The sequence below is a fragment of the Candidatus Sororendozoicomonas aggregata genome, assembly GCF_031528575.1.
GTDB classification, from domain to species: Bacteria; Pseudomonadota; Gammaproteobacteria; order Pseudomonadales; family Endozoicomonadaceae; genus Endonucleibacter; species Endonucleibacter aggregata.
On sequence record NZ_JAVLSP010000023.1, the window covers coordinates 1 to 42,783 of the forward strand.

Below are 42,783 nucleotides of genomic sequence, written 5' to 3' on the forward strand. Positions count from 1 at the left end.
CGTCAAATAGCCCCACTATTATCCTCAGAAGCAGAAATTTTTATCCTCAATTTCTCGTAATCCTCGCTACGGGCGCTATTCTCGGTCAGGCTCCTAGTGTCAGTATACTCTCCTTGAGAGAGGATTGCTGATGTGCCATTGTGTGGTTTGTACCCGCAACACTGGATTTTACGGTAATTATCATGCTCTTGGTGATTTATGAAGCGCGTACAAATGTTTCGTAGTTTAAATCACCAAAACTCTCCTTAATGAGTTGCTCTCGTTCCTGAAGGTAACGCTCAACGACCATTTCCGGGCGCAACACCTTGAACTGCGCAACTTCTGATGGATAAAGCCGGTGAATCTTTCCCGCAATGTCACTGACGTTTAATTGATCCAGTGGCTTTGTTGGCATGACTCGTTGTGGATTTTCCAATGTCTTTACAAGAAATCCAACCGCCGCCAGTTTATCAAAACACGCCTCAACGACGTTGGTGGGAACACCTAAGTGCAAGGCAATACCTTTAGCATCCCAGCTTGACTCAGCCGCTGCGAACCGTTGCGCCACCATAAAGCTGATGGTCAGAATCAGTCGTTCTTTTTCGGCAGCACTCATCTTCCACTCATCTTTGCGAAATAGCTGGTTTTGCGGGTTCTGGTGATAATAAGCAATACTTGCACCAATCAATAACATCAGCCAGCCTAGATACAGCCAGATCATGAAGGCAATGGCTGACGCAAATGCTGAATAAATTGCTGTCTGGCTGGTTGATCCGGCTATAAATGAAGAGAAGAGCAACCCCATCACTTTCCAGGCAATGGCGGTAATCAATCCCCCGATAAATGCGGAGCCAATGTTGACCCGTGTGTTGGGCATATAAAAATAAATAAAAGTAAAGGCAGCGGCCATGACTAGCCAAGGCACAAGAAATCCTATGACTTCAATCAAGCTACCCATGAAAGGTAAGTGAGTGATATAGGTGACAGCGGCATGGCTTTTCACTGTCGCGGTAATGCCAATGGATAGGAAAATCAACAATGGGCCAATCAGGATAACACTCAGGTAATCGCTAAAGCGTTGCGAAAGTGTACGCCCTTGGCGAATATGCCAGGTAAAATTGAAGGATTCTTCTATTTTCTGCATCATGGCAATGACGCTGTATAATAAAAACGCCAAGCCTACAGCTCCGAGAACACCTACTTTAATGTTATCAACAAAACCAATGATATTAGACACTATATCAAAGCGCTGGTTACCCAGCGGTTTTAATAAATTAAGCAATAACGGCTCTATCTGGTTATGAACACCAAAGCCTTTCAGGACTGAAAAACTTAATGCAAGTAACGGCACCAGTGATACCAGCGTGGTATAAACGAGGCTCATGGCGCGAAGGCTCAGTTGCCCGTTTGCCATATCACGCATGACAGCATAACAGACCCTCATCATGTTGATGCCCAGTCGCCACAACCCGTGTTTGCCTCTCTCATCCAAATGCCATAACCAGTACTTAACCTGGTCTGCTGATACGAAATGGCTTATCCTGCTCATAAATAGGCTGCCGTTGATTGATAGAAATCATTGAAGATACATTATCAAAATCACTCAAGGCTTCACATGATTTTATTTGCTATCAGGTAGCTTGCTTAATTCATTATAGAAAAAGTCCCTTAAGTCCCGCGCCTTCTTTCTAACAGTAGGGAGAATTTAGTTATCCCAGCAAACGAAGGGCTTCCTGAAGCTGCTTATCTGCATCGCCATACTCATGGGTGAAAGGCGTTTCCGGTTTCTCTCGGTTGACATCTCCGCTATTGCGATCTTTCTTTTTATAAGATGAGTCTTTGGTTGTTGAACAGGGGTGGCTTCTTCTGGTGTTGTGATGAACATTTTTATGAGGCTGATGGTTTTTCCGGCGCTGAGGCTGCTCCCATGCCAGTTCACTGTTTTTCGCTTCGGCTTCATCTGGGCCAGAAATCATCAATAATCGTTCAAGACTGCCAATATCTGACAAAGATAATGATAAACCCCGTCGATTTCTATAGCCGTTGAGGAAACGTTTTGTGTCGTCAGCCAACCCCAAACGCTTAGTAGCAAACATGATTGAAATCAAGGCCGACTCAACATCTTCAACAGAAACCGTAGACCCGGCAAGATTAATTTCTATTATTTTATGATCAGGGCGATCAATATAAAACTGATAAGGGCCGATAGTATTAAGGTGGGACAATAGATCCCTGACAAATCGAAAGTCTAATTCTGCGTTTTTCACTTGTTACTCTTCATTTTACCAGACCCCTCTATGATATCCGTGTAGTGGCCTGCTTTTCAATCAGAACTTGGCACAATTCTATCAAATTCTGAGTCCCTTGTTCAAAAAGAGACTCAGGAGACTCTATCAGGAGTGAGTGGTTGCGCCTGCGAAGCTTTTTTCTCCGGTCTGCTTTAATATACGGCTGGTGACTATGCCTGTCGTCATAGAGCCACTGACATTCAGAGCCGTTCGCCCCATATCAATCAGTGGCTCAACGGCAATTAACAAGCCAACCACTGCCACTGGCAGGTTCATGGCTGACAGCACCATTAATGCGGCGAATGTTGCGCCGCCACCAACACCTGCGACGCCAAAAGAGCTAAAGGTGATCACCAATAGTAAGGTGACAATAAAACCAGGGCTCATAGGGTCAATGCCCACAATGGGTGCCACCATTACAGCCAGGATCGCGGGATAAACACCGGCACATCCGTTTTGCCCAATTGTCGCGCCAATAGATGCGGTAAAGTTAGCTATCCCTTCAGGCACTTTAAAGTGTGTTGTTTGTGCCTGAACATTCATTGGAATCGTGCCTGCGCTGCTGCGAGAACTGAAAGCGAAGGCAAGAACTGGTCCTACAGATGAAATATAAGTACCTGGCTTAATACCAGCGGAAACCAGCAATAATAGATGGACACAAAATACTAGAATTAGTGCCGTATAGTTAGCGACAATAAACTTCAGTAGTGTAATAATTTCCTGGGAATGACTGGTTGCTGCCATTTTTGTCATCAGAGCAAGAATGCCATAAGGTGTCAGCCGCAACACTATTCTTACCATGGCAATAACCATCGCCTGGACAACGTCAACACCCTTGACTAAAGGGTCACGCAATGCAGGATTATTACGGATGGCCCCCAATCCCCCCAGGCCAAGAAATCCAGAAAAAATAACCACAGCAATGGTCGATGTAGCACGTTGTCCGGTCATATCCAGAAACGGATTGGCAGGAATGAAGTCCATCAGCATTTGAGGAATTGAGTAGTCTGCCAATGTATTTATTCGCTCAACAACAAGGTCACTCATGGCCGTGTTAGCCTTCATGGCCAGTAAACCACGTGCATCAAGACCAAATACCAGCGCGACAATAATAGCTATCAATGCGGCAACAGCGGTTGTAGTGAGCAAAATCCCCAACGTCATGGTGGTAACTCTGCCCAGAGAAGTTTCTGCCTGCATTTTAAGGATCGCAGAAACAATCGATACCATAATCAATGGAATGATGGTCATTTTCAGCAGTGATACATAGCCATTTCCTATTACATTGAAATAAGACAGGCTTTTAGTAATGGATGCTGCTCCTAAACCATAGAACCATTGCATCAAAGTGCCAAAAGCAAGCCCCATGGCCATGGCAATAAAGACGCAGCGTGAAAATGAATAATTTTTGCGCTGTATCCAGTAAATCAACAGCAGCAGCACCAATAACACTAAAGCATTAACTAACACGGCACTCATCATGGGCTTATTCCTATCCATCAGGCCACAGGTAATCGCTTTTTCTCAAATCGCGCGACCTAAACTGACTTTTGCGCAACGGGTCTGCCTTAGCCCGGATATTTCATAAACATGCGCCTGGCCTTGCTTGCTCCTTGCGGCTCTAAGGGCGTTTTGCTCAGTCTACCGTACTCCCCGGTACGGCGCTCCTTCGCAAAATCCCTTAGAGCCGCAAGGTTCCGCGCAATTCTCAGGGCAGTTTATGAAATATCTGGGTTAGCCGCTTGTCCGAAAGCATTGACAATATGCCCACAAAAAATGTCAGTTTTGTTATCGTCCGTTGGGAATAGCGCTACAATAAAAAAGAGCAACAGAGAGAGCTGATAACAATCATGCAATGATCGTCGTTTACTTTCTGTTTACACGAATGACGTAATCTAGCATTTTTTATGCTTTAGCAGATATGTTTTTTTTATTATGATTTTATGCTTTTCCGCGAACATCCCATGAGTAACTCCCCATGACTTCACTTTTACTCAGCCTTACAAATCCAGGGAGGTGGGTGCTTGTGTGCTTTTTATTGGTTCTTATGACAATGCCCGCGTTGAGTGATGAAAAGTTTAGTCAATGTGTAATGCAGCTCAAAGAGAAAGCTGGCGCAGCGGGCCTGTCTAAAAAAACCGTTGATATACTCGATACTGCCATATTTCAGCCAGAGGTTATCAAACTCGATCGATACCAGCCTGAATTTCGAAAGACCTTTGCGAATTATATCAATAGCGCGGTCTCTGACGCGCGTATCAATCAAGGTAAAATCCTGCTAAAAACGTATGCGCCCTTTCTGCTGAAGCTCCAGAAAAACTACGGTATTCCCCCTCATATACTCGTGGCTTTCTGGGGGCTTGAGTCAAACTATGGTCAGTTCCTGAACCACTTCAATATTATTGACTCACTCACCACCTTGGCCTGTGATGATCGACGGCCCGCTTTTTTTACCACAGAGTTGCTGGCCACACTGACACTCATGGATATCTATGGTTTTAAACGTGAGAAACTTGTGGGGTCATGGGCTGGCGCGGTCGGTCACACCCAGTTTTTGCCTTCGAACTATCTGGCTTATGCCAAAGCGGATAAAGGGCATTCCATCCCCGATCTCTGGGAGAACCCAAAAGACGCGTTACTATCAGCTGCCCACTTTCTTTACAAGCTGGGTTGGCGTCCGGGCTGGAAGTGGGGGCGAGAGGTTATTATTCCGAAAGGCTTCAATTATTGTGAAAGTGGGTTGTTGGTAAAACACTCCCTCAGTGAATGGCGAAAACGTGGTATTAAAACAGTATTTAATGGCACCATTCCAGATAACACGGAGACTGCCTTTCTCATTTTACCCGGAGGACATAATAACCCGGCCTTTCTGGTCTATGATAACTTCAACGTGATCCTGAAATGGAATCGTTCTACATTTTATGCTGTTTCTGTTGGTTATCTGGCTGATCGCCTCAATAACAGCGCGCCATTACATACCGCTTTAAAGGAAGAGCCTTCCTTATCAAAGGCAACCATTCAGACAATACAAGAGAAACTGTCTGCTATGGGATTCATGGACGGTAAAGTTGATGGTATACCGGGGCCCGCAACACATAAAGCAATCACAGCTTATCAACAATTCAAGCATATGGTTGCCGATGGGCATCCTAACGCGGATTTATTGCAGTCACTTGGGGTGATCACAAAATAAAAGACAACCGCCGATTCCAGGAGCCTGACCGAGAACAGCGCCCGTAGCGAGGATTGCGAGAAATTGAGGATAAAATTTCTGTTTATGAGGAGAATAGCGGGGCTATTTGATGAAGAAGTAGGAATTTTTAGACCAATTTATTGCAACCGCAGTAGTACAGTCTATTCTCGGACAGGCTCCTGGCATGATAGTGTATAAATCGGACAATAAAGACGGCTGAATACAGTTTACGACAGGATGATAATGGGTTGGGTATGGTGACTATTACAATAAATAACAAGTGAAACGTAGCTATTTTTATCATTAAAGTCAGAGAAAATTACTGTGTTTCCAGTTTCTTTCTGGGAAGAGGTTAAGGAAAATGTCCCTAATAATGTAAATTTTATTAAAATTTAGTCTGGTGTCGGCAATCATGTAATTCATTGACTAATCTAGTATTGTGATCAGTTACTTTCCGCTTAGGTGTATTCGTGTTTTTTATTGTGTTTATTGTAAGTATGGCGAGTTAACTGCCGTCGTTTATAAGCGGTCCGCTGAGCCAATAGAAGAATTGTTAGTACCTTTCTCAGAGGAGTTCTCTGTAGTGGGATGTGTGAAAGACAACAAAATGCTTTGCCAATCTTCAGGAAATATTTACGTAGCTTTCTATGGTAGCCTTAACCTGTTTCAAATTAACTCTGTGCCCGACAAACAGGCCAGTTTGGCATCCTCCCCCAGCTAGGTCGCTGGAGGGTTCCCATTACTGGGGCGTTACTTTCTTGCGAGAGTTTACGCGGGTTTCTGCTTTCACGTTACAGCCACGAGGGACTTACATTAACTCCACAGACGTTACTTCCCCTCTGCCCGAGGGTAGGTCTTCAACGACAGAAAGGATAGTAGCAGAATGTTAGACGAAATTCACCTCCCGCCTAGCTCAGCGGGAGTACTCTTTCGGAAACCGATAGTGGTTACGAATAATGGCTTAACGGGTGTCGTAGATATGAAGAGAGTTTATTTGAACAGCCTTCAACTTTATTTGGTAGTTGATAATGAAGAAAAAAACCAAGATTCAACGTAATAAGCAAAGCGGTAGCGTGGGTACAGGCAATATAAATCAACAATTGATCCTCCTGTATTCCTACTTTACCTGTCCTGCTAGCACGCTTGTCAATAGGCTGCCCTGAGCGCTCAGGTTTTCGTGTTAGCAAGGTATTTCACAACATACATATGCCCATTGGCATTGGGTATGGTCACATAGAGGATAAAGCAATGGCAGATTTAGGTGGTGGTAAAACTATTTTTATGAGGCTCTTGGGTGTTGATTTTATCCCTAAGGAACTGCAAACGGACTTATCTAAGGGTAAATACTTTTATGGTGGTCATGAATTAGTGGGGAGGGGTTCATGGACTGCTATCAGCTCTTTTGGTTATTCCGGCGCAAGACCTTTCTCTATGCCCCTTGGAGAAGACCAAGGTCATATGAATATCGGTGCTCAGGTGTTCAGTGCCCTCGGTGTCACCAAAGAACTGGGTCCATCCTCGGAAAAGATATTATCGCGTTTATTGGTCCCTCCACTCAAAGGCGGAGGCAAAAATAAAGATATCGGGAAGAAATATGGTGGCGGTGATACCTATACATTTGTCGTTACCAACGGGACCGGTGACATGGGGTTGTTGAATGTGATTATGCAGTTAAATCTGGAGGCTTGTCATGTGATTTCATATAACCTTGGCGGATCAAGCGGGGCAAACCCTTCTGAGAGCATTCAAATTGCTTACGGCGCTTGGGAAACACAATCCTGGCATTTTGATGATGAAAAATCAGACTTTAAAGAAGGTGGCGTGGTGGCCTACGATCTGATGAATCAAGTGGCAACGTCCTTCTGGAGGAGGAAGTCATAATCTCCGCGTCATTGGCGCGGACGCGTTACTTTGTCATTGCGGTGGCCTGGATACGGTCACAGGGTTCCACGCAAGTATTTCGTGGTGACCTCGCGCCTTTTTTTATGCTGTTGCCTGGAGAGCCTGAGGGCCAATTCTGCCCTGAGGTTCCTTGCGGCGGCTTGTCTGTGTATCTTTATGCTGTTTTAGACGTTAAGCAGTCTTAAACGTCATGCTCCTACCGCGGCTAGGATAAAAGGGGCTAAAAAGTCGCTTTTGTTCGTCAAATAGTCCCGCTATTTTCCTCACAAAAGCGACTTTTTATGCGCCATTTCTCGCGGTCCTCGCTACGGGCAGACGTTTAAGACTGCTTCTAAGGCATATACAGCTCTGGCTCAACCGCTGTAAACAGACGACATTTACGCTGTTCAGTCGTTTTGTGTTACCGTCAATGCAGGTCTTCTCATTTCCCATTCACTTTCCTGTCTGAATCAGAACAATCATTCTTGTGCTTGAGTCTTGTGAAAAGCGTAAAATAGCCATTGTCTGTTGCGCAATCCAGTAAAAGCAACAGCTGACAGTTAGCTATTTTTATCATTAAAATCAGGAAAGTTACTGTATTTTCTGCCTCTTTTGGCGTTGATGTGAAAGAAAACGCAAAGAATTTTGTAAATTTTTTTAAAACTCCATTGTATATCGGTAATGATGGGATTCATTGACTAATATTATGATTATTCATTGTCTATGAGTGTGCGCTAGTATCGATTCTCCATGGTGAATTAACTAACGTGGTCGGTAAACTGCTCGCTGGGCTAATGGGGGGGATGCCTCTTGATCTCGCGGTATTTCTATTTCCCGTCCTACTAACGAGCTTATCAATAGGCTGCCCTGAGCGCTTGGCTTTTCGTGTTACAAGGTATTTCGCAACAGTACGCCCATTGGGTATGGTCACATAGAGGATAAAGCAATGGCAGATTTAGGTGGTGGTAAAACTATTTTTATGAGGCTCTGGGGTGTTGATTTTATCCCTAAGGAACTGCAAACGGACTTATCTAAGGGTAAATACTTTTATGGTGGCCAAGAGTTAGTGGGGGCGGGTACATGGACTGCTATCAGCTCTTTTGGTTTTTCCGGCGCAAGGCCTTTCTCTATGCCCCTTGGAGAAGACCAAGGTCATATGAAGGTCGGTAATCAGGTGTTCAGTGCCCTCGGTGTCACCAAAGCACTGGGTCCATCCTCGGAAAAGATATTATCGCGTTTATTTGTCCCTCCACTCAAAGGCGGAGGCGAAAGTAAATATATCAAGAAGAAACATGGTGGCGGTGATACCTATACATTTGTCGTTACCAACGGGACCGGTGACATGGGGTTGTTGAATGTGATTATGCAGTTAAATCTGGTGTCTAGTCATGTGATTTCATATAACCTTGGCGGATCAACTGGGACAGACCCTTTTGAGAGCATTCAAATTGCTTACGGCGGTGTGGAAATACAATCCTGGCATTTTGATGATGAAAAATCAGACTATAAAGAAGGTGGCGCGGTGGCCTACGATCTGATGAATCGAGTGGCAACGTCCTTCTGGAGGAGGAAGTCATAATCTCCGCGTCATTGGGGCGGAAATGCGTTACTTTGTCATTGCGGTGGCCTGGATACGGTCACAGGTTGTCACTCAAGTACGTTGAGGTGGCCTTCGCTTCTTTTTCTTACGCTGTTGCCTGGAGAGCCTGAGGGCCGATTCTACCCTGGGGTTCCTTGCGGTGGTCTGTTTGTACGTCTTTTGCCATTTTTTGCCATTTTTATTTGAAGTAGCGTTCGCTACACCTCCTGCCGTTGATAGCGACGGGTATTGTTGGAGCGGCACCGGACCTGTCACATCGTTTAAATTCAGAGGACTGGCTCAATCGCTGTAAGCAGACGACATTCATCTGTTTAATCGTTTTGTATTACTGTCATGCAGGTCTTCATTCCCCCTTTACTTTCTTGCCTGAATCAGAACAATCATTCTTGTGCTTGCTTGGGCCTCGGGAACAGCATAAAACGCCACTGTTTGTTGAATAATCCAGTAAAAGCCATAGATGAAAGGTCACTGTTTTTATCGTTAAAATCAGAAAAAATGACCGTGTTTACAGCTTTTTTTTGGTTTGATATGAAAGAAAACGCAAAGAGTTATGTAAATTTTTTTAAAACGCCATTTTGTACCGGTAATAATGCGATTCATTGACTACTATTATGGTCAGTCACTATCTATTTAACGTGCGTTTGTATCAATTCCTAATTCCTAATTCCTAATGGTGAGTTAACGGCGATGGACGATAAGCTGTCCGCTGAGCTAATGGAGCAACTGCTGACACCTCTTTCAGAGGAGTCCCCTGCCGGGGAATATCTGAAAGAGAACAAACCGGCCTACCGCTCTTTGCGCAATACTTACGCAATCGCTCATAACAGCCTCCAGAAGTTGCTGCTTAATCCTGTAGACGATGAACAGGAAAGCCTGGAACTGACCAATAAGAAAAACTGGCAAACCCTGGAAACAGAGCTGCTTGAGGTACTGAGCAATAATGCCCGGGATCTTGAGTGCCTGGCATGGCTGGTTATGACTCAGCTATTTACTGATGATCCGTATACCCAGTTCACTAAAGCATTGTCGTTAATGATTCGCAGCCTGGCAACGTTCGGTAACGCTATCCAACCTTTTTTACCCGATGATAAACTACAGGGCAGATCACTTGAAGAGGCTGCGTTAGAAAGAGCCAGGGCGCAGTGTCGGCCTTGCGTATTTTTATTTGGTGAGTCCAGCGACAGTTGTCCTATCGTACCGTTGCTGAAAATGCTACCCCTTATTGGTGAGTTCACCTATATTGATTATTGCCACTACCATCTCAACAAAAAGTCTGAAGACGACGATGACTATGGTAACAACGATAATGATCAAGGGCAGTCTTTTCTCAAGCAGGTCACTCACTATGCCAGTAAACATCAGGAAGAAGTCTTTGCGCGAATAGAGACTCTCAATACGTTGTTATCTGTTCTTGACGAATTGAACGTCGCGCTAAAAAACCATTTTCAACCCTTTGGTATAGAAGACGCGCATACCGGTTTTGTTAAAGAAGTGGTTACTGACAGTTTGCGGGCAATACAAGATTTAGTGAAAGACGCTCTTATCTTCCCCGAGGATAAGCCAGAGAATAGCGAAGGGGAAAGTGAAGGGTCGGAATCAACCGATAGCCACGGGGCAACACGGCAGGCTGGTGGCCTGAAACAGGTGAGTAGCCGTGATGAGGCATTCCAGCAACTTAAGCAGCTATCTGCTTTTTTTCGAGAGACTGAGCCGCAAAGTCCTGTCTCTTATTTACTGGAAAAAGCATTACGTTGGGGATACACCCCTTTACCCAAATTGCTCAGCGAGTGCATTGGCAATGATGAGACTACGCTTGAACAACTGTCTACCCTTTTTGGTATAAACACTGATGAACAAAAAAATCAGGAGGAGCGTTGAGAGTAAAGGCGCGCGGTGGATATAGACGATAACAGACAGCAGTTGACAGGTGTTGTATGTCTACTTCGCGCTTTCCATTAACAAGCGTTAGCGGGTAATAAGCTATACTAAACGCTGAAAACATCTCATGTTACAAGGCGTTTCAACACAGTGCCAATAACGGCAAAATAATTTAATTTGAGAGGATAAGGCAATGAGCTCTTCAACTATTTTCATCAGGGTCTACGGTGTTGACCCGGACATCAAGGATGGCTGTTTTGATGGTTCCCAATTTGTAGGTGGGAAAGAAATGAAAGGGCATGGTTCATGGATCGGGGTCAGCTCCTTTGGCTTTTCCGCCGCCAGAAACGTGACTATGATGCCGGGAGAAGCAAAAGGCCAAAGGGATACTGGCATGCAGGGATTCAGTGCCGTGGGTGTTACCAAAGAAACGTGTACCATGTCAGAAGTATACCAATCACTTTTACTCGCGCCTAACATCAAAAAAGCCCAAAACGCCAAAGAGGGGGACTATAATCTTGGCGGGGATCGGGTTGATCTTGTCGTTACTGAATCTACTGGTGAGAACTTGAGGGTGATTTACTCGGTAAAACTAGAGAGTACCCATGTCATTTCATATAACCTGGGTGGGTCAACCGGGTCAATTCCTTTTGAAAGCATTCAACTGGCCTACGCCAGAATTACTGTAATATACTACTATTGGAATGCTCAAACCGGTCAATATGTGGCAGGCGGCGAGGTTTCCTTTGACCTGCCTAAAAACCAAGCGATGTCTTACTGGAAAGATGTCAAAAAATAATACGCTCCGCTCTTTGATTTGGTGCTGATCACTCCGTTTGTCCATGAGGCAAAGAGGTCGCTATGGACTTGAATGAATGGCTCAACGTTTATGAGAGAAACATCAGAGAAACATCAAAGAAACGCTTTTTCCTTTTTATTCTATTGAGACGAGCAGGCTATGGGCAGTAGATCTCAGCATAACAGAATCACTAAAAACAGAGTCAGCATCACTTATGATGTTGAGACCAATGGTGCCATTGAAAAACGCGAGCTTCCCTTCGTCGCAGGTGTTATTGGTGATTTTTCGGGCAGTAAACCGGTTGAAAAGAGGATGCCTGTGGAGGAAAGAAAGTTTGTTGATGTTAACAAGGATAATTTTAGTCAGGTGATGCGGGTCATCGGTCCAGAGCTTTCCCTCAGGGTGCCCAACAAAATTGATGAGGAGTCTGAGACCGAGCTTTCCGTGGAACTCTCTTTCACGTCCATGAAAGACTTTGAGCCTGAAAATATTGCTCAACAGGTTTTGCCCCTTAGAAACCTGCTGGAGAACCGGAAAAAATTGCGTGAACTGTTGGCCCATGCTGACCGTTCTGATGAATTAGAGCAACTATTAAAAGATGTTCTCCAGAATACGGAATCGCTATCACATTTATCGAAAGAATTAGGCGTTGAGGTGAGCGACAATGACTGATACCGATGTACAAACTGAAGGCGGTAATCTCGCGTCCGCGCAAAGCAGCCCCCTTGAGCGAGTCATTGAAGCAACCAGCCAGGTGCCGCCTGATACAACAAAAGACCTACTCGCCACATTAACGAAAGAGGCATTATCCGGGTCTATCACCTGGAACAAGAACCTGAACCAAACTATTGGGCGCGCGATCGAGCAGATTGACGAACTGATATCCAGACAGCTGGCAGAAATACTCCATGATAGCCGTATGCAAAAGCTTGAAGGTAGCTGGCGTGGGCTTAATAAACTTATCCGTGAAAGTGAACTGGGAACGCGATTAAAAATCAGGGTAATGGACATCACAAAAACTGAATTACTGGATCAGTTTGAAAACGCGCCCGCTACAGACAGAAGTCCATTGTTCAATAAAGTCTATCAAGAGGAGTTTGGCACGGCAGGCGGTGAACCCTATGGTGTTTTATTAGGTGATTATGAGTTTGCTCACCTTGATGAGGACGTTGCCCTCCTTCGCTATTTGTCTGTGGTTGCTTCTGCTGCCCATGCGCCGTTTATTGGCTCTGCCAGTAGTGAGTTTTTTGGTCACTCCAACTATCAGGGGCTGGAAAATAACAAACCCATTGAAGCCGGATTTGGTGCCTCAACGTATGCCAGTTGGAACGGGCTTCGGGACAGTGACGATGCTCGTTATCTTTCTTTGGTTTTACCCCGTACCCTGGCCAGGGTACCTTACGGGACGGGCGGTCGGCGGGTAAAGTTGTTCAACTTTGAAGAGTTTCCACAAGACCCTGTTGACAAAGAAAGAAGGCCGGAATCAAATGCGCAGTTCACCTGGAGTAACGCGGTTTATGAAATGGGCCTGCTGATTACCACAGCCTTTTGGAGGAGTGGCTGGTGTACGGCTATCAGAGGTAAGGATAATGGCGGAAAAGTTGAAAATCTGCCAAGTTATACCTACCGGTCTGTTCCTGGTGATTTAACGCAAATATGTCCTGTAGAAACTAATCTGACTGACGAGCGGGAAAAGGAACTCTCCAACCTGGGTTTTCTGCCTATGGTTCACTACAAAAATTCTGATTTCGCTGTTTTTATGGGTGCCCAGACCATCCAACGTCCCAAAGAGTATATTGACCCTGATGCCACGGCCAATGCCGCTATTTCTGCCAGGCTACCGTACATGATGGCAAGCTCACGCATTGCCCATTACTTGAAGATTATGGGGCGGGACAGGATTGGTTCATCTGTACAACCACAGGAAGTTCAAGCAGAACTGACAACCTGGCTCAGTCTGTATACGAACGCCAATGCCATGGGAAATGAAGCCCGTGCTCAAACGCCGTTAGCGGAGTCACGGGTGACAGTTAGTGAACAAGCGGGCCGTCCCGGTTGTTACTCTGCTGTGGCCTACCTTCGCCCCTGGCTTCAAATGGAAGAGTTAACAACATCATTGCGGCTTGTGGCAAGGATACCGGGTGGTGGTTAGCGGTTATGGATAATGCACGACTGGAAGCGGCTGTACAAAAATGTATTACCGTTATTGATGAAATTGTTACATTACAGTTGAATATTATTATTCAGTATCCTGATTTTAAGGCACTGGAGTCGCTGTGGGCAGGTTGTGCTCACCTTGTGGAATCCTGTCCCGCAATGGCGCCTGTTGTTATTCGTTTTATGGATATGAGTTGGAAAGAAATAGAAGATGACCTGACGCTAAATGCCACTATAGAAGACTCTCATTTATACCGCTTAATTAATCGAAGCGAGCTCAGTACTTTGGGAGGTTCCCCCTTTGGTCTGATGATTGTTGAGCATACTATTTCCGTCGTTAATAAAACGGTTGACTTATCAGATGATATTTATACCATTGAGTTATTGTCTGAATTAGGGCAGTCTTCCCTTTGTCCAATGGTTATGCCTGCCAGTCATGATTTTTTGGCGACAGATAAAAAAAGCATCTGGGAAGATATTTCAGGCGTTCAACGTATTTTAGACAGTGATGACTATAAACCCTGGCGTAAGTTTCAGTCATCAGAACCTTCCCGTTTTTTTGGCTTGACAATACCACGGGTATTATTAAGACATCCGCGGAATAAAACACAAAATAATATTAACTTTAATGAAACCAGCTATTATTACCCTGACTCTCATTTTCTATGGGGCAGTAGCGCGTTAATATTTGCGGAATCCGTTATTAAAGAATTCAACAGAATTCACTGGTTTGGTTTTCTCCGGGCCGCGGATAAATTTGGTGGCGCTACGGTGAAATCCATTAAGGGCGTTCCCATTGCCACATCAATACGGATCACTGACGAGCTTGAAAAATTTTACACAGAGCAGGGGTTTATACCCCTGTCGACGTCCTACCTCACTAACGATCTTATGTTTAACAATAATCGCTCAGCCCATCTGTCGGGAAATGACCAAAATGATGACAAGGTGCTGCTCATGCTACAAACTATTTTGATGGGCTGTCGCTTTGCTCATTATCTGAAAGCACTTATCCGAGAGCATATTGGCAGTTATCGGTCGGCTCAAGACTGCCAGAAGGACTTAAACGCATGGCTACAGACGTACACCTCAGAACTGGGTTTCGCTGATGATAGTACATTGGCGAAATACCCATTGAAATACTCAAAAGTTGAAGTCACGGGGAACCATGATTTAGGTATTTATCAGTGTGAAGTAGAAATCCAGCCGCAATATCAATTTGACTCTCTGGAAGCGACGCTGTGTTTTAAAGCCAGTCATGGTGATTACCTGAGGTTCTGACCATGTTCTATGGCTTATTCAGTGCAATGCTTGGGGAAAACAGTCCAGACTCAGATGATGAGCTTTTCAATATCAGGCTATCAATTATTAACAATATCAAAATGATTATTGAGTCCCAGCAACCCATACTGGATATCCCTGAAGCCTATCCAAGGGCAAAAGAATCAATTATGCGCTACGGTATGCCTGCGAGCTTATTAAACAACAGACAGTATGATATTGAACAATTATGCAAAGAGTTAGAAGGACTCATTTCCAAGTTTGAGCCACGCATGAAACAAGTCAGTGTCATCATATTGGAGTTGTTAGAGAGTTGCAATAGCATCAGAATACATATTGAGGGGGTCATCCTTTCTAAGGCTGAAAAAGCACCATTAGCCATTAACTCAACCATTCACTTATCCGATATTCGCTTTACTGTAGACTGGTAAGGGTTATGATCGAATCTTTAATGCCGTGGTATGAACGAGAGCTACATACACTCTGGAAGGAGTGTCAGCTATTCTCAAAAAATCATCCTCAGCTGGCAAAATATTTGTCTTTTTCACATGGCCGCGTTGATGACCCTCATGCAGCACGCACCATGGAGGCTTTTGCTTTGCTTAACGCAAGGCTATCTCGTCAGTTGGCCACTGATTCCAATAAAATGACCGTGGCGCTTTTACAACTCCTTTTTCCTGTGAGTATGCAAAGCCTGCCTTCCGTCAGCATTATCCGTATCCCTCCCACAAAAAAACAGTCCGGTTTTGGTACATTGCCCAAAAATACACGATTTTGGGTATATAACGACGATCAACGTTATTGTCAGTTTCATACGACCCGCAATATTGATTTATGTCCTTTTGATATTGTCAGTTGTCATATGGAGCAACGCCCTTTTAATCAAAATGACATGGACTATTCGCCCAGTGATAAAATGTTGTTAAACCTCAAAATTACCATGATGGATGATACGCTGACATTTTCCGACTGCGGTGATTTTTCCACGCTCACGGTACAGTTGTCAGGGCTGTTCCGGCTGCAAATTCTGCTGTATGACATATTAAATAAAGATCTTTCGGGCATTATCCTGTCAACCCCTGAGGGCGGGCATCTATCTTTACCTGTTACGTGCTTCAGTCCTGTTGGTTTCGATGATGAATGCATAATGAGAACCAACCCCTCTCATCTGCTCGATCATCAGAAAATGTTTGAGCTTTTTGCCTGGCCTGAATTATTTTTTGGCTTCGAACTAAAAGAAATCGGGCGCTGGTTAAAGCACTGTCAGAGTAACAGGGTAACATTGACTTTTTGTCTGTCATCCCACTGTGATGAGTTGATGCAAAATATAGGACTTGTCCAGTTTTTATTGGGCTGCGCTCCCATTATCAATGTTTTTGAGCATATTGCTGAACCCATCACCATTGATCATAAGCAACTGAATTACCCCGTCATACCCGATGTGGCCAGTAATAATACCATGGAAGTACAAGATATTGTTGATATTGTTGATATCACCAGAACCGAGCCTGAGACTTTACCCAACCTGTTTGGATTGTGTCACAATGAAAAGGGTAATAATAAGTTTTGGGTATACCGCCCATCTGACAATGAGAGTGAGGAGTTCGGTCATCTTGAAATTATTTACACTGAGCTTGACCCCTATTCTCGACAGGTCATGGTTCTATCTCCTCATGTTCTGTGTAACAACGGTAATCAGGTTCTGGATCTGCCAGATAACCCAAAATTGGAATGTATTGATTCGGTGACAATACCTGATCCCGATAAGGTTTCCCTGTTACTCAAGCCCACTGCGACGGTTAAGCGTTCCGGGGATATAAAGGCATGGCTGAACCTGTTCGCGTATTTGCATAACAGCATTCTGACAATCCTGGAGTCCAGCGAGCCAGTCAGGCAGCTGCGTCATGTTATCAATCTTTATACAATCCGTAATCATGCGGCAAGCAATGCCTGGCTCTCATCAATACAGAATATGACAGTAAAAAATCAGGTGGCAACACTGAAAATCAATGGTCAACGATGTTTTACACAAGGCAGTGAAATTATTTTTGAGCTTGATCCTGCCCAACTGGCCAATACCAGTACCATGATGTTTACAAACCTTCTGGATTATATAGCTGCCCACTTTGTCGGTTTCAACAGTTATATCCAGGTGGTTATCAAGCTTAAAGGCAGTGAAGAGGAATATATACGATGTACACGCCATCATGGCTATCAGATGAACCGTTAATTCTTTCGCTCTTAAAAACTCCCTGGCAATGGAGTGCGGCTCAGGCACATCGTATTCTTGAAAGAACCGGCATTCCTATAAAATACCATACTGATAGCCGTATGAATTATCCTGTGGGTGAAATTAATAAAGTACAGAAAACCGATACAGGCTGGCAGCTTCAATCAACCCTCAACGCTCTCAACGGCTATAACGGCTCACTGCCATACAGCTACCAGGACCTTGAGCGGTATCACAGGCTTACTGACGACAGCCTTACGCTTAATCATTTTTTTTCTTTGTTCAACCATAAAATTCTTCAGCTTTCCCAGCAGGTATCACTCCACTCCTATCTGTCAGTCAACTATGAGAACTATCACTACAAAAAACTCCCACATTGGCATCCAATCCAGTGGATTATGGGTATTTCTTCCCCAAAATATTTGCCCTCCAACAACCTGGTGCGGTACGCGTCCATCCTGACAAAAAAAATAACATCCCTGAAAGCCCTCACATTTATTCTCAATGACTACTTTTCACAGTCTTTTCATTTTGAATCACCCGCTCTTGTAAAAATGTCCTTGTCAGATGATTGTTTGACTCGGCTGAGCTCACGGGTGCACGATGCTTCCCAGGGAGCATTAGGGAGTACAACAACACTTGGTAAGAGCTGTTATCTTCTGTCAAGCACGCTTAAGTTAGTTATTTCCGTGCCAACCGCCATGGAATACCAGAAAGTTACCAAAGACTATGCTCTCGCACCTGCTATCTTGGAACTATGCAGTATGTATTTTGCAAACTCAGCGCATGTTCAACTACAAATCCAGTGTCCCAGACAGTGTTTGCAATCGCCCAGGCTATCCACGAAAGAGGGTACCTCTGTCGGACGCCTTGGCAGGCATAGCTGTCTGGTGCCTGAGTTACACCCTGACGCATTAATTACTGTTGACTACTCCCAGTCTTAAAAAAACAGCGGGTAAAGTATGAAACAACTTGATTTAAGAAGCCTCATCGCGCATTTATCAGATGAACTGAGAAAAGCCCTGGAATCATCAGCTGCGCTGTGTGTTGCAAAAGGGCATGCTGAAATAACAGCTGAGCACTGGTTAATGGCATTGCTGCAGGAACCCGGTAATGATACAACCCAGTTACTGACAAGCCAGAATCTGTGCGCGAGCATTATCATTGATGAGCTTAAGTCGCGTCTGCAAACCCATAGTTCTGGTCATAAAAAAACGCCGGCTCTGGCCTATTCACTTCAGGCACTGATTCAGGATGCCTGGTTACTTGCGTCAGTCAATTTGCAGCAATCCACAATCACCGCGTACCACCTGATGCTGGCTTTCATTGATCAAGAAGAAAGCCACTGGACTGAAACGCCCTTGCAGTTGGAATTACAAAAAGCGTCTAAAGAAGCGCTCATTGGGCTTGCTCAGAAAAACAAGCCCGATAGTGCAAAACAGCAGCAAGGGGCAACTCAGTCAGCGATACAAAAATATTGCGTGGATATGACATCCTCCACAGCGGCAAACTCCCCACCTATTATTGGCAGGGATCGGGAAGTTCGGCAGGTTATTGATATTTTGTCCAGGCGCATGCAGAACAACCCCATTTTAGTGGGTGATGCCGGTGTGGGAAAAACAGCCATTGTGGAAGGGCTGGCACAGTCCATTCGGTCAGGAAGCGTGCCAGAAAACCTCCAGAAAACGCATATCCAACGACTTGATCTAGGGTTATTGCAGGCCGGTGCCAGTATTAAAGGTGAGTTTGAAAACCGGCTAAAAGATATCCTTAATGAAGTCAGGCAGGCTGAGCATCCCACGGTGCTGTTTATTGACGAGGCGCATACGCTGATCGGTGCCGGCGGGACGGCAGGTCAGAATGATGCCGCCAATTTGTTAAAGCCCCCTCTGGCCAGGGGTGAGTTAATTGTTATTGCCGCAACCACCTGGGCAGAGTATAAAAAATATTTTGAAAAAGACGCGGCACTGACAAGACGCTTTCAGCCGGTGGTGATAAAAGAGCCTGGCGACACACTCGCTGTTGATATGCTACGAAGCCTTACCCCCACACTTGAAAAGCATCATCAGGTTATTGTACTGGATGAAGCGATCATCGCGGCGGTTAAGTTATCCATACGTTTTCTCCCTGAGCGTCAACTGCCTGATAAAGCCGTCACGTTGCTGGATTCGGCCTGCTCTCGTGTGGCAATGTCCCGGCAGGCTGAACCTGCCTCTTTGCAACAGCTCATTCAGCAGCAAAAAGGTATTGAGCGGAAACTCCAGCGCCTTACCAGTGACCAGCTTTACGGTAATAGTTGTTCTGAAGACCTTGAAAGCCTGTCCAATACCCTGAGTACCTTAAGTGAAAAAAAGGCTGACCTGGAGAAAAGCTGGAATGAACAAAAGGAGGCTGTCATGCGCATTCGCGATTTGCATGGGCAGCTGAACGGGCAGTCCGCGAATGACAACGTCGAGGACAATGTTAACGACAGTGGGTATATACAGCAGCAACTGGTGGAAGAAAGGAAACAGCTTCATTCTCAGCAAGGGGAAAAACCACTGGTTTATGATGCTGTCAGTGCCAACACAGTTGCTCATGTTGTCTCAGAATGGACAGGCATACCAGCCGGACAACTGCTTTGTGCTGAAATACAACAATTAATAGACTTGGACAATCTGCTTAAAGCCCGTGTGATTGGTCAGGACTGTGCCATACAGGATATTTGCGACAGTATACGCATTGGGCGGGCAGGTCTTGCTGACGCACGCAAGCCCACTGGCGTCTTTCTGCTGTGTGGCCCTTCTGGCGTGGGAAAAACAGAAACAGCCATCGCCCTTGCTGACACATTGTACGGTGGCGAGCGTAACATGATTACGATTAACATGACCGAGTTCAAAGAAGAGCACAAGGTTTCCATGTTACTCGGTGCCCCTGCCGGGTATGTTGGCTATGGGGAAGGTGGTGTACTGACAGAAGCCGTCCGGCGTTCACCGTATTCTATTCTTTTATTGGACGAGTTTGAAAAGTCACACCCCAGCGTGCATGATATTTTTTATCAGATCTTTGATAAAGGCCGCATCAAGGACAGTGAAGGTCGGGAAATTGATTTCAGACAGACCATTATTATCATGACGTCCAATGCTGCCGATACGACTATCTGTGATCTTTATCATCAGGTTATCCATAAGGGGCAGCCACCTGTAGCCAAGGCAATGTTACCGGCCATCAATGATGAGTTGCTACAGTTTTTCAAACCCGCCTTTTTAGGGCGCCTGACGATAATTCCTTATTTTCCGCTGAACCAGGACAGCCGTGAACGCATTTGTCAGTTGGCACTTAAGCGAATGGAAGTTAATCTGCAAGGTGAATACAGCGCTGAGCTGCATATCGATAACAATGTTGCTGCCTTTCTGGCACAGAATAATGACAACCCAACGATTGGTGCCCGGGCAATTGAGCATACCATCAGTCAAAAACTATTGCCCACGCTTTCACGACAGTGCCTTGAACGCATTGCGGCAGGGGAACAAATTAATTCAGTAAAATTATCCCTTGCAGATGATAATTTTACTTTTTCTATTGAGTAACGATTGGGTCTTGACTAATGGATGACCTCTATACACTGACAGCAACATTCGATGATAAAGACCAGGATAAATTTGATGGATCAGAGATGACCATGAAGGAATCACTGGATGAATTTTTTGAGCATACATTGGTCATTGACGCAGGTGAGGTGAAAGCTCAAGAGCTACTTGGGTCCACTTGTGCAGTAGAATTTAAAATAAGTCAAAAGGGACAAAAGCCAATAATCCGACACTTTCACGGTTACTGCGTCTCTATCAAGGAGATTTTTTATAAGGAAAAAGAACATGAATATAATCTTGAACTCACCATAAGACCTTTCGCCTGGCTTCTGACAAAAAATAACGCGTACAGGGTATTTCAGAATAAGAAAACACAAGATATTATTCTGACGATCTTAAAAAAATACAAATTTAAAGAAAAAACAGAATTCTTAATACAAGATGACCCTGTTATTAACTACTGTATACAATATGCGGAAAGTGACTGGGCATTTATTCTGCGTCTGGTTGAAAAAAGAGGGTGGAGTTTTCTCTTCAAGCAGGAAAAAGACACCCATACACTGTGTTTTTTTGACAATGACAGGTCATTTGCGGAATTGGAAGAAATGACGGTCACCCCTCCCTATATTATTACAGACTGGGAAAGGCATATAAATCTCCCTTTTCTCTTTGCTGATGTCATTACCTATGACCATACGAAGGCAAAAACTATTCAGGCGGGCTCCTGCAAAAGCAGTATGGAAGTTGATGGCAACAGGCCAGCGGGAACAGTTATTTACCCTGGAGAAGTCAATACCAAAGAAGAAGCCATAACCGCCGCAAAAACCCTTATGGGGGCTGAAGACCAGCAATCGTACACGGCCTATGGAAAATCTAAGATAATGCAGTTTGCCCCTGGTATCTATTTTACCTTTGATAAATTCAAAAGTGAGCCTGATCCACTGCTGATATGGGAGGTGGAACATAAGATAGTTCCGGGGGAGTCTGAACCAACATTAGAATATAGCAATTCTTTTACCTGTTGTAAGAAAGGGAAAAAATGGTTCTCTAAACAAGCCTCCTCACCCCCAATAATTCCACCTTTGCAAATTGCGAGGGTTACCGGATCAGAAGATAAGGGCATTTTTTCTAATGAAAAAAACCAGGTGAAAATTCAGTTTCCATGGGATATGGAAGGCAAGTACGATGATAACAGTTCATGCTGGGTTAATGTTCAATCACCGGTAGCTGGAGAAGGCTCTGGTATCAGAGTGACGCCCAATATTGGTGATGATGTCCTGGTTGGGTTTACGCCTGATTACACCCCTTTAATCGTTGGTTCTATCTATAGTGGTGATAGAAAAGCCCCCTTCGATAAGATAACACAGCAGGGTCTCAGGTTTCGATCTGTCCCAAGTGGTGGGGAGAACGATTACAGCGCGCTGTGCTTTGAGTGCAAAAGTGGGGAAGAAGCGGTTGTCTTTCAGTCCAACAGGGATATGCTAAAACAAGTCAACAGGGATGACTCAACATTTGTCGAAGGCGACCGTGTTGTTAACGTGAAGGGAGAATTCGTTCATTACACGGAAAAAAATAGTGTAGTCAGCACAGCCGGTACGGCAAAAAGTCAAGTTGATGGCGACAATATTGTTGAAGTTAAAGGCAAGCATCAGGCATTTCTCTCAGGGCTATCCTATGTAAAAACCTCGGGTGACTATCAAGTTGAATGCGAGAAAGATATAGAGATGGTTTCTAAAGAAGGAACAGCAATATCCTCTAAAGATCTGGTGTTATCCAGCAGTCAAAATGCCCTTATAAAGGCAGGTAACTCAAAGATTGCCATGACTGACGCTTATATTGAGCTCGTTTGTGGTTCACAGAAAATAGTCATCAATAGTTCGGGGATATTAATCAATGGCGCGTCAATTAATATCGCTGCCTCATTGGAAAACAACATTTCAGGCTTGAACACATCAATAAACAGCCAGGCCGCTACGAATGTCAATGGCACAATGGTCAATATTTCTGGCAAAGCGCAAACAACGGCCAGCGCTGGTGGGATGTTAAGCTTATTTGGTGGTATCACTCAAATAAACTGTACGCCAGGTGTCAGTCCTCCGCCTCAACCACCCGCACCTCCGCCGCCGCCGCCGCGAAGATTTGGAGTAGCGGCTATCCCAAGCTTTCCCAGACCTGATGTCCCTTCTGCGGGAGACCTCCCTGTAGAGGCCGTTCTCTCTACCTATGATGCGAGTGAAGCAGTTTTAAAACAGGCACAACCGGGAATGACGGTTGATGATCTCCTTGACAGGCTCGAGCAGCGTGGAATGTATCAAGATGCTATGGAGTTACAGCATCATGCCCTGGACGCGGAGGATTCTATTTTGCTGGGTTATCATAGCGTCTCCGATGGCGCGGGAAACCTGGGGGATTTCATGCATGGCGCGTACTCTTTCGCGAAAGGAATACCGGATTTCTTTACAAAAGGTGTCCCGGACTTTTTCACTAAAGATATCCCGGACTTTTTCACTAAAGATATACCGGGTTTATTTACCAAAGGCATCCCCAACTTCTTTACTAAGGACATCCCTGATTACTTCAGCAAAGACCATTACGACCGCTATCGCAAAGGTAAAATTGATCGCTTGGATGACTTACGTCGTCGTGGTGATAGTATGCGTGGTCGCTTTGATGAATACCGTGGCAGGGCAGGTGCGTTCCGTGATCGCTTTGATGAATACCGCGGCAGGGCAGGTGCGTTCCGTGGTCGCTTTGATGAATACCGTGGCAGGGCGGCAGGTGCGTTCCGTGATCGCTTTGGTCAATACCCTCGCAGGACTGATCCGTATCGTGATCAATTTGATGAATACCCTCGCAGGACTGATCCGTATCGTGATCAATTTGATGAATACCCTGGCAGGACTGATCCGTATCGTGATCAGTTTGATCAATACCGTGGCAGGGCTGATGCGTATCGTGATCAGTTTGATCAATACCGTGGCAGGGCTGATGCGTATCGTGATCAGTTTGATCAATACCGTGGTCAGGTTGATGCGTACCGTGGTCAGTTGGATGAATACCGTAATAAGTTTAAAGATTACCGTGATCGCTTTAATAATTATGATACCCCTCATTTTTTCGCGAAAAAACCATCGGAACTTCTTAACCAGCATTTCCCCAGTGCTTTTTCAAGCCCCTCCATGTCAGGCAGTAAAGTTGACTTATTAAAAAAACAGTTTCTTAAAAACTATTCCAGCTCTGACCTTCCTAACATGGCGCTGGTACAGAAATATTTGAGCGATCCCAGTGCCGCGAACCGGCAGCACTGTTTAGAGACTTCCCTCAAAAGCAAAAAAACAACACCAGGCAACCTGTTATTAAAAGGCATAGGGTTAAGTGGTCAACATGTAACATTTCCTGATTCCGTTAGTATACCTACCCCTCCTAAAGTTCACGCGCCACTTATTGCCGGAGCAGTAAATATGGCTGCTGCAGCATCAAAAACAAAAACAGCGCAAGACGTGTATAAAAATGGGTGCAAGGCAGGCAGACTCTTGATTAACAACCAAAAAGGGAGAAAGGCAGGTATGAGTAGCGCGGAGAAGTTTTCCGATGCTAAGGCATGTCTTACCAAACACGGTCTTATTGCCGCGGATAACCCCATCAATAAACCACCCGCAATGGAGCCGAAAAAAACAGAAAAACCAGAATCACCAAGCCTGTCAAGTATTATAGATAACTTGCCACCTGAGAGTAAACCGGATCTTCCGTTGAAAAAGGATGCCAGTGTATCTAGCTATGTGTCATCACTTATGGAAAACAAGCAACATTCTCAGGCTGCTACCACACTTTGTTATGCCCTGCCTCCAAAAGATGCTATTTCCGCAGTACATTCACAGATTAATAAAAATAATAAATCTTTAATGGCGAACCATATTGACAATTGGCTGAAAACGCAAGACAAAGACAGTTTAAAAAATATTAAAAAAGAAACATTGAAAACACCGACAAGTCAGCCAAATTACATGCTTGGTCAGGCCATTCTCCTGTCAAGTGACCAAAAAGACAATGAGCCTGAAACACCTGCCACTGAAAAATTGAAAGCGGTAAACAGCAAGCTGTTAGCTGATATCATCGCCATTGCCGCGCTATCACAAAAAAGCTTAGCAAAGGACATAGCCACCGAGGGTTTAGCCCTTCTGAAAAAAAAGAAATCATCGGTTAAGATACCAGAGGCTGCCTCCTCCCTGAAAGTTCCAGTCACGCCAAAAACGGTAACGCCATCAGATGAAAATAAGGAAAAATCTGCATTGGGTGTGGTAAAACTCTATGATAAAAAACCTGAGAACATCGAGCTTCTGTCCTCACAAACCTATGAGGATTATATCATCTCAAAGAAAAAAAACGGCCAGTATAAAGAGGCCATTCTTTTTATTGCCCATGCGCTTGAACCGCTGTCGGCTGTTTTTTGGTGCTACACATGTGTTCGCCAGGCTAATCTTCAACTCAGTGAGGAAGGTTTTGATTCACTCCATGCGGTGCATGATTTTATCTTGCAACCAACCAATGATAGAAGAAAGCTCTGTGGCAAGGCTGTCGCAAAAAACCTGACCGATACCCCATGCAGCTGGCTTGCCAGAAGTGCTTATTGGTGTTTTGGAGATATTTCACCCGATGGTGAGGATGGCTCTGAACCGGCCACCGTTGTTACTTCTCATCATTATAGTTATGCCACTAACTCCGCTATGCACGCCCTGGTCAATAACGTGGCCCCAGATAAACAAAAATACGCTTACAATGACTGGATTGATTTTGCTCTGACGCTTTTTAAATCAAAATAGGATAAAGTTATGACACCTGCTGCTCGTACCACTGATATGCATGTTTGCCCAATGCAAACACCTGCCGTAGTTCCTGTCCCTCATGTGGGGGGGCCTGTTATGCCTTCGTCGGCTCCGACGGTTTTGATAGGGTGGTTGCCTGCTGCAACTGTCGGTACTACTGCGGTATGTGTTGGGCCACCTGATGTTATTGTTAAAGGAAGTACTACAGTGCTTGTTTGCAATATGCCCCTTGCCCGCATGGGCGACCTGACTGCACATGGAGGATCAATTGCAAGCGGCTTTCCCACAGTACTGGTCGGTGGCTGAGATACAGCTGCATTTCAGAAAATCTTCCTGAGAAGCGGTCTTAAAAGTCTGCCCGTAGCGAGGACCGCGAGAAATGGCGGATAAAAAGTCGCTTTTGTGACGAGAATAGCGGGACTATTTGACGAACAAAAGCGACTTTTTAGACCCATTTATCGTAGCCGCAGTAGGAGCATGACTTTTAAGACTGCTTCTGAGAAAGCGAGAATCTTCTATCTTGATGTGTTCCCGCGTTCGCGCTTGAGAACGCCCACTAACTCGGATATTTCATAAACACGCTCCTGGCCTTGCTTGCTCCTTGCGGCTCTAAGGGAGTTTTGCTCAGTGGACCGTACTCCCCGGTACGGCGCTCCTTCGCAAAATCCCTTAGAGCCGCAAGGTTCCGCGCGATTCTCAGGGCAGTTTATGAAATACCCGGGCTAAGACCACAATCACTGAATAATTTGACTCGGCAATCGGATGTGACTATACAAATCAGGGCTGAAAGGGTTGCCTCTTTTACTTGGCATTATATCAAAGGATGCCTGATACCCTTTACTATTATATTGAAGCTCTATATGTCCTTTGCGCTCCCACTGAATACAACTGAAGGTAAAATGTAACCAGGCCCACTCCCCCTTATAAACTTGCTGATCTATTTGTGTCGTATTATTCGTTAAACTTAATACCACTTGCTCGGAAGGTTGTTTCGGCCATTGTCGGTCCTGCCATAACTGGGGGCCATGGCTATAAACAAATCGACCATTACTGTCCCTCAATGAAAGTCCTGTAACATCGGGCGATAATTCCAGTGCCCGCATTCGATAATGCACAATCAGCGTGCCATCAGCGGTAAAGAGTAACTCCCGTAATTTATGAGCCAGGATAATTTGCTGTTGCAATGCTTCTTTTAATGGCAACTGAACCCCTTCTACACTGTTTAACGTAGAGGGGACGCCCTCTGGTGACTCAAGCATAAACGGCTTTAGGGTACTCTGGTAAAAGGTCTCAAAAGTCCCGGCAGGTTTGAAGAACTCAGTAAATGCTGACAGTTGAGCATCTTGCATTGACAGGATGCTCAGTGGGAAGTAACCATTAAGGTTTTGCACCCACAAAGGATACACTGTATTGCTCCATACGGACTGTACATGGCTGGCAGCTTTCGCAATCACCGTACTCCAGAGTTCACTCATTAGCTCATTGAGCCATTGCTTCATGACTGTTTTTTCATTGGTTTCCTGTTGCCACAAAGGACTCAGAATATTTTTCTTATCCGTAAACACTTGTAGAGCCAGATTATACGACCCGGCATTGGGGTCATGGCTATTGATAATCTCCTCTAAACCATCTTCCAGATTATGCAGCAGGGGGGACAGGTTTTTGACAAAAGCAGCACTGTAATTTTGATAAGACTTGAAAGCATTATTGACTACTATAGGATTATCACTGCTAGTTATGGCTTTATTCAAGAAATGTTCATAGTTACAGATATGTTTTGCTCCCTCCGTTGATTTTTTTTCCAGACCTTCTTTCACTGCTTTGCCGGCTAGTTCTTCCGCATTTTGTTTCAGTGCCTGAGCAAGGGCTGTTTCACTGGCGATAGTGTTATAAATCGTGGTTAAAATCCCACTGTCATTATTATTAATCGTTTTTATTTGACGGAGCTGTACCTTATAGCTGCTTGCTTTTTGCAAAGACAGTTGGTTAATGAAGCTGTTCCAGGCCTGGATATAATCTTGAAAGTAGAAAGTCCTGATTTTTGCGCTAATATCCGCCAGTTGAATCGTAGATATAGTCATTTTTTTATTTTTAATACGATAGATTTCATTCAGCCCCGCTCTTAACATGGATGAGGTATTTGAAAAATCCAGTGACTGGTAGGCGGATTTTGTGTAAAAACGAGGAATGAGGATAGCATTACCCTCCTCGGTTTTATCGGATATCAATTGTGCTGAATTATTACCAAACACGTCAGTAATGGAGAGGTAGCCTGTATTTTCAGGTAACGTCTTGATATAGGAATAAAGCAGTTGTTCATCCGATGAGTTGTTCAATAGTTGTCTAGCCTCCGCGACTAGACTTTTGTCCTCAAGTTCACTGGAATCAAGGGCAACAGCGTCTGATAACAAGCTAAAAAGTATCAGACGCTTTTCTTCCGGCAGGCTCCTCTCATGCTCAATGATCATTTGATAAATCTGAGCGGTTAACAGCGTATTATTTTTTTGGTACTCACCAATGAATGTCAGATAAATTTGTAACTCGTCGAATACTCTTTGATCACCGTGTTCCTTGATTGCTTTCTTTAGATTATCACGTAAAATTCTCGCCACTGGCTGTATAAGTAAATTTTTTAACTGTGAACAGTAAGCCTTATGTACATTCCCAACAACTTGCGCATCTCTTACTCCTGCATAGTAGTAGTAATCTTTTGAGTTCTGGTAAGCATTATTCAGTTGTTGCAAACTATTAAGAAGTGGTACAACCTCAGAGAATGACGGAGCGGAACCTAAACTATGCAATGACCAGTTGTATTCACTGACTATTTTCCTTTGAAGTTTTAACAATACTGCATTTTGTTGATCTTGATTCCATAGAAAGTACAATCCACTAAACAGTAAAAGTGCGGTGGACATTCTTACGGCTATTTTTTTAAATAGCACAATTCGCCGATATTTAGGGCTTTCTCCGGTATTGCCAATGTCGTTGAGTAATACATGTTGAGAAAACTGCTGATTAAAATAGCTCTGGTTATCCGGTATCTGGGGTTGTTCCAGTAACACGCTCAGGTCATGCTGTTTTGCGAGCTCCACGGCCAGAAAATTAATTGAGCTGCTGCTTTGTCCGTTGGCGCTGAACCATACACCTTTTAACCCCTGTAACTGAATATCATTCAAGGGTTTAAAGCACTCTTCACAAAAAAAGAGCAGACGCTCTCCCAGCAATGAAAATTGCAGAATGAACCTGACCTGTGCCTGTCGAGCATTCACTTCTTTCTCATGGTGAATACAATCAAGCAGTGAAGCTACCAGCTCCCGGTGGCACTGTTCAAAAGTATGTTTAAAATCTTTCGTATTGTAACCTTCTTTTAGAAAAATCCCCCAAGGTTCCACTTGCCTCTGGCTACTTTGCCTGCGAAACAGCTCAACAAAGCCATTCAAACGATCAAGCTGGGTCACAAGCACCCAAACAGGAAGCTGCAAATCGGTATGGCGGTTTAAATCAATTAAGCAGCTTCGACGGATATAGGCCTGCTGTAACAAGCCTGAGGGTCCATTTTGAATCAGCTCACTAACAGAAATTGACATGACGATACCTGTCAAAGGCTGCCGTGGCCGCTTCTTGGTTAGTAGTTGCAGCAAGTGAAACCAAAGGATTTCAAGGATAGTATCTTTCTCTGGGATGCAGTAATCACTAAGAAGCTCAATAACAACGGCATTCTCACTCAACCAGAAAGTGATCCCTAATACATCATGGCGACTACTTTTCTCATACCCCGCATTCACAAGCCAGTCAGTTTTTTCTTCGCCATCAGAGCCCAACACCATTAGCCAGGGTAAACCATAGATACCACTCATTTTTCGTTTCGCAATTGTCTGCCACAGACACTGCCAGTCATCAGTTAATAATTGCTTCTTTTTTTGTTGGTCGATGATTTCAGCGGTGTTTACCAACTGTTTCTTTTTTCTTCTTTGATAGAAATACCAGCCTGCCACCCCTGTGCAGGCTACCGCGATCAGTGACGTCAGTATTATCTGTACCCAGAATCCAAGCCACTTATCAACACCATGGATGAATAGTGGCAGTAACCAAGTGAGCAATAGCAGCGCAAGTCCGACTGTCAGAGTAACTATCAGTGTTAAGAGTTTCATGGCTTTTCTATCGCCATTTTTGTTGTATCAGATTCATAAGATACGGGAGAAGACATCAGAGGCAGTAGTTGGTCAACGTAAACAGCATTATGACGGCTGATCCAAAAGTGCGTTCCAACCCCCCCTGCTAATAAAATTATCAGCACGACGGTTATTAACCGAAATAACCGAATTTCTTTCAGTGGTTTCCATGGCTTTGACAGCACCAGGTGTGGTCGAAGTTCTACGGTTTTGCGGTGTTCAGAAATATCAAGGTAGAGGGCATTCATTAGCTCAACCAGTTCTCGTTGACTACTGTCGTGATAATGACCACAAAATCCTAACCTGATAATCAAATATTGCAATTCTACCAAGTCCACCATCCGTGATACATTCTTACGCGCCTGGTGCAGTAAGGTAAAAAAAACCTCACCGGCATTGCGCTGCTGAAATAACTGCGCGACTAAACAGTGGTTTTCCCAGCAACCGGCTTGCCCCCAGGCGGTGTTCATAATTTCTTCATCAAAGGCCGCGCATAATGCATAGCAGGCTTTTTCCATAACACGCGGGGAATAATCCACCTGCAAGCCCCGGTCATGAAATTGTTTGATCTGATTTAGCAGGTATTGCTGAAATTCAGGGAGTTTCATTGGGCTTTTCTGTTGTGATAGCGTCACCAGTATCGCTAAAAGCTCAGCAGATAAATTAATTAACGGATTACTTGATGCAGAAAAATCATTAAGAAGCATTTTTATGTCACGATAACTTACTGTTTCTGCTATCAACTGTTCAGCCATAACGATCACCGAATAACAAATAAGTGAATGACAGTATCATCAGGCATTTGCTGATCAACGTGTAACGCAATGGCATCTTGTGTTTTAATCAGTTCCTGCCACAACTTATCACTGGTATCAATTTCAAAATAAGCAGTGTTAGATTTTGCTTTTAATTCGAACGGTGGTGCCGCCAATGATGTCATTGGCACCGCGGATGTCGCGTTTCTTACGCGCTCAACAATACGATTTTGTCCACATAATTTCGCAGCGCCTAAAAAGGCTGTTTTTGTTTTTTTCTGTCCAAGGCTTGATGAAACGGTTACGATAAAGCGTCCATCATTGAACAGTGTTCTGTCAACAATTTGAACCCTGAGCAAACGGCGTTTTTTGTATAACCGGTCATCCCATTCAATGGCTACCACTTTCTCTTTGCTAGCCTGCCGAAGATTCAATAACAGTGAGGCAATGACGGGTGCAAATGATTCATAAACAGCTCCTTCATCAAACACAGGAAACTCAGGAGCCAGCGTTGTGGTAAAGGTTGCCAGCTCCGCTGCCATAACACTGAGTTCCCTGAAAAGCTGGGAAGCAGACAGGCCTTTTTGTAGAGCAATATATTTCAGCACGGCGGTGTAGCGATTCAGTGCCTGCAGCCACATATAGGTAATCTGCATGGTTTGAAAGCTTTTCTGTTCACCTTCTACGCCAATTTGGGCGGCAATGGCTGCCGCTCTTTGCTGCATCATCACCTGCAGGTTCAGTACCTGCTCCTCCAGATATTTGGATGCCCTGTAATCAAGGCAGCGAGGAATAAATGAGTGGTCAAGAACCAGCTCGCCATCTTGTCGGCATTCTTGAATGCGAGCGATAGTGAGCGTTGCGTACTCATCCATTGCTTCACCTTCTGTCAGGATGCAAGGGTTCAATGTTGACAGAGCCATTTCAACAGGCTCGTTGTCGGCATTGGTACAGTCATAAACCATTTGCTCAGAACTCACATACCTGACTGTTTTAAGGTTGGTGGTACTGTCCTCTGCCGCAGTATCCACTGTTCCTGAACGTATCAGCGGTAATGCGAGATACAACCTGTCTCCAGGGGAAATATGCGTCATATTACGGCAAAGCACCCCATTACTGCTGAAGGGGGTGCCGCCAGGGAAGATACCCTGCGCCTCACGCAGGAACACTTTCCCTACTTTTAATTGTTCAGGATCAATGACCAATGACGTAAATCCGGCACAACCAGGCACAAATATTTCACAGATCTGCCGGCTGTAGTGCTCCAGATACCGTTCTTGCTGTTGGAAGTGTTGAGGGCTTAAAAACATGCCTTCCAGCCATACTGTCTTATGAAAGCTGTGATCCATAGTCATGCCTGTTCTTAATGACTTGTTGGCCTTATATGTTAAGACTCACCATTAAAATAGAGTAATTTCAGAACTCAGCCCTTGCCCTATCGCCAGCATTTTGCTCTTTTGGGCTGATTTTTTCATGATGATTTATTGTCAGAAACCATTCGCAAGGAGTCATCATTAATGAGAACTTTGAGGTTATTGTCATCGCCCTTTGTGACCTTATAAATCACACTGGGCACCGCTGAGTTGTAATCTTCAAATTCACCAAACAACGCGACGTAGCTTGTTGACTTGTCGAGCGTGTATTTCTTTGCGAACTGACCGCCTGGTTTAATAGATGGCAAACGTCGTTTTTTTACCAGTGATTGCTGAAGAATTTTACTATCACGTAAAAAAATACCCAAAAAGTCAGCCGACTGGAATAGTTCGGCAGACTTCAGTTCATACAGGCGAACCACTAAAGGTGATGGAACCTCCGAACGTGAGTTATTGATCTCTTTACCGGCAGAGAGTGTCAGATTGAGTGTCGTTTCACGATCGACAAACCAATAGTATGGATTAAGCTTGGATGCGCAACCCGATAACACAAAAGTAACAAAAGCAACAAGAGCAACCGGTTTGCAGCTACTCCTCATGGTTTTTCTCCTTATCCAGCAGCGCTTGTTGAAAATATTCTATAAAGCGTAGCCGATATTTTTGTTCATGCATGAGGTCACGATAAACTACCTGATAATATCGCCAGTAACGGGACTCCTGACGCTGTGAAGTATCAGATCCAAACGGCAAAAAAGGTCGGCTAACCAATGAACCTGGTCTTTGGTGCAGCGCCGTTTTCAATGCGTCAGGAGAAAGTGTTTCTAATATTGCTTCCAGCGCACATAACATCGCCTGGTGTATTTGGTCTTCTTGTTCTTCCCGTCTTCTGGTGGTTGATCTGACCTTTGGCTCGGCTGGTTGGTGCAGTTCATTTAACACAGGTAGCGGACCTGCGCCCGGCACAGACATTTTATCATTATCCTGACCCCACAAATGACGGTTAATGACCCATCCATCATCTTTGTCAGGATCGCTGGCCAACACATCAATCAAGGAGAATGCACCATTATTTTGCAATAGCAAGCCTTTGTCCGACAGTTCTCTCTCTTCGCTATAAAGCGCCGGTAAATCAGTATTATCAGCTTCTGTCTGTGTCTCTCCCTGCAATATTGCGTGATCAAAAGGATCGTATAAATCCGTTATATCAGATTTCGTCAATAGGTCAGCTGAGGTTCTGCCAGTGAGTAAGTCCCCTTCCCCTGTGGTTGAGACTCCAAGGTGATCATTGACGCCCTTGGAGGATGAGTTACTAAACATCAGCCGGTAGCCCCCACAGGTAATAATATCACCGTCGCTCAATAGAGTCTGGTGAGACTCTTTGGGGATAATATCCTGATAATTGACTTTTACTAATTTTGATGAAATATTCTCCAGGTACCATTTTTGATCTTCAAGAAAAAGCCTGACGTGCCGTCCCTCCAACTCTTTCTGTTGATTATCAGGCAGCTGAATTTGACAACCAGAATCCCGACCAATGACGACCTCACTGGCATCCACAGTATGAGTTAAACTCGCAGCTTGCTCCCCGGGAGGTAAGCTAATGATGAGTATTTGCATAGTGTCTTGAATATAGCAGCTATACAGCGAACTAGAGCAGCAGTTGCATAGAAGTTCCAACGAAATAAACGACATCAGCGTTATAGTAACAAATGTTACAGACTGACGGCGGCAGAGAATTTTTGTAGCACTTAATCATTACCTTCAGAAAACTGTGCAATAAACGCTTTAACAGTCTTCTTCAAAAAGCTTCATTGATGCTGGCGGTTGTTTTCAAGTACCTCTGTATCTGTATCTGTATCTGTATCTGTATCTGTATCTGTATCTGTATCTGTATCTTTCGATGATAAACATAGCTCAATATCAGGTCATGTTTCAAACAGGTTAATAGCGCAGTCTTGAGATAAGTGGGTAAATAGTTTGTTAGCCGTGTCAATACACTGTGGTTGGAAACTTTTTGATAACATTGGTACAGATAGTGCTCGCCGCACTTTCTCGCACTTTCTCGCGCTTTCTCGCGCTTTCTCGCGCTTTCTGGATTTCAGGCCGAAATTGTCTTAAGTCCGACAGACTCCTGGGCAAATCCTAAGCCACTTGATACCATTGCCGATAATATCGTAGATGAAAAATATCACCCTGTTTGATGAAAATGTACAAATGACAGTTTGATAGTAATAAGCGGCCAGGAGCCTGTCGGACTTATGCTTTCGAGCATAAAATTCAGTAGGGTGAGTCAGAATTTTCGATCAATTTGTGCGAATAATTGACCTGTTTAAGCAAATTGACCGGAAATTCTGGCCACACTTTCTCGCACTTTCTCGCACTTTCTGGATTTCAGGCCGAAATTGTCTTAAGTCCGACAGGCTCCTAGCCCGGATATTTCATAAACTGCCCTTAGAGCCGCAAGGAGCAAGCAAGGCCAGGAGCATGTTTATGAAATATCCGGGCTAGAACAAGGTGTTAACAGGTTGATTGTATATGAAAGACTCAATGGAAAAGCACTACCTTGAAAAAGAAGCTGTAGCAGTTGACTTGACGGAAGAACGCTTCAGGTTCCTTCGCGCAGCCTATCTGGAGGAGCGAATTACAGTCAACGGGCAGCGTCTTGCTGAAAAGCTGCTGAGCTTTGAGAGTTCTTTGGATGCAGCCCTTAAAGCAGCAGAAAATACACAAAAAAAATCTAACCTGCGGTAGGCCGGTCAGGCTTGATCAGACAGTTGCCGGTTTTCAGCAGGTGTTTGTCAGGTTTAATTCAAACGATAAATTTTTCCTTCGAGACTGCTTTTCCAGCCACCAGTGACCTCCCATGACAGTGCTGACCCTTGGGACTCCCTCAGTACGATAGAAGTTTAGCCATTCGTCCGGGTCAAACACCGACATAGACAGAAGTTATTTTGAGAATTCTTCCAAAGCTCTGAAGCCGCATAAAGCACAAAATCTTGACGAGTGACTGTTTCAAAAATTAAGACAACCCCAGAGGGCTGCAATTTTCTATAAGAAGCCAGGGCAAAACTACTTTGGGATGCTTCATTTAAGTGTTATATAGAATATGCTTTGGGTAATTGTAAAAACTCCCCGGTTTAATGAACTAGTATTATTGATAACCTTTTAAAAATAAAATTTCCAAGGATTTGTTACGGAAGTTATTAGAAATCCAGTCTGACCGAAAGTCAAGCGTTTTGATTCAAAGGAAGTTTGTGATTTTAAGTGTAAGTTGTTGAAAGCGTTGGGTGAGACACCATAAGGATAATGACTTTTATTTTATCTTTCCAGAGCTTTGCGGTAGTTAAAATGATTGTTTGTGGTAATTTTTATTATGGTTTCAGGGTTTTTACAGAGGGATTATTTTTCAGACTTATTGGATTCATCATTCCATTAAATATTATTTCAAACAGCAGGTTATTAGTGGTTACTTTTTTAACTGTCTGTTTGTCGTTTATAAAAATCACAATGGTTAATTGAATGCAGGGAGCAATCAATCTATGGCTAGTATCGGTGTCGTCCAAAGTGCCACGGGAAGTATCACGGTAAAAACGGCTGATGGTGAAATTAAACAATTAAAACCTGGGGATGTTTTGCAGGAAGGGGATCAAATTCAATCCTCTGATGGGCAGGTGAATATTCAATTAGCCAATGGTCAGATGTTAACGGTATTACCGGGTCAGTCTATGGCAATGAATGCCGGATTGTTGACGAAAAAGTCAGAACAGGACGTCGTTGTTGAAGCGGGTGATGCTGAAAGTGCGCTGGTGGATGCATTGCTGGCAGGTGAAGACCCTTCACAAATAACCGCTGCGCCAGCTGCGGGGGAGCGCGCGTCGCAGGAGCCAGCCAGTGACCCACTTCCTGATAAGAGTAATACGGTTGAAGAGAATATCGTCGAACGTGAAAGTCCTGTTTCACTCTCGGCGGATGATGAATCGGTTGAAGAATCGGTTGCGGGCATTCTCTCTGACATTGATGAAACACGCGCTGTTGCTGAGGCACAGGCCCTAAGAAGCGAACCCAGGGTGGTCACGCCTGCTGCTGCTCCAGTGGCACCAGCTTTGGCAATAAACCCAGTTGCTGAAGCGCCAGAAGTACCAAAAGCGGCAGAGGCGCCAAAAGCACCAGAAGCACCAGAAGCACCTGCTATTGAACACTCACCGGCACAGGCACTCACTGAACAGGGGGTCGTTGCTGGCGATATTGTGGCTAATTTTGCAGCAGTCAGTCAGGGCAGTGACGTGCTTGAGTACAGACTGACCCATGGTAATGAAAAGGGCTATTTTGCCATTGTGCCTGAAACGGGTTCTGTCTCTTTGACACAAGTTGGTGTTGAGGCCATCAATGCTGATGAAGGGACAGACCTCACTGCCTGGGAGCTTGGTGTCACTGCGACAGACGGTAAGAACTTTTCTGAACAAGCGGTCTTTTCCATTGATATTAATCGGGTCAACGATAATGCGCCAACTATTGACAGCTTTACTGGCAGCCTGATTACCGAAAATGAGGTGGCAGTGGGAGATATTGTCGCCACCTTTACCGCTACCGACCTTGATGACCTCAGTGAAATTAATTTCCAGCTGAGCAAAGGCAATGACAACGGGTATTTTTCCATTAGTGAAAGCACAGGGGATGTCACGCTGACACAGGCAGGTGTCAATGCCATCAATAGTGATGATGGGACGGATATCACCCAGTTTATTCTGGGTGTTACCGCAACCGATGGCGCTCTGAACTCTTCTGAGGCAGAGGTCATCATTGATGTGACCAGAAGAAATGATAATGCGCCTGTTATTGATACCGCTGACGGTCATCAAATCGTAGAAGGGGCAGTTTCTCAAGGGATGGTGGTTGCCTCATTTGTGGCAACAGATCTCGATGATAACGACCAACTCAGCTACACAATTACCTCAGGTAATGACCTTGGGTTGGTCGCGATTAATCCCACAACAGGAAAGGTTGCCCTGACGCAGGCAGGTGTCAACTTTATCAATGATAATTCCAGAAGCGTCACTGAACTGACCATCGGTGTGACAGCCAGCGATGGGTCTGCTTCAACCAATGAAATGACAGCCACTATTGATATTATTCCTGCTAATAATGCCGGAGTTATTTCGGGGGATGATCGCGGTGCTGTGGAGGAAGATACATCCGTCAATACGACAGGTACATTGAAGGCCACGAATGTTGCCGATGGTCAGCCAGCTTTTATTTCTGAAACCACCGCAGGGAATTACGGGTCGATAACCATTGATGCTCACGGAAGCTGGCGCTACGACAGCAACAATAATCATGTTTCGATTCAGTCCTTATCAGAAGGCGATGAATTAATTGACGCCGTTACCGTGCGGACACTAGATGGTAAGGAACATTATGTTGTGATCACCATCAGTGGTACAAATGATGCGCCAGTTATTTCATTGCATGATGCGCCCACACTCAAAACTATCGCTGAAGATGACAGTAATCCTAATGGCGAAACTGTCATTTCACTCTTTGGCAGCCTGATTTCTGATGGCGACGCTGACAGCCTCCAGGGTATCGCTATCACCGGTGCAGATACAGCTAATGGCGCCTGGCAATACTCTTCAGATGGGGGTTCCACCTGGCAGGCAGTGGGTAATGTGTCTGAAGCCAGTGCCCGCCTGCTTGATGCCAGTGATCAGCTCCGTTTTGTCCCGGACGCAAATTACCATGGTACTGAAACCTTGAGCCTGCGTGCCTGGGACCAGACCACTGGCACTGTCGGCACACTGGCTGACACCCGCGCTAATGGCGGTGCTACCGCCTTTAGCAGCGGCATTGAAGAGGCAACATTGACGATCAGCCCTGGCAATGATGCGCCAGTTCTTGATACCAGCGGTACACCAACATTAACAGCAGTGGGTGAAGACGATGCTAACAATGCCGGTCAAACGGTATCCGACTTGTTTGGCAGCCTGATCTCGGATATTGACAGTGGCAGCGTGAAAGGTATTGCCATAACAGGCACAGATAACACTCACGGCAACTGGCAATATTCCAGCGATAATGGCGCCAGCTGGCAGTCCGTAAATGCGGTTACAGATAGCAATGCCCTGTTGCTTGATGGAGCGGATAAAGTCCGTTTTCTGCCCGATGCCAATTACAATGGCTCGGCTACGTTTGATTTTCGAGCCTGGGATCAATCCACCGGTACAGCAGGGGCATTGGCTGATACGACGGCTAACGGTGGTATCACAGCCTTCAGTACGCTGACAGAAACAGCCAGCATTACCATTAACCCTGTTAACGACGCGCCGGTATTGGAGATCAGTGGCAGTCCGACACTGACAACCATTAGCGAAGATGACCCTGACCCCGCTGGAGAGACCGTGGGTTCACTCTTTGGCAGCCTGATCTCTGATACCGATGCTGGCAGTATGAAAGGTATTGCTATCACCGGCGCGGATACCACCAATGGCGCCTGGCAATACTCAGCTGATGGTGGTTCTTCCTGGCAGCCAGTGGGTAACGTCTCTGAAGCCAGTGCCCGCCTGCTTGATGCCAGTGATCAGCTCCGCTTTGTCCCGGACGCAAACTACCATGGTTCTGAAACCCTGAGCCTGCGTGCCTGGGATAAGAGCGCAGGCACAGCCGGCACCTTGGCTGATACCACTAACAATGGCGGTGTTACTGCTTTTAGTAGCGCCATTGAAGCGGCAACACTGACAATCAGCGCTACCAATGACGCGCCAGTGCTTGATACCAGCGGTGCACCCACATTAATGGCAATGAATGAAGGCGATGCTAACAATGCCGGTCAAACGGTATCCGACTTGTTTGGCAGCCTTATCTCGGATATTGACAGTGGCAGCGTGAAAGGCATTGCCATAACAGGCACAGACAACAGTCACGGCAACTGGCAATATTCAAACGATAATGGCGCTAGCTGGCAGTCCATCAGTGCCGTCACCCAAAGCAATGCCCTGTTGCTGGATGGATCAGATAAAGTCCGTTTTCTGCCCGATGCCAACTTCAATGGCTCGGCTACGTTTGATTTTCGAGCCTGGGATCAAAGCTCCGGTACAGCAGGGACACTGGCCGATACTACCGCTCACGGGGGTATGACTGCCTTTAGTACGCTGACAGAAACAGCCAGCATTACCATTAACCCTGTTAACGACGCGCCGGTACTGGAGATCAGTGGCAGTCCGACACTGGCGAGCATTAGCGAAGATGACCCTGAACCCGCTGGAGAGACCGTGGGCTCACTGTTTGGCAGCCTGATCTCTGATACGGATGCTGGCAGCATGAAGGGTATTGCTATCACCGGCGCGGATACCACCAATGGTGCCTGGCAATACTCAGCGGATGGTGGTTCTTCCTGGCAGCCAGTGGGTAACGTCTCTGAAGCCAGTGCCCGCCTGCTTGATGCCAGTGATCAGCTCCGCTTTGTCCCGGACGCAAACTACCATGGCACTGAAACCCTGAGCCTGCGTGCCTGGGATAAGACCACAGGGGCAGCCGGTACGCTGGTTGACACCAGTAACAATGGCGGTGTTACCGCTTTTAGTAGCGCCATGGAAGCGGCAACGCTGACAATCAGCGCTACCAATGACGCGCCAGTGCTTGATACCAGCGGTACACCCACATTAATGGCAGTGAATGAAGGCGATGCCAACAATGCCGGTCAAACGGTATCCGACCTGTTTAGCAGCCTGATCTCAGATGTTGACAGTGGCAGCGTGAAAGGCATTGCCATAACAGGGACAGATAACACTCACGGCAACTGGCAATATTCCAACGATAATGGCGCCAGCTGGCAGCCCATCGGTGCTGTTGCACAAGGCAATGCCCTGTTGCTGGATGGGTCAGATAAAGTCCGTTTTCTGCCCGATGCCAATTTCAATGGCTCGGCTACGTTTGATTTTCGGGCCTGGGATCAAACCGCCGGTACAGCAGGAACACAGGCTGATACTACGGCTAACGGTGGCATGACAGCCTTCAGCGCGCTGACAGAAACAGCCAGCATTACCATTAATCCTGTTAACGACGCGCCGGTATTAGAGATCAGTGGCAGTCCGACACTGACAACCATTAGTGAAGATGACCCTGAACCCGCTGGAGAGACCGTGGGCTCACTGTTTGGCAGCCTGATCTCTGACACCGATGCTGGCAGCATGAAAGGCATCGCTATTACTGGAGCGGATACCGCCAATGGTGCCTGGCAATACTCAGCAGATGGTGGTTCTTCTTGGCAGCCAGTGGGTAACGTCTCTGAAACCAGTGCCCGCCTGCTTGATGCCAGTGACCAGCTCCGCTTTGTTCCGGACGCAAACTACCATGGCAGTGAAACCCTGAGCCTGCGTGCCTGGGATCAGAGCGCAGGCACAGCCGGCACGTTGGCTGATACCAGTAACCATGGCGGCGCTACCGCTTTTAGTAGCGCCATGGAAGCGGCAACACTGACGATCAGCGCTACCAACGACGCGCCTGTCCTTGATACCAGCGGTACACCAACATTAACAACAATGAGTGAAGACGATGCCAGCAGTGCCGGTCAAACGGTATCCGATTTGTTTGGCAGCCTGATCTCAGATATTGACAGTGGCAGCGTGAAAGGCATTGCCATAACAACCGCCGATAACACCCACGGTAACTGGCAATATTCCAACGATAATGGCGCCAGCTGGCAGTCCATAAATGCGGTTACAGATAGCAATGCCCTGTTGCTTGATGGAGCGGATAAAGTCCGTTTTCTGCCCGATGCCAACTTCAATGGCTCGGCTACGTTTGATTTTCGGGCCTGGGATCAAACCGCCGGTACAGCAGGAACACAGGTTGATACTACGGCTAACGGTGGCCTGACTGCCTTCAGCGCGCTGACAGAAACAGCCAGCATTACCATTAATCCTGTTAACGACGCGCCGGTACTGGAGATCAGTGGCAGTCCGACACTCACAACCATGAGCGAAAATGACCCTGACCCTGCCGGGGAAACCGTGAGTACACTGTTTGGTAATCTTATCTCTGACACCGATGCTGGTAGCATGAAAGGCATCGCTATTACTGGAGCAGATACCGCCAATGGTGCCTGGCAATACTCTTCCGATGGGGGAACCACCTGGCAGCCAGTGGGTAACGTCTCTGAAACCAGTGCCCGCCTGCTAGATGCCAGTGACCAGCTCCGCTTTGTTCCCGATGCAGACTATCATGGCACTGAAACCCTGAGCCTGCGTGCCTGGGATAAAACCACAGGCACAGCCGGCACGTTGGCTGATACCAGCAACAATGGCGGTGTCACCGCTTTTAGTAGCGCCATCGAAGAAGCGACACTGACCATCAGTTCTACCAACAGCGCGCCGGTCAGTCAGGACAGTGTCCAGAATATTGAGGCAGACCAGTCTTATCAGCTTTCTGCCGATGATTTTAGCATCCAGGATGCCGACAGCGACGATACGCACACCATCACTCTGACCGCCATTAATGGCGACGGTATTCTGCTTCGTGGGCCACAACCAGAACTCATGTTGGATTTTGAGGATGCCGGTGCCTTGGGCGCTGATCAGGCGGGGGTATCCGTGGCGACCTTGCACGGTGCCCAAGCTGCCTCAGACCCGGACCGTGGCGGTATTGTCGAGTTTGGTCTCAGTGATGCGATTACTTTGGATCAACCCCTGTCCATGGGTGATAGCTGGACCATTAGCACCGGCTTTAAAGGACTGATTAACGACGGAAACTGGAAGGTTCTGTCCGCCAGCGATGAAGGCTATCAGGTGATGGTTAGCGATAGCGGCGAGCTGGGCAGCTGGAACACTAGCACAGGCTTTCACAGCTCTGGCTTTAACTTGTCATCGCACCCGGCGGTGGCTGATGGCGAGTGGGTGAACCTGGTAGTTGTGGGGGAGAACGATAAGACCACATTCTATGTGGACGGTCAGTCCGTTGGGTCAGTGGATCTGCAACCTGGTGGCAGCCTTACAACGGTAGGGAATATGGCTGAGTGGGGGATTAACATGCGCTTTGCAGAAAGCCTGGCAGATTTCAAAGTGTTTGACCAGGCACTGACACCGGAGCAGTTTGGTGGAGGCAATGAAGTATCACCAGGGGATAGCTTCACACCAGAAGCACTGAGTGATCTGGTGTTTGTCCCTGACCCGAGCGTGAAGGCAGCATCGGTAACAACCATTGACTACCGTGTTACTGACAATGAAGGTGCCGACAGCGGGACGCATACTCTGACGATCAATGTGGCAGAGACCAACGAAGCGCCAGTGTTTGAGTTGACACCTGACCCGTCTCTGGTGACTGTGCTCAACTTCGCTGAGGGCGATGGCAGCACATCGGGCGATTTGACCGGGCAGGGGCATGATGCCAGCCTGGGCAATGGCGCGCAGTGGACGAACGAGGGCGTCAATCTCAACGGCACCGGTGGGAATCTGGGCGATCTTCAGTTTGGTGGGGACTTCACCCTCGCTACCACCTTCACCTACAACAGCCACCATGGCTGGGCACGGATTGTCGACCTTGGCAATGGTTCTGCCTCGGATAACATCGTTATTGGCAGTCCCTCTTTAGGACGGATTGAAGCCCATGTTTTCCGGGGCAACAGCACCAAGGTAGTAGGCTTTGATAACTTCTATACCGTCGGTGAGACGTTTCATGTGGCCTTGAGTGTTGATGACAATGGCCATATGCGGCTCTACAAGAACGGGGTCGAAGTGGCGGACAACCCCAATGGTCATGTCCCCAACGACCTGGCGCGCACCAATACCTATATTGGCAAAAGCAACTGGGGCGAG

At 45.8% G+C, this 42,783-nt stretch carries 24 protein-coding genes; 16 read left to right on the forward strand and 8 right to left on the reverse strand.

The genetic code is table 11. From position 1 onward, the window contains the following. Positions 1-196 precede the first annotated feature (196 nt). From V4C51_RS06565 to V4C51_RS06575, 3 genes are all read right to left on the reverse strand, one after another. Positions 197-1,528: a YihY/virulence factor BrkB family protein gene (locus V4C51_RS06565; RefSeq protein WP_330925345.1), complete on the reverse strand. Its 1,332-nt coding sequence runs from the start codon at positions 1,526-1,528 to the stop codon at positions 197-199. Positions 1,529-1,688: 160 nt separating this feature from the next. Next, positions 1,689-2,246: a hypothetical protein gene (locus tag V4C51_RS06570; protein ID WP_330925346.1), complete on the reverse strand. Its 558-nt coding sequence runs from the start codon at positions 2,244-2,246 to the stop codon at positions 1,689-1,691. Positions 2,247-2,372: 126 nt separating this feature from the next. Then, positions 2,373-3,749, reverse strand: a complete 1,377-nt coding sequence (locus V4C51_RS06575; RefSeq protein WP_330925347.1) for a cation:dicarboxylate symporter family transporter — start codon at positions 3,747-3,749, stop codon at positions 2,373-2,375. A gap of 496 nt (positions 3,750-4,245) precedes the next feature. Between V4C51_RS06575 and V4C51_RS06580 the strand changes: the two genes are divergently transcribed. The 14 genes from V4C51_RS06580 to V4C51_RS06645 all read left to right on the forward strand — a co-directional run bounded on the left by V4C51_RS06580 (position 4,246) and on the right by V4C51_RS06645 (position 25,984). Next, positions 4,246-5,460, forward strand: coding sequence for a lytic murein transglycosylase (locus tag V4C51_RS06580; RefSeq protein WP_330925348.1), 1,215 nt, complete (start codon positions 4,246-4,248; stop codon positions 5,458-5,460). 1,248 nt (positions 5,461-6,708) lie between these two features. Further along, positions 6,709-7,341, forward strand: coding sequence for a hypothetical protein (locus tag V4C51_RS06585; protein ID WP_330925349.1), 633 nt, complete (start codon positions 6,709-6,711; stop codon positions 7,339-7,341). A gap of 946 nt (positions 7,342-8,287) precedes the next feature. Continuing rightward, entirely contained in the window at positions 8,288-8,920 is a 633-nt protein-coding gene (locus V4C51_RS06590; RefSeq protein WP_330925350.1) for a hypothetical protein, read from the forward strand. A 708-nt stretch (positions 8,921-9,628) separates the two neighbouring features. Beyond that, positions 9,629-10,819 (forward strand): type VI secretion system protein TssA, encoded by a 1,191-nt coding sequence (locus V4C51_RS06595; RefSeq protein WP_330925351.1) that lies wholly within the window; start codon positions 9,629-9,631, stop codon positions 10,817-10,819. 193 nt (positions 10,820-11,012) lie between these two features. Next, positions 11,013-11,618 carry an Hcp family type VI secretion system effector gene (locus V4C51_RS06600; RefSeq protein WP_330925352.1) on the forward strand — a complete coding sequence of 202 codons (606 nt, stop codon included), beginning with the start codon at positions 11,013-11,015 and terminating at the stop codon, positions 11,616-11,618. A gap of 159 nt (positions 11,619-11,777) precedes the next feature. Continuing rightward, positions 11,778-12,290 (forward strand): type VI secretion system contractile sheath small subunit, encoded by a 513-nt coding sequence (tssB, locus tag V4C51_RS06605; protein WP_330925353.1) that lies wholly within the window; start codon positions 11,778-11,780, stop codon positions 12,288-12,290. Continuing rightward, entirely contained in the window at positions 12,283-13,770 is a 1,488-nt protein-coding gene (tssC, locus tag V4C51_RS06610) for a type VI secretion system contractile sheath large subunit (protein WP_330925354.1), read from the forward strand. The genes tssB and tssC overlap by 8 nt, the downstream gene beginning before the upstream one ends. 5 nt (positions 13,771-13,775) lie before the next feature. Then, entirely contained in the window at positions 13,776-15,056 is a 1,281-nt protein-coding gene (locus V4C51_RS06615) for a type VI secretion system contractile sheath domain-containing protein (RefSeq protein WP_330925355.1), read from the forward strand. 2 nt (positions 15,057-15,058) lie between these two features. Next, positions 15,059-15,487 (forward strand): GPW/gp25 family protein, encoded by a 429-nt coding sequence (locus V4C51_RS06620; RefSeq protein ID WP_330925356.1) that lies wholly within the window; start codon positions 15,059-15,061, stop codon positions 15,485-15,487. Positions 15,488-15,492: 5 nt separating this feature from the next. Continuing rightward, a complete protein-coding gene (tssF, locus tag V4C51_RS06625) occupies positions 15,493-17,286 on the forward strand; it encodes a type VI secretion system baseplate subunit TssF (protein ID WP_330925357.1) in 1,794 nt (597 codons plus the stop codon). Next, positions 17,250-18,230: a type VI secretion system baseplate subunit TssG gene (locus tag V4C51_RS06630; RefSeq protein WP_330925358.1), complete on the forward strand. Its 981-nt coding sequence runs from the start codon at positions 17,250-17,252 to the stop codon at positions 18,228-18,230. The genes tssF and V4C51_RS06630 overlap by 37 nt, the downstream gene beginning before the upstream one ends. 18 nt (positions 18,231-18,248) lie before the next feature. After that, the gene (tssH, locus tag V4C51_RS06635; RefSeq protein WP_330925359.1) at positions 18,249-20,855 is read left to right on the forward strand and encodes a type VI secretion system ATPase TssH; all 2,607 of its coding nucleotides are present in this window, start codon (positions 18,249-18,251) and stop codon (positions 20,853-20,855) included. Positions 20,856-20,872: 17 nt separating this feature from the next. Next, positions 20,873-25,675 (forward strand): type VI secretion system Vgr family protein, encoded by a 4,803-nt coding sequence (locus V4C51_RS06640; RefSeq protein ID WP_330925360.1) that lies wholly within the window; start codon positions 20,873-20,875, stop codon positions 25,673-25,675. A gap of 9 nt (positions 25,676-25,684) precedes the next feature. Further along, positions 25,685-25,984 carry a PAAR domain-containing protein gene (locus tag V4C51_RS06645; RefSeq protein WP_330925361.1) on the forward strand — a complete coding sequence of 100 codons (300 nt, stop codon included), beginning with the start codon at positions 25,685-25,687 and terminating at the stop codon, positions 25,982-25,984. A 428-nt stretch (positions 25,985-26,412) separates the two neighbouring features. Here V4C51_RS06645 and tssM read toward each other — a convergent pair whose 3' ends face one another. The 5 genes from tssM to V4C51_RS06670 all read right to left on the reverse strand — a co-directional run bounded on the left by tssM (position 26,413) and on the right by V4C51_RS06670 (position 33,595). Next, the gene (tssM, locus tag V4C51_RS06650) at positions 26,413-29,829 is read right to left on the reverse strand and encodes a type VI secretion system membrane subunit TssM (protein WP_330925362.1); all 3,417 of its coding nucleotides are present in this window, start codon (positions 29,827-29,829) and stop codon (positions 26,413-26,415) included. Next, positions 29,826-30,605, reverse strand: a complete 780-nt coding sequence (icmH, locus tag V4C51_RS06655) for a type IVB secretion system protein IcmH/DotU (RefSeq protein WP_330925363.1) — start codon at positions 30,603-30,605, stop codon at positions 29,826-29,828. Before icmH ends, tssM begins: the two co-directional genes overlap by 4 nt. A gap of 5 nt (positions 30,606-30,610) precedes the next feature. After that, positions 30,611-31,960: a type VI secretion system baseplate subunit TssK gene (gene tssK, locus V4C51_RS06660; protein WP_330925364.1), complete on the reverse strand. Its 1,350-nt coding sequence runs from the start codon at positions 31,958-31,960 to the stop codon at positions 30,611-30,613. Between the two features lie 116 nt (positions 31,961-32,076). Continuing rightward, complete coding sequence (tssJ, locus tag V4C51_RS06665; protein ID WP_330925365.1) at positions 32,077-32,577, reverse strand: type VI secretion system lipoprotein TssJ; 501 nt, start codon at positions 32,575-32,577, stop codon at positions 32,077-32,079. Next, positions 32,567-33,595, reverse strand: a complete 1,029-nt coding sequence (locus tag V4C51_RS06670) for an FHA domain-containing protein (RefSeq protein ID WP_330925366.1) — start codon at positions 33,593-33,595, stop codon at positions 32,567-32,569. The genes tssJ and V4C51_RS06670 overlap by 11 nt, the downstream gene beginning before the upstream one ends. 918 nt (positions 33,596-34,513) lie before the next feature. On the opposite strand from V4C51_RS06670, the gene V4C51_RS06675 reads away from it, so the two are divergent. Together V4C51_RS06675 and V4C51_RS06680 are read left to right on the forward strand one after the other, a co-directional pair. After that, positions 34,514-34,729 (forward strand): hypothetical protein, encoded by a 216-nt coding sequence (locus tag V4C51_RS06675; protein ID WP_330925367.1) that lies wholly within the window; start codon positions 34,514-34,516, stop codon positions 34,727-34,729. Positions 34,730-35,517: 788 nt separating this feature from the next. Beyond that, a partial coding sequence (locus V4C51_RS06680; protein ID WP_330925368.1) for a retention module-containing protein occupies positions 35,518-42,783 on the forward strand: 7,266 nt, incomplete at its 3' end.

What these genes read in the sequence shown, in the direction of transcription:
- V4C51_RS06615 (WP_330925355.1), top strand. Translation starts at nt 13,776, where the DNA reads ATGGATAATGCACGACTGGAAGCGGCTGTACAAAAATGTATTACCGTT.
- V4C51_RS06565 (WP_330925345.1), bottom strand. Translation starts at nt 1,528, where the DNA reads ATGAGCAGGATAAGCCATTTCGTATCAGCAGACCAGGTTAAGTACTGG.
- V4C51_RS06585 (WP_330925349.1), top strand. Translation starts at nt 6,709, where the DNA reads ATGGCAGATTTAGGTGGTGGTAAAACTATTTTTATGAGGCTCTTGGGT.
- V4C51_RS06600 (WP_330925352.1), top strand. Translation starts at nt 11,013, where the DNA reads ATGAGCTCTTCAACTATTTTCATCAGGGTCTACGGTGTTGACCCGGAC.
- V4C51_RS06590 (WP_330925350.1), top strand. Translation starts at nt 8,288, where the DNA reads ATGGCAGATTTAGGTGGTGGTAAAACTATTTTTATGAGGCTCTGGGGT.
- V4C51_RS06675 (WP_330925367.1), top strand. Translation starts at nt 34,514, where the DNA reads ATGAAAGACTCAATGGAAAAGCACTACCTTGAAAAAGAAGCTGTAGCA.
- tssJ (WP_330925365.1), bottom strand. Translation starts at nt 32,577, where the DNA reads ATGAGGAGTAGCTGCAAACCGGTTGCTCTTGTTGCTTTTGTTACTTTT.
- tssK (WP_330925364.1), bottom strand. Translation starts at nt 31,960, where the DNA reads ATGACTATGGATCACAGCTTTCATAAGACAGTATGGCTGGAAGGCATG.
- V4C51_RS06595 (WP_330925351.1), top strand. Translation starts at nt 9,629, where the DNA reads ATGGACGATAAGCTGTCCGCTGAGCTAATGGAGCAACTGCTGACACCT.
- V4C51_RS06645 (WP_330925361.1), top strand. Translation starts at nt 25,685, where the DNA reads ATGACACCTGCTGCTCGTACCACTGATATGCATGTTTGCCCAATGCAA.
- tssB (WP_330925353.1), top strand. Translation starts at nt 11,778, where the DNA reads ATGGGCAGTAGATCTCAGCATAACAGAATCACTAAAAACAGAGTCAGC.
- tssM (WP_330925362.1), bottom strand. Translation starts at nt 29,829, where the DNA reads ATGAAACTCTTAACACTGATAGTTACTCTGACAGTCGGACTTGCGCTG.
- V4C51_RS06630 (WP_330925358.1), top strand. Translation starts at nt 17,250, where the DNA reads ATGTACACGCCATCATGGCTATCAGATGAACCGTTAATTCTTTCGCTC.
- tssC (WP_330925354.1), top strand. Translation starts at nt 12,283, where the DNA reads ATGACTGATACCGATGTACAAACTGAAGGCGGTAATCTCGCGTCCGCG.
- tssH (WP_330925359.1), top strand. Translation starts at nt 18,249, where the DNA reads ATGAAACAACTTGATTTAAGAAGCCTCATCGCGCATTTATCAGATGAA.
- tssF (WP_330925357.1), top strand. Translation starts at nt 15,493, where the DNA reads ATGATCGAATCTTTAATGCCGTGGTATGAACGAGAGCTACATACACTC.
- V4C51_RS06640 (WP_330925360.1), top strand. Translation starts at nt 20,873, where the DNA reads ATGGATGACCTCTATACACTGACAGCAACATTCGATGATAAAGACCAG.
- V4C51_RS06670 (WP_330925366.1), bottom strand. Translation starts at nt 33,595, where the DNA reads ATGCAAATACTCATCATTAGCTTACCTCCCGGGGAGCAAGCTGCGAGT.
- V4C51_RS06580 (WP_330925348.1), top strand. Translation starts at nt 4,246, where the DNA reads ATGACTTCACTTTTACTCAGCCTTACAAATCCAGGGAGGTGGGTGCTT.
- V4C51_RS06575 (WP_330925347.1), bottom strand. Translation starts at nt 3,749, where the DNA reads ATGATGAGTGCCGTGTTAGTTAATGCTTTAGTGTTATTGGTGCTGCTG.
- V4C51_RS06620 (WP_330925356.1), top strand. Translation starts at nt 15,059, where the DNA reads ATGTTCTATGGCTTATTCAGTGCAATGCTTGGGGAAAACAGTCCAGAC.
- icmH (WP_330925363.1), bottom strand. Translation starts at nt 30,605, where the DNA reads ATGGCTGAACAGTTGATAGCAGAAACAGTAAGTTATCGTGACATAAAA.